Here is a 57671-nt window from a genome sequence, read left to right on the forward strand (position 1 = left end):
CCAGAACCAGAACCAGAACCAGAACCAGAACCAGAACCAGAACCAGAACCAGAACCAGAACCACAAGTAGTTACAGAGGAAGAAACGTTGTAGCTTTATCTGCTAAATATAACGCTATGTGGATAGTGCCCTATCGGTGTATTTAGCATTTCCAACATCTTTCTACAAAGGATTAAACTATCCTACCCGTTCGGTGAGGTCACCAGATCTTTCTGGTCGACCTCCTTTTTGTAAGATTGCGGTAGCCGGGGATTGAACCCTCCTGCCCGTGGGACTCGGATCCCGAGAGCTATTCTGTTCGTCCCCCTACTTGTTTAACCATGCTTAGGCTAGTTGGGGCTCGACCCCGAATCATATGCGATAATGTGGATGACAAGAAGGTTAGGGGTTACCTGCATACGGTGCATGTGGAGAGTGTGGCTTTGTTGATTTATAAGGGATTTGAGTGATTGAATACCGCAGTTGGGGACGGATTGGAGACGAAAGTTGGAAAGGTACTCGCATTTCTAGTAAGTAAGTTTCAGGATAGGGGTTCAAATCCCTCGCCTAAACCATGAAAAGCCCGACCCCACGCGGTCGGGCTTTTGTTACGGGTTGATCGGCAAGCAGAAGAGGGGCATATGCCTCTTTTTTCTATTTATCGTCAACTTCTTTCGTCTACATATCAATAAATTTAGTAAAATCCCATTTCTGTGCTCAGTCGTAATACTTCCACCATGTTCGTTCAGGTTGAAATGAGTGATTATAGAACCTGTAAGACGCACAGCCTTACATTGGTTCTTATTCAGACCGTCGTAACGAGGCGAGGATATCAAATTATCCCGCAGTGCCGTGCATGCTATGCAGCGGTATCCTGTACGATCGTCGGTAGCAACCCACTATTCGGGGTTCAAATCCCCAATCGCCTAAAAAGCGGTTCTGGTAGGTTACTCGACTTCCAATCGAGAACGAACTAATAGTCAAGACCATAGGATAGAATCCCTAGCGGCTAGTTAAGTGCACTGCAGCAAGGCTTTGTAATCCGTGGATACCGTTAGTGCAGATATTCCGGTATTTTGCTTGGATGGAAGAGAAAGAAGGAAGGCTGAAGTTGGGCCGCCTCTTATTCGAAAGTCCATGTAAATGCCTGATCGATCGTCTAACTCAAACGCGATTCCGCTAGAATTACAGCGGGATTCTAATCCGTTGGTCGAACAACTAAGGGGGTTAATGAAGATGTTCAAGAAAATAACGATTCAAGCAGATGAGCGCGGGTTGCTTTTCGATAAAGGAAGTTATGTTAAGAAATTGATGCCGGGCACCTATCGCTTGTCGTCCTCCCTTTCTTTAGCCATCGTCGGTAATTCAGAGACGATGCTGACGCAGACGATTTATCGATGACCTGACCGAAGTGATACGGACAAGAACAAGGAACCGAGAGGCCAAGGCATTGCGAATAGGTTGATATTCGCGCCAGATGATGTCGCGGCTGCCATTCCGATCGCGGGTCTGGTCGGTGTCTGATATAAGTCTGCGTCGAGATTTTCAACTGGAAGTCCATGATGTAAACGCGTTCCGTTAGTCAACGCGATCATTTATGGTTGTGACCGTTGTAATCGTGACCGCAACGGATGAATAAGAAAGGGGCTACCCCGGAGCAAGCGACTTGGTCGTCGCAATCTCTGGAGCAGCCCCTTTGTCGTATTGTCCTATGCTAATGACTTCTCGTCCTCGGTCTTGACGTCAAGAATATCGAGCAGGAACATGAAGATCGGAATGCCGAGAATTAACCCCCAGATGCCGAAGTAATGCTGGGAGAATACAAGAATGACGAACGTGTAGAACATCGGCAGCTTCGTCTTGTGCGACATCAGCCGAGGATTGAGCACATACGCTTCGACGGCATGGATGACAAGGATCATAACGACCGCCCAGAGAACAAGCATCCATCCACCAGTCTGAAAAGCGATTAGGCTGATTGGAATAAACGAGATAGCGACACCGGCTACCGGGATGAGGCTTAACAGGAATACGAGAATCGTCAGGATGATCAGATAAGGGAAGCCGAGAATCCATAGGCCGATCATCGTAAGAATGGTGTTGACGATCGCGATGATCAGTTGAACCTCGATGACCTTGCCGAACGAAGAGATAAACTTGCGGCCGAAGTATTCCATCTCCTCGTAGAGCCAGCTGATCTTGCTTGTCTTGAACTTTCGCGTGAACTTCATAATCGACGCCTTCTGGAGCAGGAAGAAGAAGCTTAACAGGATAACGACGAGTATGATTTCCAGCCATTCGCCGAGCTTGGAGATATAATTGAGCGCTTCCTTGCCGTAATGCTGGTAATCGATATCGTTGATCGCTTCCGTCAGTTGCTGGGCGACTTTGTCGTCTTTATTGGTGTCCAGGAACTTGATGATGTTGTTGATCAGGTCGGTGACCTGGCTGATGATCTTGGGTACGTAATTCGAAATGCCGATGACCAACGCCGCAATGATGACGATGTACAGCAGGCTGGTGACAACATTGGGGTGAATCGTGAACAAGCGGTTGATCCGCTTCGTGAGGAAGCCGGTCAAGCTGTTCATAACGAAAGTAACGAGGAATAGCAGCAGGATCAGGTTGAGCATGTCTTTAAGACAATAGACTGTGAACAGGACGATGAGGCAGATCGTAATCTTGCGAACCACTGGTGAGGCTAACAACTCTCGAAATATTCCCATGTAATTTCCCTCTTCTAATATTAAACTTCTACATAAGCTAAGTTTACGTATGAGGCAGGCAGAAGTTGCTTCTTTTTTCTAACAAGCTAAGGGGGCACAAATGGCTCTCTTTTTGTCATAAACTTCTTTCTTCCACCCACTGATAAATTTAGTCGAAATGGCATTTTTGTGCTCAGTCGTAATACTTCCGCCATGTTCGTTCCGATTGAAATGAGTGATTATAGAACCTGTAAGACAGACAATCTTACATTGGTTCTTATTCAGACGGTCGTAACGAGGCGTGGATATCGAATTATCCCGCAGTGCCGTGCATCATATGCAGCGGTATCCTGTACGATCGGTCGGTAGGAACCCACACTTATTCGGGGTTCAATTCCCCAATCGCCTGAAAAGCGGTTCTGGTAGAGTACTCGACTTCCAATCGAGCACAAACTTATAGTCAAGACCATAGAATAGAATCCCTAGCGGCTAGTTAAGCGCGCTGCAGCAAGGCTTTGTAATCCGTGGATACCGATAGCGTAGCACCCGGTAGTTTGCTTGATGGAAGAGTAAGAGTGCAGCCTGAAGGCAGGGCAAGCTCTTATTCGACGAAAGTCCATGCAAATGCCTGATCGATCGCCTATCTCAAACGTGATTCCGCCAGAACTGCAGCGGGATTCTAATTTATTGGTCGAACAACTAAGGGGGTTAATGAAGATGTTCAAGAAAATAACGATTCAAGCAGACGAGCGCGGGTTGCTTTTCGATAAAGGAAGTTATGTGAAGAAGCTGATGCCGGGGACTTATCGCCTATCCTCATGGTCTCAATCCACAGTTGTCGTGATGAATATTGCGAAACCGTTTGTTGTTGAGGGCAAAGATTTGCAGCTGTTCCTGCATGATGATGACCTTGTACGTGAGCTCAATGTTGTACGCGTACAGGATTACGAGATCGTTCTGCACTACGAGGACGGACAGTTCCGGCAGCTGCTGAAGCCTGGTACATATGCCTTCTGGAACATGTTCAAGAAACATACCTTCTTGCATGCGGATACCAGACAGCCTGAACTGCCTGCTGAGGTAGACCGTTCTGTTGTTCCAAAGCTAGCAGCTTATTTGCAGTCATTTGAAATTGCGAGCTATGAATCTGGGTTCTTGTTCTACGATCATGTCTTGCAGCGTGAACTGTCTCCCGGCAAGTATTATTTCTGGAGAAGTCCGGTGTCGGTTATGGTGAGGACCATTGATTTGAGACAACAACAAATGGATCTCATCGGCCAAGAGATGATGACAGAGGACAAGGTAACGCTGCGCATAAACTTCGTATGCCAATATAAGATCGTAAGCCCATTGCGAGCATTGGAGCTGAAGTCCTTCGACGAGCAGATCCATATCCAGCTCCAGCTGTTGCTTCGGGAATACGTTGGAACGCTCAAGCTGGACGATCTCTTGAAACGGAAACAGGATGCCGCTTCGTTCGTACTATCTCGGTTGCGTGAACAAGAAGAAGCATTCGGCGTTCAATTCCTGAGTGCGGGAGTTAAGGATGTCATATTGCCAGGCGATATGAAAGATATCCTGAACACCGTCCTTCTCGCAGAGAAGAAGGCGCAGGCCAATCTAATCACTCGTCGGGAGGAAACGGCCTCGACCCGAAGCTTGCTTAACACCGCCAAGCTGATGGACGAGAATGAGACGTTGTTCCGGCTGAAGGAGTTGGAATTCCTCGAGAAAATTTGCGAGAAGATCGGTTCCATCTCGTTGACGGGCGGCGGTGATCTATTGGAGCGGTTGAACTCATTGCTGGGCGAGAAACGGGGAGCAAGCCATTAATAAACTGTCGTGTGTCTAGCAGCATCAGACCAGAGATTTTCATTGTAAAATAGAAGGAGACCCTTCTGGTTGGATATTGTCCAGCCGGAAGGGTCTCCATTGTTCTACGCGCTTTTACTTAGCCAGATATTCGACGAACCTTACAAAGATAGCGGCTACTTCGGCGCGGGTGGCGGTGGCTGTCGGGTCGTAGAGGTTGCCCGGCTTACCCGATACAATGCCGATGCCCTGCAGCGCCTGAACGGCCTCCAATGCCCATGGGCTGATCTCACTCTCGTCCGCGAAGGACTTGGATTGGCTTTCAGGTATCTCATAGCCCTTGTACTTCATGTAGTTGTATAGGATTACCAGCATCTGCTCGCGCGTCATCGGTGAATTGGGTGCAAACAGGTCGGCGTTTATACCGTTGACTATGCCGCTGTCGGCCGCCCACTCGACTGCCGCCATGTACCACTGCCCGTCCGCCACGTCGCTGAAGCGGGAAGTCGTGTAGTCGGAGCTGTCTACGTTCTCAAGATTGGCCAGTACCTGCACGAACATCGCGCGCGTCATTGAGGTGCTAGGTGAGAACGTCGTGGATGTCGTACCGTTGAAAAGACCGTATGTGTAGGCGAAGTTTACGTAGCTGTAGTGCCAGTCGTCCATGTTGACATCCTTGTAAGGATTGCCCGACTTCACGAGGAAGCCCAGCGGAGTGTCTTCATCGAACACAAGCTCCGTACCCTCCTGGATGTTCAGCGACGTGCCGTTGTCTAAGCCGACACTCGCGCCGTCCGGTCCTACTACAATTGTACCGTCGCTCTGAATCTTCGAGCCGTCGTGGATATGCACCTGGCTGCCGTTCAGCAGATTCACATGCGCATCTCCGCCCACGGTGATCGTACCGTCGCCCGCTATCGTCGAGCCGCCCGGAATGGTCACCGTAATGTTGCTGCCTGGTAGTGTCACTTCGGCGCTTTTGCCCGCCGGAATGGTCACCTTATCGCTTGCGTCTATCGTTGTGCCTTCGGGTACCTTAATCTTCGTCCCGCCTTTGGTCGCAATTTCGCCGCCGCCGGGTAGGGTGATGTTGCCGTTGTTGTCCGTGACCGCGGGCTTATCCTTAGGCGTATTCACGGTGTAGTTCGACTTCGACAATACCGTGTTTGTCTCGGTGCCCGTATTGCCGCTGGTGCTGCCAGAAGGACCGGGCACAACAGGAGGCGTCGTCGTTGGCTTCGACGGCGTAGCCGTTGCACGGCTCTCCGCGCCTTCGCCCTTCGCATTGATCGCAACGATCTTGAAGGTGTAGGCTTGGTCGTTGGTCAGGCCAGTGAAGGTATATTGGGTCTCCGCCGCACCCAGTGTGACTAGCGTCACGCTGCCGTACCAGACCTTGTAACCCGATATCGCGCTGCCGCCGTCGTCAGTCGGAGCCTTCCAACTCAATGCGACCTGACCGTCGCCCGCCGTCGCCTTGAAGTCGCTCGGAGCAGCTGGCCCGTCCGTTTTTCTCTGCGCGAACATCCAATCGAAGACGTCTGTGTAGTCATTGTTCCAAGCTGGCAAGTTAGAGGACTGCGCAGTAGGAGCTATGCTCCAAGTTCCCATCGTGATCTGGTTGTAAAGAACCGCAGCTTCAACCTCGTGCGCTACATAATCAGGCAGGGGAGGTGTGATGGCCGGATTCGGTCTCTGACCCGGCTGATCATATTGATTGTAGGGCCATGTAAGAGCCTCATTGCTCTCAAAACGCGAAGCTCTCGCGTTGGTCATTGCCGGCATATTGGTGCTTATATAGGTAGCGAGGTTAGTCTGGTATATGCCAGTGTTATTAGCATTGATAAACATCCAGTAGGCCAGTTTGGCGTGCGCGTCGTTGGTGCTCGCGTTCGGTGATCCGCTTACCGGAGACATAGGTGCGGCGGCCGCGAAGAAGCCGGGGTAGGCGTTAACTAAGGTGTTCGTATATTGGCCGCCCCATGAGAAGCCTGCCGCGTAAATACGGTTAGGATCTACTGCGCCGCTGGCAACCAGTTCGTCTATAACCTTTTTAACATTGGCTGTAGAGGGAGTAGATGTGCCATTATACGAAATATTCAGGATATGGCTGGCGTATTTCTGCGGGTTTTCTTCCATTTTCTTCATTAGAGCAACCGAGCCGTTGGCGGATTTCATGGCCGCTTTGGGATCTGTTTCAGAGTTAGTGCCGCCTCGCGACATGCCGTGGGTATAGACATACAGCGGCAATCGTTGCACCACATTACCGTTGTCATCCTTGTGAAGATAGAGCGCGCGATTGACCGAATCGCCCGTAGGAGTTGTAAACTTGTCAAGGATCGGATTCACAACTTTGTCCTGTTCAAAAACCACGTTGCGAAGCGAACTCCCATCTGTTAGTGAGATCTCGTCGTTCTGGACGATGTTGTAAACCTGCTTGGTCGAGTTACTGGTGCCGTCCAGCGTTGTATTGCCGCCGCTCTCTGTATAAAACTCCAATTCCACTACGATGTAACGGCCGCTTGCCAGTCCTTCCTGATAATCCGGGGAATTGCTTACTGCGCCCTTATAGCCCCGTACCTTTGGTTTGTCATTGGCGTACACCCTTGTGATTTTGCGCGTTCCTTCAAAGGTCACCGCGTCGCCGCTGAGGGTCGTGTTCCTAGCCGAGACGGCGAACAAGCCTGGGTTAAGCGCGGAGCCTAACGCCGCCTTCCCATCGCCTAAGTCGATGATGACAGCCGTCGTGTACTCGCCGCGGGCGAAGTTGTCATTCCATACGATAAAAGGAAGCTGCTTCGCGTCCGGATCGTTCTTGAATGTCACGAGAATGGTATGGTCAGCCTCAATATTTGTAAAGGTATATGTGCCATCAGCAGATAGAGTCACGGCATTGCCGTCTACCATTACGGTATCTACGATTTTGCCGTAATTGGGGGTGAACGTAAATTGTTTGCTTGAGCCCTTAGCTAGTCTCAGAACATCGCCGGGTGGGTTCGGCGTTATCGTACCGCCCGATCCCGCCGTGGCGGTGATTGAGAATCTGTTGTCCGCTTCATTGGCTGCAGAGAGCTGCAGGCTGTCTCTGAATGCAGCATCGCTGGAATAACCCGTGTCCGGAGCTCCGAAGGAGGAAACGACTTCATAACGGTCGCCGCCCTTGTCCGTCGAGTTATTGATATAAACCTCGAAGGTAAGCTTGCCTTCCTCTAAGGTCAAGGTTCTCTTGGGTATTCTCATCTCCACGATATATCCTGTATCCGTGATCTGGGTCCACGCAGCTCTGCCAGGAGCGGCCTGCCCTGAGAACACGCCTGTCGAGCTGACGCGCCATTGGTTCGAGCCGCTGGATCCGTTGCCGACATAAAACTCCAGGCTGTCGTACGTGTGATCTCCGCCGGCTCCCTGATAGAGATTTCCGTCCTTCACAACTACGCGGGCATACAGGTAGTCGTGGTCCCACAGGATTCTGGCTGTGCCCGTGGCATGGGGTCTTGGGTCGTCGGGTACCGTGCTTTTGTTGATAGGATGTTCCATCGTCAAGGCCCACAGCGGGTCGTTTGACCCGAGTTCGGGCGTTCCGAATAGGGCGGTCGGCGTTTCATCGGCCTGCAAGGTTGCAAGAGTTGTAGAACCGGGGTCTCCGTTGTCGGCGGCGGCGGCAAAGCTGGCAGGCAGCAACGAGGCCACCATTACCAAGCAACAGAGAAACGCGAGCACGCTGCTAAATCGTTTTAGCATCAATAATAATCCTCCTTATTGTTCGATCCGGTGGGCCCAGGGCTTACCCGCATCGTATTCGGGCACGTTGTCAATTTGACGAACGCCCAACTATAGGATGTGGTATATTTACTAGGCTTTCAACCTGTCAAAAAATAGAATCTGTGGAAACGCAAATTTAGTGAAAATCCCATTTTTGTGCGCAGTCGTAATACTTCCGCCATGTTCGTTCCGATTGAAAGGTGTAATTATAGAACCTGTAAGACCGATAGTCTTGCATTGGTGCTTATGCAGACGGTCGTAACGAGGCGTGGATATCGAATTGTCCCGCAGTGCCGTGCATGTTATGCAGCGGTATCCTGTACGATCGGTCGGTAAGTATCACCACTTATTTGGGGTTCGAATCCCCAATCGCCTGAAGAGCGATCTTGGTAGAACACTCGACTTTCAATCGAGCACAAACTATTAGTCAAGACCAGAGGATAGAATCCCTAGCGGCTAGTTGAGCGCACTGCGGCAAGGCTTTGTAATCCGTGGATACCGATAGCGCGATATTCCGAGATTTTGCTTGGATGGAAGAATTGGAAGGAAGCCTGAGGGCGGGGCGACCTCTTATTCGAAAGTCCATGCCGAATGACCGGTCGATCGCCTAGCTCAAACGTGATTCCGTCAGAGCTGCAGCGGGATTCTAATCCATTGGTCGAACCACTAAGGGGGTTAATAAAGATGTTTAAGAAAATAACGATTCAAGCTGACGAGCGCGGTTTGCTTTTCGATAAAGGAAGTTATATGAAGAAGCTGATGCCAGGCACTTATCGCTTGTCGTCATGGTCTCAATCCACCGTTGTGGTGTTGAATATTGCGAAACCGTTCGTTGTCGAGGGCAAAGATTTGCAGCTGTTCCTGCATGATGATGACCTCGTGCGAGAGCTCAATGTGGTACGCGTGCAGGACCATGAGTTCGTTCTGCATTACGAGGATGGACAGTTCCGGCAGCTGCTGAAGCCTGGTACATATGCCTTCTGGAACATGTTCAAGAAACATACCTTCTTGCATATGGACACCAGACAGCCTGAATTGCCTGCCGAGGTTGATCGTTCCGTTGTAACGAAGCTGTCAGCTTATGTACAGTCATTTGAAATTGCGAGCTATGAATCCGGATTCTTGTTCTACGATCATGTCTTGCAGCGCGAGCTTGCTCCCGGCAAGTATTATTTCTGGAGAAGCCCGGTGTCGGTTATGGTGAGGACTATAGATCTCAGACAACAACAGATGGATCTCATCGGCCAAGAGATGATGACAGAGGACAAAGTAACGCTGCGAATAAACTTCGTATGCCAATACAAGATCGTAAAGCCATTGCGTGCATTGGAACTGAAGTCCTTCGACGAGCAGATCCATATCCAGCTCCAGCTGCTGCTTCGGGAATACGTTGGAACGCTCAAGCTGGACGATCTCTTGAAACGGAAACAGGATGCGGCTTCGTTCGTACTGTCTCGTCTGCGTGAACAAGAAGAAGCGTTCGGCGTGCAATTCCTGAGTGCGGGTGTTAAGGATGTCGTATTGCCAGGGGACATGAAAGAGATCCTGAACACGGTCCTGCTTGCGGAGAAGAAGGCGCAGGCCAATCTAATCACGCGTCGGGAGGAAACGGCTTCGACCCGAAGCCTGCTGAATACCGCCAAGCTGATGGACGAGAATGAGACGTTGTTCCGACTGAAGGAGCTGGAATTCCTCGAGAAAATTTGCGAGAAAATCGGTTCCATCTCTTTGACGGGCGGCGGCGATCTATTGGAGCGGTTGAACTCCTTGGTGGGCGAGAAAAGGGGAGCGAACCATTCGTAAATGGTCTCCAGCAAACAAGAAACCTGCACACTCGTGGGACTGACCCCCGTTTATGAGACAGGGATCAAAACACCTTATTAAATTAAGCAGCCAGTTGCCGATATTCAATCGGTGACTGGTTGTTTAGTTTCGCTTGAATACGAATTGCGTTATAGTATTGAATGTACTCTTGTACCGTTTGTACAACGATTGCCGTCGTTGTGCAAGTGAGATTCTCAAGGTAGAACGTTTCAGACTTTAGTGTGGAATGAAACGATTCGATCAGGGCATTATCAGCGGGCGTTCCTTTACGGGACATGCTCATGGTAATGCCCTTTTCCTTTACAGCATGTTGGTATGCATACGATGTGTACACGGAACCCTGGTCGCTGTGGAGCATTGCTCCTCCCGCGTCTGGGAGCTGCTGCAGTGTATCCAATACAAAATGTACATCCTGCTTATCTCCAATACTGTAGGCTACAACCTCGCCGTTGTATAAATCCAGAATGCTCGACAGATACATCATGCTGTTGCCATAGGGCAGATAAGTAATGTCGGTGACCAGTTTCTGCAATGGACGTTCAGCTGCGAATTTCCGCTGTAGTAAGTGCTCTGCCACATATGCTGGTTGTCCTGTTTGTTTGCGCTTCTTCACCTTGACGCGACACTGCCATCCATTCTGTTGCATAATACGTTGTACACGTTTGTGATTGACCTTCTCTTGACGCCGTAACTGAGCAGTGATCTTCCGGTAGCCATAACGGAAGCGGTGTCTCTGGCACATTTCTCGAATGCGTGAAACAAGCTCGTCTGATTTTGTTGTTAGGCCTTGTTTCTTCCAGCGATAGTATGTGGAACGGGGTAGCCCGATCCAGTCGCAGGCTTGCTGTACAGTGACTATGGTTTTGATGCTTTCCATCCATGGTATTACGACTTCTGGCGACAGCTCCTTTCCAACTCCTTGAACTTTTTTAGCACTTCGACCTGCTGCTTTAAAAACCGATTCTCCGCACGTAGTTTCTCCGTCTCTGATTCGTATTCCGGACCTTTTCCATAGCTGTACTGTTTGCCGACAGGCTGCTCTAGACGGTGTAGTTCACCTGCATGATACCAACGTAACCACGTCTCTACTTGTGACTTATTTCGAATGTTAAGCTGCTCCATGATCTCACGATTCGTAACACCAGCCAGTCTCAATTCTATAGCCTTCATTTTAACTTCTAACGGATAGCTCACTCTTGTTACCAACGCAAAAACACCTCCAAAGTTGTCCTCCATATCTTACGACATGGAATCTTTCTCTTGAAGGTGTTTTGATTTGTCTTACGTTATGGGGTCAGTCCCCGTGCAGGTTTCTTGTTTTTTATAATTCCAATAATAGAGTAGAGTACGGGTGTCTTATCGGTTTACATGTAGGAGCGTCTCGCTGTAAACCACCAACCGCCGGCGAACAGCAGGCAGGCCACTCCGAATGTCAATCCGAATCCTTGGAGAAGGGAAGGATTGAAGAGAAGTGCCTGCAGCCCATCGGCGAGCTTGCTCCGAAGCGAAGCGATTGCGGTGAAGAGGGGGATCGTCGCAACGAAGACCGCCCAGATCGCCCATCCCGCGGCATGGCGAAGTCCGGAAAATAACAAGTTCAAAAGCGCCAATAGTAATAGGTATGCGCCGAATTGGTACCCGAACATGCCGACGATGCCGAATTGATCCCAGTGAAAAATGACGAGAATGTTGAACGTATGCTCATAGTTGCGAATGACGTTCATCTCCAGCTGCAACCATGCGATGTTGAGCAATGCGAGGAAGGCTGCCGATATCGCATAGACCAGCAAGACACCGACATAGTACTCTTTACGGGTTGCGCCAATATTAATGACCCGCTTGAAGAAGCTTGCGGGAAGAACGCTGCCCACGAAGATCAGAAGCACGTTGAACAAATTGGAGGCCGACACCGAAGAATTGTTCCCCGGTCCCATTGCGAGGCTTATGATGAGGTCCGTAATAACACTGACGGCGATAACGCCTAGAATAATCCACAGATAGAGCCGGAGTTGCAGCAAGGATGCCCTCAACAGTACAGTCGTTTTATTCATTCCGCTGCCCCCCTTCGATCAAATAGGAGAAAAATTTCTGGAGCGGCAGGCTTTCGATGGTAATGCCGAGATGATGCGCCAGCTGGCGATCCGTATCTCCGAGCGTTCCATATACTGCGGCCAGATCGTTGTTGCCGTAAGCCTCTCGATAGATCACTTTCCTGCCATAAGAGAAGCTCTTAACCGATTCATGATCGCCGCTCAACAGATGAGACTGGTTTCGGATGTTGTCTACCTCATCGTGCATCAGAATGGAACCGGCGTCCATGATATAGACCTGTTCAATGACCGTCGCTATTTCGTCAATCAGATGAGTCGAGCACACAATCGTACGAGGATGCGCCGCATAATCCTCAACCAGAATCCGGTAAAACCTTTCCCGCATCAGTACATCTAGACCAAGCACGGGTTCATCATAAATCGTGAGCTTCGCACGGCTCGCCAGGCCGATGATATTCCCGACCAAGGATTCCATTCCTCTGGAGAGCTGGCGGATTTTTTTATTCGGATTCAGGTTGAACATTCTAAGCAGCTCATGGGCGAAGCGCCAATCCCAGTTCCTGTGGAATACAGATGCAAACTGCAGGATCTCGATGACCTTGGCGCTGCCGAAGAACAGGTTCTTCTCTCGGATATAACAAACATCCTTCGGCGTATCACCTCTCTTAAGCCGAGAGCCGGCGACTTCAATCTGACCGTAACTGGGGAATAGGCTGCCGGTTATCATGTTGAGTAAAGTGGTCTTCCCCGCACCGTTCCGGCCGAGGAGTCCATAAATAGTGTTATCGTTCAGCTTCATCTCAAGATTTCGGACGGCATCGTGTTTGCCATAACGCTTCGTTAAGTCCGTGCATGCCAGAATCGTACGCAATTCCGATCATCCCTTTCCAGCTGTTCAACGCTAAATGACCTTAGCGACCCTGGATGCGCGGACCCGCAACAATGCGCATGAGAATGTCCGCATCCGGCATTTGATGACCGTCATCCATGGGCATGTTGAACGTAATTAATGCGGATAACAAGGTAAGGAAGGACGATATGAGCTGGCGGGTGTCGCCTTGCGCGAAATCCCCAATCCGCTGCCCCTCCTCGAACAGAGGAAGCAGCTGCTCAATATAGCGCTTCGCAGAAAATTGTTGGATCAGCTGCACCGCTTCATCCGGCGCATCATCGGCAGTATTGATGTGCTGAATCAGCTTGAATGGATACTGCGCGCTTTCCTCCTTCAACGTGCTTGCGGTAAAGGCGCGAAGCTTGTCAAAAGGAGAACCGGGAAGATCGTAGATCCTCTCCATTGCCTGGGTAGTCTCCTCGGCAACCTGCCGAATAAGAGTCATGAACAGTTCTTCCTTCGATTCGAAAAAGCGGTAGAGCTGGCCAGCGCTTAGTTCAGCTTCGTCGGCGATCATGCTCATCTTGGCTCCATGCAAGCCGCGTACGGCAAATACTTTCAGGGCTGCTTCTACGATTCGCTGCCTCTGAGCTTCTCTCCGTTTAATCAATTGTTCTTCGGACAAGGGCGACAACAGTCAGGCACTCCTTTCAGCTTTAGAAACTTGCGAGAACGAATTATGTTGAAGTCATAAGTTGATCCAAGGCAGCGAAGGAGGCTCCCTGGAATGAAGGGATCGTGTGGGACAATCGCTCAACCAGCGGCTGATCCGACTCCTCCATCCAGCGGTCCAGCCATCGCTTTGCACCGCCGGAGCCGCCTGCAGCCGCCAAGGCTGCGACCATATCCGCATTCAACAATTGCTGCGGGGATAAGAACAGGGAGTGGATGAGCCAATATAATCCGAGTACATCGTAATTGGCGTTTTCCGTAGACCATTGAACAAGATGATCAAAGTAATTCTGCGCGAACGTCAAGCCTTGAATCGGCTGCGCTCCGACATATTCCACGCCTTCCCACCGCATGTCTGACACGACATTCAACCACCAGGCCGGCTCAATGGAATGCTGCATCCGCCGAAGGACATCAAGCTCGAAGCGGGGGTTAGGCTGGTTCAACTGTTCCCGAATACACGCTTCAAGGATCTCGGCTTCAATCGCCGCGAGCGTCATTCCTTGGCCGTAGACAGGATCAAGCTGACAGAACGCGTCTCCCATGACCAGCAGTCCCGACGGCCAATGCTGCATTTGTTCAAAATGCTGCCTGGACAGCTCCATTACCCTGAACCCGCGAGGTTGCCCGATCGGTTCCAGTCCCATCAATGCGTCGTTCAATAACGGGTTCCCTAATTGGCGAACTTCTTGTTCGAATAATGCCGGTTCTGTCGAGGGGTACCGACCATTTAAATTCCAGAGTACCATTTCTGCAATATCGTTTTCAATGACTGAGAAGGCTCCTGCATGTGTTGCAGCAAAGGGATCGCCCTCCATGCGAATCGTATTCAGCTCATTCTTGCGTTCGGCAGGGATGCGGTATCGACGAGTGCTGTAGCCCAGGTCTATCTTTAATCGATCAGGCTGCGGTACCTCGTACCCGAGCTCGGTGAGCCATTGAACGGTTTTGGAGAGTCGTCCGCTAGTGTCGACGATCAGATCTGCCGTCATCGTGAGCCGTTCACGATCGCCCGAAGCACGCTCCCTGATTGCGACGCCGGTGATCCGAGTGCGATCTTCGGATGTATGAAGGTGGGTTACTTCGTTCATGCCGAGTAAGCGAACATTGGCAATCCCCCTAATATAGCTTCGTATGACCCATTCGAACAGCGCCCTGCTGAATGCAGCATCGTGATTGTGCTCGACTGCGGTCATACAACCGTAGGGGTTGAGAAGATGCACGGTTTTCCCTCGAGCGGGATGGGCTCCATTGCTAATTAGATCATCGATAAGGGCAGGGAATAAACGGGTTAGAATCAATCGGCTGCGAGGCGTGAAACGGTGAGGCTGAAAGGCTTGAGGCGTGCCGGGACGGTTCTCGGGTTGCTGTGGAAAGGCATCTCGGTCCACGATCACAACCTCTTCATAGACTGCCGACAGCACCTTCGCTGCCAGCAGTCCAGCGACACCTCCGCCGATAATAATGGCTCGTTTCGTGTTCATTAAGTCACTCACTCCTCCATTATCTTGATTAACGTTCGCTCCACTGTTTGAGAATGAACAGTTCATTCTTAAAATAATCGATTTGAATTGTCCTGTCAATTCCTTCTAGAATTTCCGGGCGGAGGAGAATATCGATTTCGCCAGTTATATTCGTTTGTGAAAAGGTGCTCAAACATGCTATAAGTGTAGAAGAAGCAGAACCAGGAACACGATTGCTTTTATCATTAAGGGATCATGAGTTGTATTGATATCCATAGAGAGGTTTTAAGATATGACGAATAATTTTTGGCGTGATTTGCCGCGGCCTTTTTTTGTACTGGCGCCTATGGAAGATGTGACGGATGTTGTATTCCGCCATGTCGTGAGCGAAGCGGCAAGACCGGATGTTTTCTTTACAGAGTTTGCGAACACAGAGAGCTACTGTCACCCGGAGGGGAACAAAAGCGTGCGCGGGCGTTTGACTTTTACGGAGGATGAGCAGCCCATCGTCGCACACATATGGGGAGATAAGCCGGAATACTTCCGTCAGATGAGCATCGGCATGGCGGAACAAGGATTTAAAGGGATCGATATCAATATGGGCTGTCCTGTATCGAATGTAGCGGAGAATGGCAAAGGCAGCGGCCTGATCTGTCGTCCCGGAGTTGCAGCAGATATCATTCAAGCCGCCAAAGCCGGAGGACTGCCCGTAAGTGTCAAGACAAGGCTCGGTTTCACTGCCGTAGACGAATGGCGTGATTGGCTGACGCACATCTTGAAACAAGATATTGTTAATCTATCCATTCATCTGCGGACAAGAGAGGAAATGAGTAAAGTAGACGCGCATTGGGAACTGATCCCGGAGATCAAGAAGCTTCGTGATGAGGTGGCGCCGGATACGCTGTTGACCATTAACGGAGATATCACTGACCGTCAAGTCGGCCTGAAACTAGCAGAGCAATACGGCGTGGATGGCATTATGATCGGACGCGGCATTTTTCATAATCCATACGCCTTTGAGAAGGAGCCGAGGGATCATAGCAGCGAGGAGCTGCTTGGCCTCTTACGGCTGCATCTGGATCTCCACGATCACTATTCGGCATTGGAACCGCGTCCGTACAAGCCGATTCCTCGTTTCTTCAAAGTATATGTACGTGGATTTAAAGGAGCTAGCGAGTTAAGAAATAACTTAATGAATACCAAGTCGACTAGCGAAGCGCGTGCATTGCTCGACGACTTTGAAAGCAAGCAGCATGATGGGTAGAGGAACAGTAAATTGGGAAAGAGGAGATATCCTCTGGAAATAAGAAGGCGCGTCTCGAATGAGATGCGCCTTCTTTATGTGAAGTGACGGCAGCTTCTCAAGGGAAATAACGGAGTTCGTAAAGTATGGGGGATTGAAAAAAGAGAAGACTAGTGACGGGATTCTTCTCGAGATGGGTATATCAGTAAGCTTGTTTGGTTGTTTTATGTAGTTGAGTATTAAAAACAAGTATGTTATATTCATAACTTAGTTTGTTTAATCAACAAAGAAAGTAATGCAATTTATGGGTTTTGAAAAAAAAGCTTTGGAGGAGAAAAAAATTTAGTCGCCACAGAATATGAACAATGAATTTGTAAAATGTAAGGGCTTTATTTTGTTTTCTGCAAAATTTAGACATCTTAGAAGGAGTACGCATAATGATTGAAAACACACACCATGTTAAGCAAAATGAGTATCATAAGCTCAAACTTAGCGAACGTCTTGGCTACGGTTTTGGTGACTTTGCTCAGAATCTTGTTTTCGGCACAGTCGGCGGCTTTCTTGCCCTCTATTTGACGACTGTGAATGCAATTGGCACGGCAATCGCGGGGTTCATCTTCCTCTTTGTCCGCATCGTTAATGTGATCTGGGATCCGATGGTCGGGACTTTTGTCGATAAGCGCTCATCTAGAGCAGGCAAATATCGTCCTTGGCTGCTGCGCGCGGGTATTCCGATGGTTATCTTGGCTGCACTGCTGTTTGCGCCTATTCCTGCCCTCCAAGGCTCTGTGACTTTTATTTTCATCACTTATTTATTGCTTGATTTGGTTTATTCCGTCGTTAATATTCCTTACGGATCACTGAACGCTTCATTGACCCGTGATCCTGATAGCGTTGATCAAATCACGACGACTCGCATGATGCTTGCGAACGTTGCCAATCTTCTCGTCTATACGATGTTTCCGATGTTTGTTCAGCTGGTTGCGCCGAAGGACCGGGAACTCAAAGATACGGGTTTGTTTGGATTAAAACTAAATATGGGGACTTACACGGACCCTTCCGCAGGTAATTCCTGGTTTGGCGTTTACGCCGTATATATGGTAGTTGGCGCTATTGCGCTGTTCCTGTGCTACAAGCTCACCAAAGAGCGTGTTGTCGCCAACGCCGAACAATCGTCGCATGTTAAAGTCAATGACTTCTTCGTTGAATTTAAAAATAATAAGCCATTGGTCATCTTGGGCATTTTCTTCATGTTGGCATTTACGTTTATGTTCTTCATGAATACGGTTAATGGCTTCTTTACCGAATACACCGTCGATCACTCGGACTGGATGGGTGCCGTAGGGTTGATCGCTTCTATACCGGGAATCGCTTTTACCGTATTCTGGCCGAAACTTAAGAAAACCTTCGGTAAAAAAGGCTTCTTCCATTTCTTCCTCGGCATGTTTGTCGTCGGTGAAATCTTGACTTGGGTATGGAGTCTTGATGGTATGCACGATCAACTGTGGTTGGCTTATGTTTCAACGTTCATCAAGCAATGGGGATTGACTTCGGCGACCGGTTTCATGTGGGCGCTTGTGCCTGAAGTCGTTTCCTATGGCGAACTGAAGTCCGGAAAACGTAACGCTGCGATTATCAACGCGATTATGGGTCTGTTCTTCAAGGTTGGCTTCACGATCGGCGGTGCCGTTCCGTTGTGGTTCCTCGCCGCTTATGGATTCGATGGCGATGCGAAGCAGCAAACAGCTGCCGCGCTTTCAGGCATTAATATGACTGCGATCTGGATACCTGCGGCCCTTGCCGTCGTCTCGATGATTGTCATGCAGCTCTATCCGCTGTCCGATAAAGACGTCGATGACATCAACAAACAACTCGACGCTAAACGCGCTGAGATGAAAGCAGCAGAATAATTAAGAACAGTAAACTTGTGAAAAGAGATGATGGCTCAATGGGCATCATCTTTTTTCTTTTCTCAGTATGTTGTATGGTTCTATTCCATTTAAACGATAGGAAACTTCCGATATTCTCCCTCTTCCTTTACGAGAAGGTTTTTTCTTTTTCAAGTGGAATTCATGTACAATGAAACTTCAGACGTCATTCATTAGATGTCTTTTGTAGTTAGAAGTCATTTCACCATTCATCATACATACAGGGAGTTGTCCGACCGACTATGAACAAGAAGGAATTAGCACATATTCGCAAGCAGCTGAAGCTGGACCATGAGATGTTGAAGTTATTCGAGATATTGAACGTGTACATCATGAAGGACAGCAGTGAGATTTACCATTACGAGCGCCAGCCGTTCGCCCTGTTGGATCGGGAGAAGCAGGAGCTGTACATGGGCAACTTCAAGAAGCTGCTGACCGGCGAATTGGATCAGAAAATGTTCGAACTGAAGTTCCAAGACAATGCGGAGGAGCCATCGAAGGAGCTTCTCCATCAGGCGCTGATCACAGGCGATCCGGACGAATGGCATGATCTGATGATCCTGCTCGTCGAGAAAATGCTGAAGGATACGAAATACGAGAAGGATATGGTCGTAACCTTCGTACGTGGGCAATATGCGCGGCCTACGCGGGTACGGAGCGAGGAGTCCGAAGAGAGCTCGAAGGACGAAATGTTCTCGCATCCGTTCATTCTGTGCAGCGTGAATTCCACAGACCATCAGCGTAAGCTTCTCATGTTCGACTATGTAGAGCGCGTATACAACTATAGTGTGTTCGTCGATCCCATTATTAAGCTGAACACGCCGGAGCAGGGCTTCTTCTATCCAAGCGTGACGGACAACTATTCGGACGTGAACCGTGTGCTGTATTGCTCGGGGAGAGCGCATGAACCGAATTTGCATTTCGTTGAGCAGGTGCTGACGGCAGAGAAGTCCATAACGGCGGTTGAAGAGCGAGCGATCTTCGAGGATATCGTGAAGGAAGTCGCCGGCGAGCAGCTGGATGCTTCAGCGATCGCTGCGGTGTACCAGGAGATTAATCGTGTGATCGAGGAGAACGAGGGCGAAGAACCCGCGAAGCTGGACTTTGTCGATGTGGAACGCATGCTGACGGGCAGCGGCATCGAGAACGTGACGCGCGAGAAGGTGGAGCGGGCTTTCGAGACGGTCGTCGATGACCGCAACTTTGAGCTCAAGGCGAGCAGCGTCATTCCGAAGTACACGACGAAATCGATCAAGATCGATACGAAGGTCGCTACGATTTCGATCAGCCCGCAGGACTTGAAGTATATCAGACAAGTCAATTATCAGGGCAAACGCTGCATCATGATCGAGGTTGACGAGGATACGGTAATCGAAGGGTTCACGCTCAATACGGAGACGTTGTTCCCGGGTTGAGATAGAGGTTAGGCGGAGCCTAAGGGCATGAGTTCGGTACTGTACCGGCTCGTGCCTTTTATTTTTACCTTTATTTGATGAAATTTGTCGAGAAATTGTAGTGTTCGTATGTAATAATAAGGGGAAATTACTGCGCCACTAGAATGAGAAATAGTCTATTCAAATAGCTGCTAGCTGTTGAACAAAGGATGGATGGTATGAACATGGAAGGAAGCTATAACTACTATATCGTTGCGCTCTCGGTATTGATTGCGATATTTGCCTCTTTTTCCGCTTTGAGCATCGCCGCGAAGATTTCGCATTCGAAAGGTAAAACGCGATTCTTCTGGCTGTTATCCGGCGCGTTCGTAATGGGAACCGGCGTTTGGTCGATGCATTTTGTCGGCATGCTGGCGTTTCATCTGCACGCTGGCGTGAAGTATGACGCGCTGCTGACGATTTTATCCATGTTGGCTAGCATCATTTCTTCTTTTATTGCGTTCTATATCACGATGCCGAAGAACATCAATTGGTTGAAAATCGCGATAGGCGGCTTTATTATGGGCAGCGGAATCGTGGCGATGCACTATATAGGCATGGAAGCTATGATGATGGACGCCCGATTAACGTATGACAATTCGCTGTGGGGCTTGTCGGCCGTTATCGCACTGGTTGCTTCATATGCGGCATTATTGTTATTCCTGCGTTTTCGGAATCAGACGTCTTCGAGTTGGTTGAAATGGCTGTCCTCTATTATTATGGGATTCGCGATTTGCGGGATGCATTATACGGGGATGAAAGCAGCTCGGTTCACTTTCGAGAATGGTATGGGGATGGATCATACCGCTTCCGCTTCCGTAGACTTCTTCTTGCTGTACGGCGTGACGATCGCCATATTCGTCATCTTAATGGTATCGTGGGGGGCTATGCTGTTCGATCGGCATGTATTGGCGAAGATGGCCTATGAGGACTCGATAACAGGCTTGCCCAACCGCAACGATATGAACCGATTTTTCGACACGCATCTAGGCAGCGACAGCAGAATCGGCGTTTTGTTTCTTGACTTGGACCGATTCAAAGCGATCAATGACACGCTGGGGCACAACATCGGCGACCTGCTTGTACATGAAGTGGGCTTGCGGCTGCGCCAGTTTATCCACGGCGATCAACAGGCATACCGGATTGGCGGCGACGAGTTTCTATTCATTGTGGAGCGGTGCGACCAGGAACGGGCGGAACAGCTTGCGAACCAAATCCTTCAGAGCATTAAGAAGGTTTATCGAATCGAAGGGAACGAGCTGTATATTACGGGAAGCATAGGGATCAGCATCGGTTCGATCGAGGAATCCGACCACTTGTTTCTGCTGAAGACGGCGGATACGGCCATGTATAAAGCCAAAGGGCTCGGCAAGAACCAGTATTGCGTATACACCGATGAAATGGGCGTCCAAGAAATCCGCAAGATGGAGCTGGAGAAGGATTTGCAAAGAGCGCTTGAGCATAACGAGTTCTTTATCGTGTATCAGCCGAAGTGGAATGTGAAGACGAACCAATTGTTCGGGTTCGAGGCGCTGCTTCGCTGGCAGCATCCAAGGTTAGGCGTCGTCTCGCCGGGAGAATTTATTCCGATCGCAGAAGAGACGGGACTTATTATACCGATGACCAGATGGACATTGGAACAAGCATGCCGCCAATGCAAAGCTTGGAATGCTCGGGGAATCGGCCAGCCGGTTTCGGTCAATTTGTCTGTTCGGCTGTTCCAACCCGACATCCTATTGGAGTGGATCCAGAACGTATTGGAAGCAGCGAAATTAGAGCCGCACTTTCTTGAGCTTGAGATTACGGAATCGATGGTCTTCTATGACGTTAACGATATTATTCGTCAACTCGAGACGATTCGCGAACTGGGCGTGCGAGTGTCGATGGACGATTTTGGAACAGGCTACTCTTCCATCGGGCTCTTGGACCGGATGCCGATCGATGCACTCAAGTTGGATCGCTTATTTACGAATGATCTGGATACGCCAGGCAAACGCGCAATTATTCATGCGATCATATTAATGGCAGAACGTCTTCATCTGGATGTCATAGCCGAAGGTGTGGAGAACGAAGAGCATATTGAATTCCTGACACAATTGGGCTGTTATGTCATGCAAGGGTACTTCTACGGTAAACCGATGAGCAGCGATGAAATGATGACATGGATCGAAGATACGAACAAACAGACAAGCGCTTCCGAGAACCGATTGTGAATAAAAGGCTAAGCAAATTAAGACACTAAGTTTTGTCAAAATGCAAAGTTTAGTGGAGGAAGTACATGACTTTTCAAAAACCTGAAGTTAAACCAACCAATATCGAATTCACCTGTACGGAAATCGGGGGTCTTTGGGGCATCTATCTCCAGGAGAGCATGGCGGTATGTTTTCTGACTTACTTGCGACATCATCTTCAAGACGGACAGATCATTCCGCTCGCTGAAGAGGCGCTGCAAGCTTCGCAATCCCGAATGGATCGAATCAAGCAATTCTTTCTTGCAGAGAATTTCCCGATCCCCGCTGGCTTCTCGGAAGGCGATGTGAATCTGGCCGCTCCTCAACTTTTTCATGATACGTTTACGCTGAGCTTCATTTATATGATGAATCGGTTGGCTATGATTAATTTCTCTTTTGTGGCATCCAATAACGTTCGGCTCGACGTATTGGATTTCTTCAAGGAATGCATCCATACGTCTACCGAGATGTTCGGTAAAGCGGTTCGAATGATGCTGGAGAAAGGCATTTATGACCGTCCGCCCAAAATGAACTACCCAAGTAAAATCGAGTACGTTCAAAAGGAGTCATTCTTAGACGGGATGTTCGGCAAGAAGCGGCCTCTCAATGCGATCGAGTTATCCGAAATATTTTTCAATATCGAGCGCAACTATTTCTCGGTTATTATCACGCTAGGGTTCGCGCAAGTGATGAAAGATAAGAAGATGAAGGATCTTATCAAAGAAGGCAAAAAAATTAGCGAAAAACAAATCGAGCTTTTCAACGATTTGCTTATGCAGGAGGATTTGCTCGGCACGGTAACCGTCAGCATGGAAGTAACGGATTCTACGGTCTCGCCATTCTCGGATAAGTTTATCATGTCGATGATGAACATTCTGAACTCTATTGATGTTCTATTGATCTCGCATGCACTGTCTGTATCGATGCGGGCCGATCTCGCCGCACACTTCGCGAAGATCATTGCTGAGGTGCTGGCGTACGGCAAAGATACCTTCGATATCATGGTGGAGCATGAATGGCTCGAACAGCCGCCTCTTACGACCGATCGGAAGCAGCTGCTTCAATCCTAAGGATATAGGAGTCAGAAGCCTAACCCTCATCAACAAGGGTTAGGCTTTTTTGTTGCGCTTGGCCAGACAGGGAGGATTTGCAGCGGTCCGTCTTGAATTGTGTACCAGTTCTGCAAGGAAAGATGAAAGGGTGAAGGTTGATGGAAGTAAATGTGTTAGAACGTTTGCCAGATCCAATAATCTTACAAAAGCTTATGAAAATCCAAGCATCGTTAACTATTATTCTTTGCCAAGATGAACGGTTTCGTTACCATAGCTTTGTTCAAGATCGGGATGAAGGTTTCTGCATGGCGAAAATAGATAATGGAGCAGGTGATCATCTCATTATTTTGTTTTCCCCTGAAGGCTCCATCATCAAAGGCTTCGATCATGAATCCGAATTAAGCCCATATGCGCAAGATGAACATCAAGTATGGCAAGGGATTTATGATGACGTTCCACAGAAATTATTATCTTTACTTGAAAACGATGCAATCGAAAAAGACGATGTGACGTTTTGTATTTGGCGTGATAACAGTGACACAAACTGGCACAAGGGAAAAGTTGAGATTCCGGAAGGCACAAGCGACGGTTCCGATTTTTTAGTGAACGGTATATTCCAAACGCCAGAGGATTTTGTGGAATTTGCAAGAGATTATTATGAATTATCACCTTCATTGGAGGTTGTTGCGAAGATTTACGATGATTCCCCTATTACGGCTGAGATGATCAATATCTTAAATCCCGACCGTGATGCAGAGGAAGTGCTTCAAGAATTAGAGTCATTACGATTAAGGAGTTAGAGCACCACAAAGATCGCTAACCTGGATTTGCAGGTCAGCGATCTTTTTATATTTATCTACCCGCCGCAAATATTATCTATTTCTTCATCGGTTATTTGATAATAGTAGTAGTGGTCTATCATAGCGGCTATGAAGTTTAGTCCATCCTCAAGCGAGGTTATAGCTTCGGATTGTTGTTGGATGCTTTGTTCTTTTTCCATGGTTACGAGAACCTCTCTTTCATTCAATTATTATTTATAGTTTAGTAATATGCAGAAACGATAAGAAAATAACTGTTTTTGTGTCGAATAAATAAAAATAATTGAATTTGAGGAATACAAACCTGATTATGAAAAGCAGAGAATAAGTACAAGCTTAGTCATGGATGTCTCTGAGACTGGGCTGAACATGCAACGAAAAGCTAGAATCAAACGTAATGATGCCATATAGAAGACGCATTGAATTTAAAGAGTAAAGGAGCATAAAGTATGAATCTAGAAACGGTTATGCAAGAGCTCGAAGCACTCGGCAAAGAACGTTTGAAGAAGATGTACATCACGAACGGTGCGCACGAACCGCTCTTCGGAGTGGCAACGACCGAGATGAAGCCGCTCTTCCGGAAAATCAAAATCAACCAAGCGTTGGCGGACGAGCTGTACGCGACAGGCAATTATGATGCGATGTACTTCGCTGGCATCATTGCCGATCCGAATGGGATGACAGAGGCGGATTACGAGCGTTGGATGGATGGCGCGTACTTCTACATGTTGTCCGACTTCGTCGTGTCCGTCACGTTATCGGAAGCCGATATCGCGCAGCAGGTCGCGGACAAGTGGATCGCTAGCGGCGAAGAACTGAGAAAGTCTGCAGGCTGGAGCTGCTACTGCTGGCTGCTCGGCAACCGTAAGGATACCGAGTTTTCCGAGAGTAAAATCGCCGATATGATTGGCTTGGTACGCGATACGATTCACGACGCGCCGATGCGCGCGAAGTATTCGATGGCGAACTTCCTATATACAGTGGCTGTATCCTATGTGCCGCTTCATGAGATGGCCGTTCAGACCGTCGAAGCGATTGGTCCAGTCGAGGTCGTCAATAATGGAAAAAGCAGCTTCCTGAGCACGGCCTCTAATATTCAGAAAGCCGTCGATAAAAACCGGCTGGGGTTCAAACGTAAGCATGTACGGTGTTAAGAGAATAGAGCTGTAGGACTGGTTTGAAGGGATTCCCGTTGCACGAACTGCAACGGGACGAATCCAGCCATTGGGCAGGACTGGCTCCTCCGTGCTCATAAATACGAGGTTGTCCCACTCGGGACAGCCTCGTTTCGTTTGGTTAATGCGTATGACAGGTCCTAAGACGTCTCGCATGTCTCGCATCTGATCGGTTCGTCAACACGACACCGCCGTTAACGCGGGCGGGGCCGTATGGAAACCGAAGTAAACAGAAGTAGAGACAACAAAATTGATGTATAATAAGCTCTGGCGAACATCCATCAATATACGAAGCAGCGAGGAGAACGTAGACAATGGAAGACAACAATAAATCAAATGGCGAGCAATCGACGGAGCCGAAGAAAATCAGCCTGGCGGAAGCGATGAAACGCAAGCTGCAGGAGAAGAAGCAGGCCCAGTCCCAGAACAACCGACAACAATCCCACCAGAGCACCGGCGTTCAGAAGATGACGAGCCAGATCAAGAAGAAGCCGAACAATCAGAAGAAGCGGACGGGCGTATAGGTCCTGTCTAAGCTGAAATAACAACAACAAGACGCCAGGATCTCCTGCGCGTCTTATTTGTTATTCCTGACAAATCATTATGTTGAGGCACTAAGGTACTAGCGGATTCAAACAAAACATGATAGATTTATTGTGATACAAATTGTATCATTTAACATTGGCCAAGGAGCTGATTCGTGTGTTTAATCGCAGCAGGATCAAGGTAGTTCTCATTATGCTTTCCATTGTTTCGCTTGTATGTGCATGGCCGATGGCCGCATCCGCTGCCGGGACAGTCAATCATCATTCGATTCTGTTGAAGCTGGACGGGATCAAGGGAGAATCGAAGGATGCTAACAAACTGTATCAAGATGCAATCGAGATCAACAGCTATTCATTCGGCCTGACCGTCCCTTTTAATGTAAGCAAGGGCAGCGGCGCAAACACAGCGAAACCGGAATATTCCGATATTCAACTAACCAAATATTTGGACACCGCATCAATCTCTCTCCTTCAGACGGCGGCTGCCGGAAAAGCCATCAAGAGCGGCACGCTTTACTTCTTCAAGAACGGTCAGGATAAGCCGTACCTCACGATCCAGCTATCGAACATTTACGTGACATCCCAGGAGCAATACGTTGAAGATGACGGGGATCCCATGGAGGAAACGATAACGTTGTCAGCACTCGAGATGTCGTTCACCTACACGCTGATCGGAGCGGATGGACGTGAAACGAATCAGACGGTCACGATCGATCGCGTGAAGAACCAAGTCAAATAAGCATCGGAGGAGAAGAGACGATGAATAACGATGTCACGAAGCCGTCTGCTGCTCCCGCTTGTAAGCTGGCATGGACGGCACCAAGTCTAACTGTGCTGGATGTCCGTGCCACAATGGCCGACGGGCCGATATGGGAATTCACCTCGGAGGGGGAATTCTGGAAGCGGCAGCTGCTGATAACAGAGAGCTGAAGGGAGTAGATCGGTTTGTCGAGATTTGGTTACCGGAGCTTGCTGGCCGCCCTGCTGACAGCTGCTCTATTGTTACTCATACAGCCTGTCAGCGCGCAAGCCGCCTCGAGCGGAACGGCATTTCAGTTTCTTCAATTGGATGGAATCAAAGGCAGCTACACGGTCGACCCGTACAAAGGCGCCAGCCTTATATCGTCCTATTCGTTAGGATCTATAAGCCCTGTGAGTGTTCTCAAAGGCGCGCTTGCCCCATCCAAGCAAGTCTATTCGGATATCCATATTACGAAGCCGGTAGACGCAGCAGCATCCCCAGCGCTTCTGAAAGCAGCGGCGAAGGGTACCGTTATTCCGAATGGTTATTTGTATCTGGTTAGCCCGGGTCAGGAGCAGTTGAAACCGTACATGATCATTCATTTCACCAATTTGGTCATAACCGGCTATTCTGTCGATGTAGATCAGGGAGACATGACGGAGTCGATCTCGCTGCATGCCGAATCCGTACTGTACAAATACACAAGTGCGGATTCTACAGACAATCCGCCGCCGGATGACCCTGTCGTCTCGTCCGTTACGACGCTCTACCACTTCGACCCTCTCTACGCAACAACGGAGCAAGGCTATCGTTATGTCGAGGGCTTCCAGGTGTCGTTGAAGGCTGCCAGTACGAACAGTACGATCGCGTCGACGCATTACCGGATTAATGGCGGCAGCTGGATCACCTATGAGGGTCCCTTCGACATCTATGCCGCAACGACGCATACGGTCGAATATTACAGCACCGATGCGAACGGCAATGTCGAAAGCACCAACGTCATGAACTTCGATGACGGGACGTTTACTGGTAAAGGCAAGTATTAACGAATCCCAATGGATTTGGAATCGAACAGGATTAGCAGAGACTGCTCTACGATCACGGGGGCAGTCTTTGCTATGTACACCTTGGCAGGTCCTCGGCTCGTACGGACAATGCATGAATCGCTTGCGTCGCATCGCATCAACGCGTCTTTGCCACCATGATCGTATCCATGATATGATCATCATGACCGTGCGTTAGTTGAACCTATTGGACGATAACGCGCGCTTCCTGAACGACGGCCAGTATAAACGACAGAGAGGGCACGGAATAGATACCAGTAAGATATAGATGGAATTTACACCATGTATGATAACATTGGAGTTAGGGTAACCCGATAGTATAACAGGTGTCTGCATCATGCAGTTGCATATGTGTAGCAGCAGCTTAATAACGGAGTGATTGTGGAAAGATGGCTAAGGGCAAGGGTACAGGTAGGGGAACGGATAAGAAGGGCTGGAACCGCTGGCAGGCGAGTGCGAATCGAGCGAAGAATGCGCCTAAGCCGTATAAGAGCAAAGGCACGAAGGGCAAGAGCAACGGAGCACCCGCTGCAGCAAGTTCCAAGCCAGAGGCACAGAAGTAAGTAACTTCATATACAATATTGAGGGGTGATCGTCTGGGTAAGCATAAACCGATGTCATTTGATGATTTGCTGCTGGAGTTGAAAGGTCAGAAGACGGTGCAAGAGGATCCGAAGCTTGTGCCTTTCGAGAAGCTGTTCCACGAATCGTTCATGACGAAGTATACGAATGTGGACAGCTTTGCGGCGTTTATGGAGAAAGGGAATTTCCAAGGGAATACGCGCGAGGAAATTAAGAACATCCAAGACGAGTTATTCGATCGTCACGTAGCCAGAGAGACGAAGTTCTCGAGCTGGCAAGCGATGCTGGACACAGCGACGAAGGAATATGAAGCGAAGTAATAGGAGCTGCAAGGATAAGAAGCGTTCGAACATCCACGAGCAATGGCTCGGGTGTTGCGGACGCTTTTTTTTCATTTTGAGAGAAAAAGCAGCCTTCTTATCCTTCTGACACATCATGTGAAAAAAGTAAGGTCAAATCAATAATTTGATTAGGTGATTTTGTATGCGCTTACTTGGTAATATCTAGTTGCGCTTGATGTGGATGACATGGTCACTGTGGAGCGTATGAGAGAAGATGATTCGTCAGAGGAATCCTCTTCTGAGTTCTGTTCTAAGGGGGGACAAGCCTATAACTTGAACTGTCACGGAAAGATAAATGCTCTGCAACATCTGCAGCCAGAATCGGCCGACCAGGCAAGTGACAGCTTAACCAACCAAATTAAATTTTAGGAGGCAATAATGATGATCAAATGGTCGAAGAAAGTGATTGTTACGGCATTGGCAGCTACAATGAGCTTGGGTATGTTCGCGGCAACTTCGAGTGCGGCGACGGACTATTGGCAGAATTGGACGGACGGCGGCGGCACGGTCAATGCAACGAACGGTTCGGGCGGCAATTATAGCGTCAACTGGAGCAATACAGGCAACTTCGTCGTCGGCAAGGGTTGGAACACGGGTTCTGCTTCCCGCGTCATCAACTACAATGCCGGCGTATGGGCTCCATCCGGTAACGGCTATCTGACGCTCTATGGCTGGACGCGCAATTCGCTCATCGAATATTATGTCGTGGATAGCTGGGGCACTTATCGTCCTACGGGAACGTACAAAGGGACGGTATCGAGCGATGGCGGCACGTATGATATCTACACGACTACGCGTACGAATGCACCATCCATCGACGGTACGGCAACGTTCACGCAATTCTGGAGCGTTCGTCAGTCGAAGCGCCCAACAGGCAGCAACGTTGCGATCACGTTCAGCAATCATGTTAACGCATGGAAGAGCAAAGGCATGAATTTGGGCAGCAGCTGGTCCTATCAAGTACTCGCAACGGAAGGCTACCAAAGCAGCGGCAGCTCGAACGTAACGGTCTGGTAATCCATTAACCAATAAGATATCGCTAAGGACTGCCGGCCTAACAGCCGGCGGTCTTATGCATTTCTAATGCCTCATACAATAGGAGACAAGCCCATGGGAGATAGCGCGATGAGAAGGGGATCGATTATCTTAGTCATCATGGTAATGACGATGAGCGCTTGCTCGCAAGCCGCGTCAACGAATGAATCCACGAAGCAGTCGGATAACAATCAACCGCAGACAGGTGAGCTTATACTCGTCAAAGGTGGGACGTTTATAGACACGAAGTCCAATTTCTTTGGACATTCGATCAATCTGCCCGATTACTATATCGGCCAATATGAAGTGACCCAGCGAGAATGGATCGAGATCATGGGCGGCAATCCCTCGCAATTCAAAGGCAGCAACCTGCCTGTCGAGATGGTGAGCTGGTATGACGCCATTACGTACTGCAATAAGAGAAGCGTCGCAGAGGGCTTGAAGCCGTATTATACAATCGATAAGGATAACAAAGACCCGAACAATAAGAGCGAACATGATACGGTCAAATGGACCGTTACGATCAATGAAGGTGCTAACGGCTACCGATTGCCGACAGAAGCAGAGTGGGAATATGCTGCAAGCGGCGGTCAACTGAGCAACAGTTACACCTATAGCGGGGGCAATGAGCCGGACGAAGTCTCGTGGAACTGGCGGAACGCGGGGACGAAGTATCTATCCGGTGATTGGGCCTGGCCGAATATTGAATCCAACCGCAATACGACCAAGCCGATCGGCGGCAAGAAGCCTAATGAGCTGGGGCTGTACGATATGTCGGGCAACGTCAGAGAATGGGTCTGGGGCTGGTATGGAGATGGCCTCGACAACAGCAGCGGATCGCTTCAAATTGTAAAAGGCGGCGGCTGGCTCGGCGACGTCGTGAGCACAGAGGTTTCTTACCGAGGCAAGTTCGAAGCGAATGGCTTCGGACCCGACCAAGGCTTTCGCGTCGTTCGGAGTAAGTAGCTGCATGGCTGGCGCGACGGTGTTCGGTCCATGCAGGGAATGATCCGCACCATTTTCCCCATTACATGAGAGTCTGTTCAGACAGCGATGACAACCCTGAAGATTGCGAGTATAGTATAGCTGAACATGATGCCAAGCAGATGCTCGAAGCGCGATTCTAAGCTTGGAAACGGATCTCTTCATGTGACCAAAATGACCGCGGAAGCAGGGGATGTAATGGTGGAAATGGTGTTAATCGTTCTGAATCTCGTCACTTTGCTTGCAGTCATGCTGCTGTGGTTGAAGCTGCGTACCGCGGGTGGCTCGGATGTGGTTCATAAGCAGCTGAGATTGGAGCTTGATCGGACCCGAGAGGACATTAACAAGTTCCAGATGGATCAGTCGGCGCTGAATCGGCAGGAGGCAGGCACAGCCGCAAGGCAGAATCGCGAAGAGCTGACCGGATCGATGCAGAAGATGAATCAGATGATCGTCGGAACGATCAGCGAGATATCCGCGCAGCAGAAGCACTTGCTCGACAGCTTCTCGAAGCAGCTGGCTGAGCTGACGATCATGAACGAGACGAAGCTGGAGAAGATCCGAAGCACAGTCGAGGAGAAGCTTGTACTTCTGCAAGAGGACAACAACAAGAAGCTGGAGCAAATGCGCGCAACCGTCGATGAGAAGCTGCATGCGACGCTGGAGCAGCGGCTTGGCGATTCGTTCAAGCTGGTGAGCGAGCGGCTGGAGCTGGTACATAAAGGACTTGGCGAGATGAAGACGCTGGCCAATGGCGTCGGCGACCTGCGCAAGGTGCTGACGAACGTGAAGACGCGCGGAACGCTCGGGGAGCTTCAGCTTGAGAACCTGCTGGAGCAGACATTGACGGTGGAGCAGTATGACAAGAACGTTGCGACGAAGAAGGGCAGCGCAGACCGTGTCGAGTTTGCGGTGAAGATCCCGGATAAGAACAGCAGAGATCAATACATTCATCTGCCGATCGACTCCAAGTTCCCGATCGAGGATTATCAGCGTCTGCTCGATGCCATCGAAGAGGACGACAGCCAAGCGGCGGCGGAGTATAGCAAACAGCTGGATGCGCGCATCAAGAACGAGGCGCGAACGATCAAGGAGAAATATATCGATCCGCCGAATACGACCGACTTCGCGATCATGTTCCTTCCGCTCGAAGGGTTGTTCGCAGAGGTGCTGCGCAAGCCAGGGCTGTGGGAATCGATTCAGCGGGAGTATCGCGTTGTAATCGCAGGTCCGACGACGTTGTCCGCCGTACTGAACAGCTTGCAGCTTGGCTTCCAGACGCTCGCCATTCAGAAGCGGTCGAGCGAAGTATGGCAGCTGCTCGGCGCGGTCAAGACCGAGTTCGGCAAGTTCGGGGACGTGCTCGATAAGACGCAGAAGAAGCTTCAGGAAGCAAGCAACACGATCGATCAAGCGACGACACGGACAAGGGCGATCGAGCGCAAGCTGCGTCAGGTGCAGGAGCTGCCGGCGGCGGAGTCCAGCCAGATTTTGCTCGAAGTCGGCATGGATTGAAAATAAAGGCGTACCTATCACTATCATAACTTATAGCATTTTCGAACTTATCTTTCATTGTTCCGTATGCACGCCTAGTTATAGAGGCCCCCAATCTCATCCGAGATCGGGGGCCTCTTCTTTTGCCACCAAATGTTCATATCATTTTTTTCTAGGCTGCACCAAACATTTCGCGCATCTCGTTTGTGTTACTAGAGAAGGGGGTCATTCACCATGGAGGAGCCCTTGCGGCGTACGAGCAAGGACATCACTCAAATCTATCAGCGTCATGTCCACACCGTCTATAAAGTCAGCTTCATGCTGCTGAGGAACGTGGTCGACGCGGAAGAAGTGACGCAGACCGTCTTCCTGAAGCTGATGCAGTCGGATATCGCTTTTCGCGATCATGAACATGAGAAGGCCTGGCTTATCGTTACTGCCCGCAACCACTGCCGCAATGTACTGAAGCACTGGTGGAGACGAATGAGGACATCGCTTGAGGAGACCGATCAGAAGCTGCTTACCGAGCAGCATAAGCAAGACGATACACTTGGCGAGGTACTGGCCCTGCCTGCCAAATACCGGCTTCCGATATATTTGTTTTATTACGAAGGGTACAAGACGAAGGAGATCGCGGAGCTGCTTGCCGTGAATGAGGCGACGGTCCGCACGCAGCTGCATACGGGCAGAAAGCTCTTGAAGCTGAGGATAGGCGGTGATAGCGATGACTGAAGAGGAACTGCTCGAACGCCTGGCCCGTATAGGTCCTACGAAGACGCAGACGGAGAGAATGCTGCAGCGGATATTGAATCCTTCCGAAGCCAAGTCGAAGCCGAAGCGGCAATGGAGATGGAGTTATCGCATTGCGATGCCTGCTATGTTGGGTATGCTGCTCCTCGCAATCGGCCTGCCATTCATGATGAACGGGAAAGAGGAGCCTGCCATTGTCGTGCTTAAACCTGCGGTTGCTATTAGTCCGATGGCAGTGTCTATCACTCCCCGAGGGTTTAGCCTGCCTCAGGCTGGCGAGATCCGAAAGTTTCTGAATTATAACGGCAGTCGGTACGAGTTCTTGAACAAAGGCGAACCGTATGACCTGTCGGAGTTGAAGCTCGGGGAGAGCGAGCCGCTCGGGAAGCTGGAATATGACATTGCTGCGGATATGCTGATCGGTGGAACGAATGGATATGCGAGCCGGGACTTCGGCACGACATACCTGACAGGGGGTACGCTTTACGAGCTGCCAGGCTATGACCCTGCTTTCCGATTGGCTGTCGAACGGGATGATCGCTACTATATCGTTCAATTAGTCGGCCATACAGACGACAGCGTTATCGCGGCTGATGATTATGCGGCGGTTGCTCACTTGGACAAGCTGGCTGAGCGGGTGGAGCTGTTGGATGGTACCGGCAGTCAGCTGCTGCATGCGTGGAGCATCGAGAAGGAAGTTCGCGAATGGATCAAGCATATCGCCTCTTTCGAACCGTCAGGCAAGCTGACGAATGAGCAATACGAGCAGCTGGCGAAGGCGGAGGCCTCGGGCGAAGCGTATACGCTTCGTGTGGCATTGAGGGATGGCACAGCCATCGATATGCCGCTGACTCCTGAGATGTGTCTTATCGCTATAGGGGATAACCGATACAAGCTGTCTGACGATTGGCTTACAACTTATTCGTATCTATTTCAAACCAAATGATAATTGAGAGGATGAATGACAATGAACAAGAAGATGAAGAAAGCTTTTGTAGTCCTTACAACGGTATCCTGCCTGACGGGTGGAGCTTCCATTGCAGCTGCGCAGCAAGTGGAGATCATGCCGATTAGCGCGCCAATCACAGCAGTACCAATCAGTGCGCCGGTCGAAGCGGTGCCAATCAGCGCGCCGGTCTATGAGATCGGACAGACGCATCGACTGCCATCCGTCCAAGTCTATGGCGAGGCGACCAAGATTGAAGAGAACAGAATCATGCTCGGCCATGATAAAGAGAATGGCGATATTCCGAAGATCATTGTGAACATCAGCGAAGATACGCGAATTCTGAATGCCGTAACGGGCATGCCGATGAAGCTGGAAGACATTCGCGAGAATGAGATTCTGTATGCTTACGTAGGTCCGGCGATGACGATGAGCTTGCCGCCAATGTCCCATGCGGAGCTGATCCTCGCAGGTATCCCGGCCGACTTCGCTGTACCGACATTTGCGGAGATCGAGCGCGTAACGAAAGGCGAGGACGGCACCGTTGTAGTGGAAACGAATCGCGACGAGGAGTTTACGGTAACGGCGGACACGACATTGACCCCTTATCTGACGAAAAACATCATTACAGCCGATATGCTGATTCCAGGTCAGAAGGTGCTGGTCTGGGAGACGGCGGCAATCGATGGCGAGAAGGCGTCGAACGCCGCTAGCAAGGTCATGGTATTCCCTTACGGCTACAAAGGCTATGTATCTGCGAATCTCGATGGCATCTCCGTGAATGGCGAGAAGGTAGAACTGTCTGCAGGCGAAGCGCCGTTCGTGAAGGACGGTCAGCTCATGCTGCCGCTGCGCAAGCTGGCAGAATCGCTTGGCTACGAGATCAAGTGGAATGGCGAAACGCGCAACATCGAGGTTGTGAACGGCGAGGATGTGCTGTACAGCCTGAAGCTGCGCGGCACGGAGGTAACGACGGCGGATGGCGAGACGCGCGAGCTTCGCGCAGCTGCAGCCCTTGAAGGCGGCAACACCTTCCTTGCAGCGGACGACTTGATTGAGCTGAGCAAGATCAAATTCGCGGAGTAATAGACCTGTAATCGCGGGCTGCCCGTATACGAGGTCTCGAAGACAGACGTTTGCGCTGCATGGGACCTAACACTTTGTACACGAAAGGCCATCAAGTTCCACTGTCATGTGGAACTTGATGGCCTTTTTCTCGATTAGAGATAGACTGCGGAACAACACCCTTAACTTAAGATGCAGAACAACACATTTAACCATTGATGATTCCTGCGAATATACAGTTTTATTGCGTTGGAATGGGGTCGAAGCTCCCAATACGTGCAAATGTGCAGGTTTCGAGGTCTGATTAGGCGTTATCGATTAACTTCGGTCGAAATACCTGCACTTTGACAGGTTTGTTCCCGTGGATGCACAAGTGCCCCGTGATTCCTGCATTCTCGCAGGTTTGTATCATCGACATTTGGTGAATACATGCACGCATGCGCTCCAGAGCCGATTATGAGACAACCTCTTGCTGCATTGCTCGAGTATATACGGACCTACGCCTTAAAATGCACAACCGCGCTATAATGCATCTTTTTATGGTTCGGATCAAACACGACGTTGTGCGTGATCGCATGAACCTGCAGCATGAGCGCCTTATTCTTATCGATCTGCTCCTCGATCTTCTTCTCCAGCGTCTTCATATCATAGGCCTCAAACAACTCGACCTTATCCGTAATCCGTTCCAGCATGAAGCTCATCGATAATCACCTCTATATAATGTCGTTACAAAAGCCCCCAATCTCAGCCGAGATCGGGGGCCTCTTGTTTATATTCTACCAAAACCAATCTTAAGCTTCCATCTTCTGCGCCGTGCCTTACCATGATACATGGAATCCGCTACATTAGCTTCGTAATACTTCCGCCCTGTTCAACGAAGATAATATTTGCAAAAATGATAAATATCAACTGACTTGATTGGACGCCGATTGGTGATAAATATAGGAAAAAGAGAGGGGAACATGCACATGGAAACAAACTATCTAGAAGATAGAGGGCCATCATTACATTCATTCAGGGTCTATATTGAGAGTAAATATAATAGGGTTACTGATAAGAACTATATTAAAGTACAAAAGGATTTATTAAAAGCCTCAGGAATTAATCCTAACCTCAGTAATAAGAAGACAGATGAGATTCGAATAAAATGTAAGCTTATTGGGGAATCGGGGTGGGTTATCTCACCCTTTTGGGAACCTAATAAGAATGAAACCTGGTATGATACTTGGTTCTGGATCGCATTTCATGGATCATCAGATTCAATTCTTGATTTTTTCAAACAAGATAATTACTATTTGTTGAAAAATATAAATGGCTATTCTCGGTTTGAAGTAGATAGAAGTGATTGGTTTCAGGAAGCTGAAATGCTATTTGAGCAAGGGTTTTATACATCGTGTGCTATGCTACTATCTGCTATAATAGATCAAAGTATTAGAAAGAGCCCAATCGATAGCTGGAAACGAAGAATAAAAATAACCGACTATTTTGATAAAGCTGTCAAATCTACGGTGGAAGATTATTACATTAATAAAAGCATAGAACCGTTAAGTAGATACATTGAAACATCCCTTTTATTGCCTTCATTAGACGGATTTATTCAACGTTATTTTAACGGTAAGTATACTTTTGAAAAAAAGGTTGAGCCTAATTATCTGGAACGCAATTGGCTAATGCACGGAGAAACAAGGAGAGTAGTCTCTGAGGCGGATTGCATTAAACTGTTTAATGCAATCTGTACCCTTCATTATGTTTTACATACAGTTACAGGAACATTTTATGGTCACTAGGGCATTCGTTAGTTCAGATTCACATGGAGAGTGTGCACCTAAGAACGATACACAAAGTTGCTAATGGAATATAAAACGGTAAAAAGCCCCCAATCTCAGCCGAGATCGGGGGCCTTTTGTGTTCATTCTACCTTAATCCATCTTAAGCTTCCATCTTCTGCGCCGTGTACAGCTTGTAGTAGCGGCCGCGCATCGCGATCAGCTCATCGTGCGAGCCGGACTCGGCAATGCCCTTGTCCGCGACATACATGATGCGGTCGCAGTTCTTAACCGTCGAGAGACGGTGGGCGATGATGAACGAAGTACGACCCTTGAGCAGCTCGTTCAGACCTTTCTGCAGCAGGCGCTCGGTCCGTGCATCGATCGACGAAGTCGCCTCGTCGAGAATGAGGATGCGAGGGTTTGCGAGCAGCGTGCGGGCGAATGAGATGAGCTGGCGCTGACCTTGGGACAGCTTGGAGCCGCGCTCGTTAACCTCTGTCAGATAGCCTTTCTCGAACTCACGAATGAATTCATCGGCGCACACCGTCTTCGCAGCGGTGATTATTTCTTCTTCGGTAGCATCGAGTCGGCCGTAACGGATGTTGTCCATAATCGTGCCGGAGAAAATAAAGCTGTCCTGCAGCATGATGCCCATCTGGCTGCGCAGCGATTCCAGCTTCACTTCTGCAATGTCGTGGCCATCGATAAGGATGCGGCCGTCCGACACGTTGTAGAAGCGGGAGATCAGGTTGACGACCGTCGTCTTGCCGGCGCCTGTCGGGCCGACGAGCGCGATGCTCTCGCCCGCTTTTACATCAAAGCTCAGGTTCTCCAAGATGTTATGACCCGGATCGTAAGCGAACGTCATGTTGTCGAATGTAATGCGGCCTTGGATCGGCGGCAGTGCGCGTGCATTCGGAACATCGCTGACTGTTACTGGCTCATCCAGCGTCTCGAAGATCCGTTCCAGGTACGAGACGGCGTTGATGAAGCTGTTGTACAAGTTGGACAAGTTGAGAATCGGCTGCCAGAAGCGCGCCGCGTAGCTGCTCATCGCGAGAATGACGCCGAAGGTGACCTCTTCCGGTCCAAGCGTAAGCAAGCCGACGAAATAGATGGCCGTTGTCACGATCGTTGCCAGGTTATCGACCGAGAACGGGATCAGGAAGTTGAAGTACATCGCCCGCATCCACACATTGCGATAGTTCGTGGACAGACGCGTGAACGTGCCTTCGTTGCGCTTCTCCCGCGTGAAAATTTGCGTAACGCGAATGCCGCTGATGCTCTCCTGCATATAAGCATTCATGTTCGAGCTCTTATTCGATACCGCCTGCCAAGCGCGGCGCTGCTTGTTCTTGATGAGCAGAATAACGACCGCGAAGATCGGCAGACCGCCAAGAATGACGAGCGACAGCTTCGCATCCACCGCGAACATGAATGCCGCGATGAAAATCAAGTTCAAGATCTCGAGAATGAAGTTGATGATACCGTTCGATAGGACGTCGGATACCGAGTTGACGTAGTTGACGACGCGGATCAGGATTTTGCCCTGCGGGCGATCGTCATAGTATTGGAACGGCAGCTTCTGCAAGTGTTTGAACAAGTCGGTCCTTATATCGAAAATAATATCTTGTCCGACTCGCGTCATGATCCGCGAACGGATCGTTGCGAGAATAACGCTGACGATGATCGTCAGCAGCGTCATCATCGACCAGAAGATCAGCCCGGACTTATCCTTCTCCGGGATCGTCACGTCAACGACGTGCTGGATGATGAGCGGCGCCGAGAGCGCGATTCCTGCCGAGAGCGTACTCAGCAGGAAGGCGATGAGCATCGGTTTCTGCTGCTTCCGGATGTAGACGAGAGCGCGTCTGAAGTGCTTGATATTGAAGGGGGACTCCAGATTCTCGTCGATGTCGAATTTATTTCTAGCCATGCGTAGTCGCCTGCCTTCCGATGCCTTCGTTCTGCAGCTTGAATACTTCGTAATAGTAGCCGCGTTTCGCCACCAGCTCGCTATGCGTGCCTTCCTCGATTACGCGGCCGTTATCCAAGATGAGGATACGATCCGCTTCTGCCGTCGTAGATACACGCTGAGCGATGATGATCTTCGTGCAATCGAAGTCCAGCTCGCGCAGGCTCTTCTGAATGTGCTCTTCCGTCTCGTTGTCGACGGCCGAAGTCGTGTCGTCGAGAATGAGGATCGGAGGCTGCACCGCCATTGCGCGAGCGAGGGCGATCCGCTGCTTCTGACCGCCGGACAAGCCGACGCCGCGTTCGCCGACGATCGTGTTGTAGCTCTCCGGCATTTTGCGAATGAAGTCATCGGCTGCTGCCAGCTTAGCGAAGCTTTCAACTTCCTCTTCCGGCATGTCCGGGTCGCCGTAGGCGATGTTGCCGTCGATCGTGTCAGAGAAGAGCAGGACGTCTTGGGTAGCGACACCAATGTTGCCGCGCAGCTCATCGAGCTCGAGCTCGCGCACGTCCTTGCCATCAACGAGCACGCGTCCCTTCGTTACGTCGTAGAAGCGCGGAATCAGGTTGATGAGCGTTGTTTTGCCAGAGCCGGTTGCGCCCATGATTGCGATCGTCTCGCCTGGCTTGACGGTGAAGCTGATATTGTCCAGAACCGTTGCATTATCGTACTTGAAGCTGACGTTGTCGAATTGGATGGAGCCTTTGTAACGGCGTTTCGCTTCCATCTTGTGTTCGTTCACGATGCGCGGTTCTGCGTAATAGACGTCGACGATCTTCGTAAGGCTGGCGAAGAAACGTTGAATATCGTTGATAATGATGCCGATGTTGCGCATCGGGTTGGACAGACCCCAGATCAGCGCGGAGAAAGCCGAGAATTCACCGAACGTAATGCGGCCGTCCATGACGAACAAACCGCCGACGATCATCAGAATAACGTTGAACGCTTGCGCGAACGTCTCCAGGTACGGGAAGTAATCGAGCCATACCATCGCCGCAGCCTTATTGGCTTTGGAATAATTGACGTTCTTATCCGTGAACTTCTGAACTTCATACTCTTCGCGCGCGAACGCTTTGACCACGCGGTTGCCCGCGATATTCTCCTGCGTAATCGTGTTGAGCTGGGACAGCTTCTCCCGCAGGTCGCCATACATCGGGCGAACGCGTCTTGCGAAGATGAACGCGACAATGAAGATCGGCGGCGACAGAATGAGCAGCCACCAAGTCAGCGCAGCATCTATATAGAAGAAATAGACGACGGCCGCGAGGAACACGGTGAGCGATTCGATGATCGTCTTAATGATCCACGCCATCGTGTGACGGACCATATCGAGGTCACCAGTCATCTTGGTCATCAGGTCGCCCGTACGGTTATGATCGTAGTAGTGCATGTCTTGCCCTTGAATCTTGTTGTACAGGAAGATGCGAACGCGGTATAGCATGTTCTGCGACGAACGCTCGTATAACAGCGTTGTAAAATACGCCAGACCTGTACGCAGCAGCGAGAAGCCGACCATGCCTAAACATAGAGCGATAAGCAGCGACCGCTTGTCGGTCAGGTTCTGTACGGCGTCATCACCCGCGATGAACGTATCCACGATGCGCTGGCCGATGTACGGGTTGATGATGGTAAGCGAACAGCCTACTACAGAGAGGATAAGCGCGATGATGTACCGTGCCCGGTCTCCTCGCAAATTGTGCCAAAGCCACTTCAGTTGAAACATTGTTTGATCACCAGCTTCTGTAAGTTGTGGTTTCTCTACCCCCGGGAATACTGCTCCCGAATTGCAAACTATGGAGATTATAACACGCTTACAAAGAAAGCCACCCGACACAATTCCGACACAGAACGGATAGGGGGGCAAAATATCGGAAGGCGGGAATTGAGGAGGGGTAAACCTTACTTTTTCGCAAAATGTTTCGTATATGCTTCCGATTCCTCACTAGTTCTATATTATTACGATGGGGCTAAGGATTATTATATTTTCCAGCTTCGGAATCGCTAAAATATGGGAGATTTGACGGAGGAAAGTGAGAGGAGAGAATTGGTCGGCTGCGCCTATTGGAATATACTTGCAGGTAGAGGTGAGACGATGAACACCATTAACGTGGATCTGGTAACCAAGCTTATACGCAAGCAATTTCCGCAGTGGTCGCATCTGCCGATTATGCCTGTCGAGAAGGGCGGGTACGATAATTTTACGTTTCATCTGGGAGATGAGATGAGCGTTCGGCTGCCGAGAGACGCGGGACATGCTCCGCAGGCGGAGAAGGAAGCCTATTGGCTTCCGAAGTTGGCGCCTCGCTTGTCGCTTCCGATTCCTGCTCCTCTGGCCAAGGGCGTACCGGATGAGGACTATCCGTTCCACTGGTCCGTCAATCGATGGATCGAAGGGGAGACGCTGCGGCGGGACAATATCTCGGATATGAGGGCGCTCGCTGTTGATCTAGCTTCATTCCTGAAGGAGCTGCAGGCTATTGATGCATCGGACGGTCCGCCTGGCGCGGAGCACAACTACTTCAGAGGTTGTCCTTTAACGGTGTACCTATTCGATGAATGGACGCTCGGAGCATGTAAGGCGCTTGGAGATGTGATAGACGCTGAGAAGTGTCAGCGAAGCTGGGAACGGGCCAAGGCAACGCAGTGGACGAGGGAGCCGGTATGGCTTCACGGAGATATTGCGCCAGGCAATCTGTTAGTCACTGACGGAAAGCTATCCAGTGTGATTGATTTCGGCGTGATGGCTGTCGGTGACCCTGCGGCTGATCTAGCGATAGCTTGGACATTCTTCGATAAGGAAAGCAGAGATGTGTTCTTGCGTGAGCTGGATCTTGGGGAAGACACCGTGGATCGGGCAAGAGGCTGGGCATTGTGGAAGGCGCTCGTCACATGCTGGTGGGACGGGATCGAGTCCGACACTGGTAGAGAGGCGAAGCGGGTTATTGAGGTGTTGGTAAGTGAATAATGGGATTTAGGAGTCCTCGCTTACGAGGGCTCCTTTATTTGTGAGAATAATAGCGATTCAAATCACCATCCCTAACATTGCGGCTAAGTTGGCAAAAGGAAGATGTTTCGCCTCGTCGGTCGCGTAAACAAGCTTGGTTGAGTAATGAGACAGCTCAGGTGCCTCGTTCTGTTCCAGTATATAGCGTGAGTGTAACAACGGGCTGTGACAGCGGGCAGCCATGGAACGGGTGTTCTGGAGGGAAAAGATGGATTTTGTCGAAATACACTTCTTGTAGGGGTTTCCTACAGACTGCCAATGAGGAGTGTCATCATGATCGATAAAGTCATCCGAATCTTCAACATTATTAATGCGATTCAAGCCAACCCTGGCATCTCAGCAGCGGATCTCGCGCTTAAGTGCGATGTGAATATACGAACGATTTATCGCGATCTCGATACGGTGAGCCTGATTGCCCCGATCGTCAATGAAGGCAGGGGGACGGGGTACCGTTTCATGGGCAGGTTCTTCCTGTATCCGCTCAACTTCTCCGAACAGGAGGCGCTCGTATTCTCGCTGCTGCCCTCCGTACTGGATCGGGACAAGCTCCCGCCTGGCTTCGAGTCGGCCTACGATAAAGTGATGGCGACGCACTTGAAGGAGAAGTCGCGGCAGAACAATATTATCGAAGATATCTCCAACATCATTCAGATGGGGACGCCTGCTTATCGCAAGGAAAGTCCGAACTATCTGCAGCCGATCATCCAAGCGATTCTGGAGCAGCGAACCATCCATACCGTCTACCATACCCAGTCGCGGAATAAGACAACGGAACGGCAGATCGATCCGTACTATCTCGTGCCTCGGGATCAGAAGTTTTATTTGATCGGCTACTGTCACTTGAAGCAGGACATTCGGACGTTTCGTATCAGCCGCTTCCAGAAGGTGGAGATTGCGAGCGAGACTTTTGACAAGGGCGGTTTCAACATCAAGAAGTATTTGAAGAATACATGGTCCATCGAGAGCGGCGACCGCAATATTACGTTTAAAGTCCGGTTCAACGCCGAAGTGGCGCGGTATATCAAGGAAGAGGAGCTGTTCGTTCATCCGCGGATGAAAGACAACAAGGACGGCAGCATGACGTTCGAGGTGACCGTGAACAACGAGAAGGAGTTCATGCGCTGGGTTCTGCAATATGGTCCTGCGGCAGAGATTCTGGAGCCTAAGTCGGCGCGGGAGCAGTTGAAGAATCAATTGGCAGAGTGGAATAACATGTACCAATAGATTAATTTGTGTGGGCCTCGCGGATGCGGGGTCTTTTCTTTTTGTGCATAGAAATCGAACGTTTATTCGCTGACATCAAGGTGTCTATAGGAGAAGTTAAGATAGGGGTACAAGAGCGGTGCAGCAGCACGCCTGCACGCAGATCGGGAGGAACAACGAATGAAACAGCCTATTCACATTGCCATTACAGGAACGAGACATTATTACGGTACGGACTTCTTGAAGCCAGGACAGTCCGTCTGTCTGGTGAAGGAGCCAGAGAACGGCCGCGATCAGGAAGCCATACGAGTCGAGCTGCCGCCAATCGGCAAGATCGGCTATGTAGCGAACAGCGTACATACCGTCCCCAAGGGATGCAGCAGTGCGGGCAGGATCTATGATCGGATCGGACAGCGGACGGATGGCGTTATTCGATTCGTGGTCAAGGATCAAGCGATTGTCGAATTGGCGCGGGGTGGGAGTGCGAACGAAATGGAGGACCAGTTAGAGAGCGAGATTTTCTGTACGATCATTCGGACGACGGATAACAATGAGTGGCTGCGTTAACTGTAGTGGAAATGCAGGATTAATGTTGAAATATACATGATTTAACAAAGGGATATAGTGGATGATAGCGAAAATAATAGGATAGTACTTAGGGCTATAAGTCCTAGTTCTAATTAAGTATAAAACTATTATTCGAACAAACGTTTGAGACATACGCCTGTCATCTAAGCTTTGCTAAGCTCGGTGTACGATGATGAGGAGTGAATCTGAATGCTGTCACATGAAGTATCCCCGGAACTGCAGTCGATGCTGGCAGATCTCCAATGGACGATAGAGATTGCGCAGGAGGCTTTCGATAGAGGTTACGAGGCAGAGGGGCGCCTTATTCTAAGGTCCCGCGCGGATGATATATTGCGGCTCGCGGTACTTACGGATGACGTGGAGATTCGGAGAGAATTGTTGTTGATGGTTGAAGGGTTGGGGCGTTTTGGTTAGCGGGTTAATATTTGTAATTCGTAAGAAGAAGGAAATGTTGTTTTATCGGTGAATGTTAATAAGTTTCCGAGTTTTAAACGATAAAGAAATTCAAATTGGTGAGAAAACCTACCTTATGCTTTATGAAGCTGCATTGCTCTGCTAAGTGGTAGGTCACTAATCTTCGATAAGCTTCGACAGAGGTTTTTTATATGAATAAGGGGGTTACAGGATTGTCAGCATTCGAGTTCTTACACGCCATCAATGAACATCTAGCCCAACTCGCTGAACAGTCTGAGCAAGAGATTTGGTCGAATCCAAGAGCGGCACTCATAGAGGGTCGATTGTTCGGAGAACAATTGGCTTCTCTTATTTCGCATACAGAGAAAGTGGAGCCGGTTTATGCAATTAGACAGATCGACCGAATTCATCTACTCGCGCGTAAGGATATAATCTCCGATGTGATTCGTAGCAGCTTCGAGTGGCTGAGGATGAATGGGAATACGGCTGCGCATGATGCCAAGGAGGTCCTGCCGGAGCTAGCGCTTGCGGCTCATCGACAAATCTTCATGTTGGCAGCGTGGTATGCAGAGGCTTACGGACCACTAGAGCTAACTATTCCAGAATATCAACTACCGATGCCGGTTGATTCTGCTAAGGACCAAGAGAGCCTAGATCATAAGCAGGTATCCCAAGAGGAGATCAGTGAACGGTTGGAAAAGCTTCTACAAGCTCAGCTTGCTGACAAACTGCTGCCTACTATAGATGAGCGGTTTCGAGAAATGAATGAATTGATTGCTAAGTTTGCAGGGCAGATGGATACATGGGCGCAGAAAAGGCCTGTGTCTCCTGTACGGAACCTTCAATCTGATAGCAAAGGGAATAAACCATCCAAGGCGAATCCGCAGGTTGAGGGACAAGGGATCGAAATTGCTCAATACCTAGCGGGCAAGTCATTGAACATCGTTGATAAAAGGGAAAACGGCGGCGCTTTGTGGGTTATCGGCGGATGGGAATTGAATCCTATTCTGCTGGGGTTGAAAGAGCAAGGGGTTTACTTCCGTTTTGCCCGCAATGGCAGCCAGTCCACCAAGCGTGAACCTGCATGGTTTCTTGCAGGGAAGAATCAGTCGGAGCTGCGCTACGTAACTGAGATGCTGCAGGCCGACAGTGTAGAACAGTTAGAATCAGAGGTTCCTCAAGTCGAAGAAGTAGAAGTAGTAGAAGAAGCTGCGCAAGTCGAGAAGCGGGATTTGGTTGAATCAACAGTACCTGCTGTTCAACCTCTACTGACGGAAGTGGAAGACGCCTCGGATGTTGACGGGACTGACGGGGATACATCGGTCCACGTTCCTTCCTATCTGCAGTGGAGGAAGGTTGCCTCCTACCCAAGTCGAATGAGTGACATTGCAGAGAGCTTGGGCATTGTTTATTTTAATGACTGGTCTGAGGACCGGCTGCGGGAGTTATACCGCCATCAGCCTAAGTTGCTCCATGAGGTGCTTGTGCAGCTATGGTTTTTCGGATTCGAATTTGAAGATGAACTAAGCCGATTTATCAAGCTGGACCGTCCTCAAGACTGGATCGCGGTTCCATCATTGAAACATGGCATTCATCTAGAAAATATATTTAGCGTAGATATCCTACGCCAACTAGAGCGTTTCGGTATCTCGACAACAGACCAACTGATTGGACTGCCTGATGCTTCATTAATGTGGTTGTTCCGGTCCAAATACGATGCGATACAGACAGCACTGCAGCCTTACATACTAGTTGAGGATGCTGGAGAGGCTCATCGGCAGGCGGAACGTGTGGAACCAGCAGGGGACAGTCGCATCGTTCGCTCGGCAGATTACGTAATCGAAATTCCAGCATCGTTATTCGGTTATCCGATTCAGGATTTGCCGATCTATGGCTGTTCTGCGTTGATAACAGGAATTCGGAGAGATTGTAATCTTCACCTGCTGGGTCAGCTGCCGGAGGATCTAACCAGTTTGCTCCCTCATATTAAGGGGGCTGGTCCAGGTGCGCTGGAGAAAATGGCTAAGCAGCTGCAAGGGTTTATTGTGACGCTGGGGAGTTCAAAGCAAGAGGTGGCCGCTTCAGCTAGCCCTGTTCCTTCAGCCTACACTGCTCAAACGGCAGCAGAGAGCTTGAAGTTAGTCTGGAATGAACAAGTTATTGAACTAGATCAAAGCGACCTGGCGATGCCTCTTATTTCAGCGGAATATGCTGCAGTGGGCCGGGTGGCTCGTTACTTGGATGAAGCGAAGCTGACCACGGTCGGCAGCCTACCGATGCTGCTTGAACAGCTGTCCAAGGGCGAAAGCGTCGGCAGAGCATCCATCGATAAGTTTGTTTCAATGCTTCAAATTCGATTGGATGAATATCGGACGGATCTGCTGATGCAGGAACAGCTTCAAGCCATGACGATAACGGAACGAATCGACTACTTCCTAGCTAAGACGGAGAAGAAGCTCGGGGTGAGCGCGTCTGAAGATGAGCTTCGCGTTAATCGTAATCTGCAGATGCTCCACACTCGTTGGCATGAGCGTGTTCAGGGAAGAAAGGCGACATTAGAGTCGTTAGGCCAACAATTCGGATTAACGAGAGAACGAGTTAGACAGATTTTGTCGAAGCTGTTGCGTACTTTCTATCCCGATGTGTTGGAGCTTGAATCGGTACTCCGAGCAGCGTGTGACACGCAGCAGTCGTTCTGTCACTACCCGCTTAAGGTAAATGAGAATTTCATACATGGGCTCTTGGAGCAGATCATAGAAGAGCACGAAGGGCTAGTCTATCTCGAGCGCTATGGTTGGTGGACCACGCTAACGCAAGAGGAAGTGGATGAGAAGGAGGCAGCGCTTCGTAAACACGTGAATACGAAGCTGCGAGGACGGCTGTGGGACCATGCCTCGATTCAAGCATGTATTGAAGAAGCGCTCGGTCTCAGTCCTCTCCCGATGGAACTAGCTAGACAGATGACGGCATCTGAATTCGCGGTGACAGCGGAAGGGGAAGTCTACCTTGCTAATTCCAAGAAGTTCGAGATTGTCGAGATGGTGCTTCGTCAATTCCCGGAAGGCGTAGAAATCTACAAGCGTGAAGAGGAGTTAATGGCGCTCGCGAATAGGATCAGGCCAGGTGAATACGTCAAGGAACGTGACTTCGCAGCCGTATTTTCTCGAGATGAGTTCATGGACACTGCTTACCTATGGGGACGAGGGACTTTCATTCACAGGGATCATGTCCGTGTAGATGAAGGTCTAGTTCGAGAGGTGTCAGATCGGACGCTTGAGTTTCTAAGCAAAAGAAGTCCGATATCGGTAAATCGACTGTTCCCTATCTATGAGCAGCGTTTGGTTACGGGAGGTATCCCTAACGAGTATGCGTTGTATACGATGCTGAGGAAGTATGGTTCAAGCAAGCTGGCACCGAATAAATTCCCGCATATTTGGCATGAGGAGGATTCCTTCCAGCTTACGAATGCGGAGCAGATTAAGATGTATATTCGGGAGCATTCTGAACCGGTTACGATGGAGCATCTACGCGATGAATTCGTCGATAAGCGGGGTTGGAAGAAGTTCACGCTGGAGTTCTCGATTCAGACTGATTCTGATTTTGTAAGTGCCGAATTTGGCGTGGTGGGACTAAGAGAATTTTATCCGTTCACCCGTTCGGATTTGGCTCCGATTAAGACTACACTTCAAACCTTATTAGTCGAAACTGGCGTCATTCACGTGAAGAGACTGTTCGAGCTAATGACAGCTGTGTGCACAACGTTAGGTATTGGTTCATCCTATCTGCTGTACGACTTGTTAAAGGGGCTGGCCACAGAGAAGGACGGGTACCGGATGGTTCGCTATCCGCTTATTATTTCCGTTGATCATCCGGCAGAAGAGCTAACACTCCAGACGCTCGTAGAGCAGTACTTGGAAGAACAAGAAGCCGAAGTGGCGCGTGAGGTCGTCTATCATTGGGTTACGGAGGAAGTTGGGGCAAGAGCGGTAACGTTGGACCATGTGCTTGCGAATAGCGAAGACATTTTCTATTACCAAGAAGGTCAATTCGGCGAATACATTCACCGCACACGTCTCGGCTGGACGGCAGAGAAAGAGAAGCTGCTGGTCAAAATGGTCAATTGGGAGCTGGAGGTCCAGAACGTTCTTGGTGCGCCTTATGTAACGATAAAGCGATTAATGAACTGGCTGTCTTTGCCTGAGCTGGAGAACGATGTGACTTGGTCTGAGGATTTGTTGAAGGACTGTTTGCGGAAGAGCAATAGATTCCAGATGCTCGGCTCGTATGACTGTATCGTCGTCAGACGAGATGAGGAATCGATTACGAGTGAGACAGACTGGCTGAAATGCCTACTAGTGAATGAGTTTAATGGGCGAGCACCGCGGGTCCAGTGGCATCGTAGACTAGCGGAGCTGAAGTACTCCATGGACGGCAGGTTCCTGACGGAGACGCTAACGAAGCTTGAAAACGGGAGTGCGCCGTTTGTGGTGAGGGATGATGAGGTTGTGTTGGTGGGGATGGAGTAACTAGAGTTTGTTGACAATGGTTTTTGGCCTTGTATGATGCAGGGCCTTTTTTATACTGGATCAATTACCGAGCATCTCCTATAGGTTGATGAGGTTGGGTTCGTATAACTAAACTAAGCATCATGAAATACTGAACCTATGTGGGGGCATATACGATGACAAAACAAGTTAGAAGTTGGTCTAATGATGGAACTCCAAACTTGATTGGACGAAAGAAAGTTGACTGGTCAATATTTGAGAGTGGTACACAAATACCAAATGAATTCTATGAAGACTTCTACGCTGCTAACAATGAAAGTTTAGATGTAGGAGATTCACATGAAGTTACATTTATTGTTCAAGACACCCGTTTTCAGGGGAAGTTGGAACAGATACAGCGTTCCCAAGATTCCACTCAATCCAATTTACAAATCCGTTACACAGATAAAGTGTTTAAAGAACTACTAATAAATACTTTTCGAGCATCATATGAGAGTATCATTTCTTTAAGAAATCAGACAGAGGAACGTAAGAAATCTTATATACAAGTTCCTGATGAAATTGCAGAGTATATTGAATTTTATGCAACCGGGATGCCATATAATTATGAGTTAAAATTTATAGTCTACAATGAACGAGTAAAAGCAGATGATGACTTACCATCGGTATGGTGGGTAAATCAAGGTATTTCTTTTTCAGGGGAGATAGAAGAAGGGATATTATGGGCTCCTTTAGCAAATAGTGCAGGTCGATCTTTTTTTCATTGGAACACGATGGATGAGGTCAAGGTCGGAGATATTATCGTTCATTATGCGCAAGGCTATGTTCGTTGTGTAAGTAAGGTAATAGCAGAGGCAGTTCCTGCCCCTAAGCCTGATGCGAAAACTTCTGATAATTGGGAAGAAAATGGCCGTCTTATTCGTGTTCAATACAATCAATTAGACCCGTCTATTTCTTTAAAACTCTTCGCGGAAGACCTGCAAAGGATACGAATCTTCCAAGGACCAATAAATAAGAATGGTGCAGTACAATTAGGCTATTTATTCCGATTTTCAATAGAGGGTTTGGCTATTATACAAAGTAAGTCTCAAAATTCTAATTGGCCAGATTACACAAAATTCAGTAATTCATTCATTTCGGGCCTGTTTGAGGAGGAGAAGGTTGTGGATGATACTGATATAAAATCTCAAATAGATGAAATAAAATTGTATATCGCTGCGCGAGGCTTCAGTTACCCTGGTCACCTGATCGAAAACTTCTACCTCTCACTCAAAACGAAGCCTTTTGTCATCTTAGCCGGTATTTCCGGCACGGGCAAAACGAAGCTCGTTAAGCTATTCGCCGAAGCGCTGGGCGCCACTGAACAGAACAATCAGTTTGCACTCATTCCCGTTCGTCCAGACTGGAGCGATCCGAGCGACCTAATTGGCTACCAAGATCTTGCTGGAAAATTCCGTCCTGGACCGCTTACCAAGGTGCTTCTTGAAGCTATGCAGCCAGGCAACCGGAACAAGCCATATTTTATCTGCCTAGATGAAATGAACCTTGCGCGCGTGGAGCACTACTTCAGTGATATGCTCAGCATTCTCGAGACCCAGCGCCGTGATGGAGACCGTATTGTTACGGATACAATCGTTTCAGAAGAACAGCTTCTTACAGGAACATATGAGGAGGATCTCATCATATCGAATTTGGTCATTCCCGATAACGTATTTTTGATCGGTACGGTCAATATGGATGAGACGACGCATCCTTTCAGCAAGAAGGTGCTCGATCGCGCGAATACGCTAGAGTTCAACTACATTCGATTAGATGATTTTCCGATGGGGCGCTCAGATGATTCGCAACAGGAGCAATCTGAAATCGTTCCTGTAAGCTTCTTAAAGTCCGACTATCTTGCACTTCAAGATGCTTTCACAGAGTACCAACCGCTCGTTAGAAGTACGACCGAGAAGCTCGTGAAAGTGAATGAGATTCTTGAGGAGCTGCATGCCCATGTTGGTTTCCGTGTTCGTGACGCGATCTGCTTCTATATGATTTATAATGATCGATTCCAACTTCTAGATGAGGAAGCGGCATTCGATACACAATTGCTGCAGAAGATCCTTCCTCGTATTCAAGGCAGCAGCCAGTCGGTGAAGCGAGTTCTTATTTCCCTACTACATTTTTGTAACGGGAAGTCTAAGGGGAACATGGATGATTTATTAATGGATGCGTCGGAACTATATAAGCCATGGCGAAGCTATAGTGAAACACCTGAAGCTCGCTATCCTCAGAGTGCTCGCAAGCTAGCCTATATGCTGCGGAGGTTAGAAGAAGATGGATTCACTTCTTTCTGGCTCTCCTAATGAAAGCCGCGAGCTACTGCAGCTACGAACGAATTTGTTCGATGTATATATCAAAGGTAAACCGTATCACCCAACGGTAGAAACACTCCAGCTTCATCGCGAGAACGAAGGGATGCGGATGAAGACAGAGATCGCGGCAACTGTATTGAATCAACAGATTCAGCTTCAAGAGTACAAGCTATTCTCGGTAGCGTCACAGGATTGGGTAGACGGTCTCACGGATCAAGCAGAACCATGCTTCTACGAGACACAATCCTATGAGCTTTTTATTGAGAGTCATACGGATCAAAGGATTGAGTTTTTCCATGTGAGTCCGTATCTACGACAAGCCGTGAAGCCCGTCGGACGAAGTGGGAGACTGTTCTCAGGCGTGCTCCAGTTCCAGAATGAAATTGGATATACAGATCTGGAGATCCGCTTGAACGGTCAGGCTGGACTTAGGCTGCAATTAGAGATTTATCCAACGAAGCTAGATTATAAGCGTGATTACCATGCGATTCTAAACGAGGTCAATCAACAGATCTATAACCTGTCATTTGACTTCATGCGCAAAACCTATCAGGCTACGGGGCTGACGCAGACAAGCACACAGAGCTTGACGGAGTATTTTACAATCCTGCGTAATGTGTTTGATCAGTTAACAGGAGCGGTGGAGCGCATCGATAAGATGCCCCACCATCGGATGAATCAGGAACAGCACATTCGAACTGCGGATAAAGTGAAGCGGGCAGGTAGAGAAAATAACGCGTTTCTTACTAAACGTCCGAATTTGTTAGTTCAAGACCATACGAATGGATTCATTCCTATTGGTTCCGAAATGTACCGTCCCACGCAGTTACTTGAGACGAAGCGTAAGCTAGACTACAACACGAACGAGAATCGGTTTCTCCGATGGATGTTAGAACGGATTGACCGTAAGCTAGGCGATCTTCAAGCGATTGTCATGGATAAAAAGCGTCGTTCTCAGAGTCCGGACCCTGCTCTCCTCGACCAGATTAAACGAATGAAGACGGTACTGAGAAGATTGCTTCAGTTCGATTTTCTCCAGCAGGCGGGGCAAATGCGGCATTTTAACATATCGATGGTGCTTCAGATGGCTCCAGGGTATCGGGAAGCTTACCGGATCTATCTGATGCTAATGAAGGGGTTGTCGATTCAGAGCGACCTGTTCCATGTATCGATGAAGGACCTAGCACAGCTTTATGAATATTGGTGCTTCCTCAAGATTCACGAATTACTAGCGAAGAAGTATCGATTGCTGAAGCATGATATTATTCGGGTGAACCGCAGCGGACTCTTCGTTACATTAGATCGAACGCAACGAGCGAAGGTGGATTATGAGAACCCGACTAATGGTGAACGGTTCACGCTCTATTACAATGCATTGCCGTCGGAGGATCAACATAAGGAGCCGCCAACACTAGCACAACGACCGGATAATGTACTCACGCTTCATAAGCATGATGGTCTTGGTCAATCGAAGGTTTACAAGTATGTATTCGATGCCAAATATCGGATAAACCCTGCTTTCGAGGGTTCTTGGTATCATCGCCAATATGGTCAACCGGGGCCGGAGGAAGATGATATTAATACGATGCATCGCTACCGGGATTCGATCGTCTACCAGGAGAAGGGTTCACTGGAGTTCGAGCGGAGCATGTTCGGCGCGTACGTGTTGTTCCCTTATGCGGATGAGGAGAAGTTCAAGTCGCATCGTTTCTATCGAAGTATCGATTTGATCAATATCGGTGCTTTCCCGTTATTGCCTGGCAGTACGTCTTTGCTGGAAGCTTTTCTAGACGAGCTCATACTCGATAGTCCGGAAAAAGCATTCGAGCGTTCCACCCAGCCTCGTGGTACGAAGCCTTATTACGAGAACAAATTAAGCGGACGCAACATGCTTGTTGGCTCAATGCGTACGGGGCAGCTAGAAGCTGTGCTGCGGAGCAGCAGCTACTATATGCCTCTGAAGAATTTGACGGACCACAAGGTTCTGACTTCGTTAGAGTACATTGCCCTATATCAATCTAGGAAGCAATTTGAGCATGAGGCTGGCGTTCAATGGTATGGTCGTATAGCAGACTGGCGAATCGTCAAGAGACGAGAAATAAAGGAACGGCCTGCTAAACTTGGAACGGAAGAAGAATTATATGTGTACTACGTAATTGAGAAATGGCAGCAGCGTAAAACGACCATTGAGCCTGGTGGACAAAGTGTATACACCTGTCTATACACGACCAAGTATTTGTTCGATCGTGCAGTTGAGCTAGCTGAGCTTCGTTTGGACAACGAGGAGCAGCTACAGGAATGGCGAGAGAAGCGTCGACAGGGAAGGGTTAAGGTTCGGTTGGATCGAGAATATGTTGATTTGGCAGAGAATGTGATGGGGATAGAGCTAGAGTAACTAAAGGAGCCGCTGCATGTTATCCAAACTGTTAGCACTGTTTAAGAATGAACCGTCCAAGAAGAAAGTGACTACTTCCGCTAATACTGCTGGAGCTAAGAAGAAGCCGCCGCATAGGAAGGTTGAAGCCGGACGTATCGGGGAGATTGGCGAATACAAAATTAACATCCAATTGGACCAACTTCCCAAGGAATGTATGTATCTAAGCGATATACTACTTCCAAACTCGAAGTCACGGACGGGCTTTTCGCAGATTGATCATTTAGTTATTTCACCTTATGGGATGTTCGTCATCGAAACCAAAAACTATAATGGGGAGATTAAAGGTGCTCGTTCTGATAAGTATTGGAGTGTAAGTAATCGTTTCAAAATGTACAATCCGCTAATGCAAAACTATGGACATATTAAGGCGCTTGAGGCTCAACTTGGTGAATATAAGTCGGCGAAGTACATATCGATGATAAGCTTTACGATGCGGTGCAGATTCAGCATTGATCCCGAGCTGCGCAAAATTCATTCGGATGAGCTTATCGTTTACGATGTGGAGTTGTCAGAGTTTATTAACCGAAAAATACTTCGTCTAAAGGCTGAGCTGCCTGATGCGATATTCTCAGGTGATGACATCCGAAGCATATATGAGGGAATCAATAAAATAAATATCACTGATCCTGGAATTAGAGCTGAGCATGTAAGTAGGATCAAAGGTGAAAAAACGGAATAAGGCCTAAGTTGGTGATGCCATCAAAATAAAACGGAGTGTGGCGAATGACACTAGAAGAGTTATTGGCACAAGCGGCAGTCTTTTTAGCGGATGAAAACAGGCTAGAGCTAAGTGAAGCGGAGAGAAAGGCCTTCATAGGAAAATTTCCAATCGAATCACTTAGCAAGATGACAGTTGAACAATATGCAGATACGCAGTCAAAGGACTGTTTCATCTATTGGCTGGAGCAAAAAACGTTAATCGGCAGCATTCGTGGCGGGAATCAATCCAAGTACGGAATCTACCGCTCGTCAAATGGCGATTATTGTATGGGCTATGGCAATAAGCGTGTGTCATTAATCGGCGATGCACTGCAAGTTGAATTCCGTAAGCTGATCGACGGATTCTTAAGAGCGCTCGAACTAGCAGCAGCCGACCGCTATGAGGAAATCCAGGCTGTTCAGATGCCAATTTTTAATACGGTGCTGTTGAAGGTGCTGTACATCTATTACCCGGAGAAGTTTCTCAACGTATTCAAAGCTCCTGTACTTATGAAAATCGGTGAGACACTTAAGGTCGATCCTTCTCTATTTGAACCTAACCATCTTGTGCAGCTTAACCATTCTATTCTCGAGACAGTTAAGCAGAACAAGTCGTTCGAGGGTTGGCAGACGGCGAAGATAGGGAGAATGCTATGGGATACCTATTCTCCTGTCACGTCAATCGATAATGAAGACGTTGATCGGAATTACTGGCTGATGGGCCATTCTTATGCAACGGAGGGCTCGCAGCGGGATTATTTCACACAGCATGGATGCGTCGGTACAGACTTTCTGCCGGAGGACTTGTCTGAATTCGTAGGTCAAGACAATCTGCTGGACATTATCGAGTCGAAGGCAACCGAGGACAAGGAGAAGCAGGCTTTGAGATCCTTCTTCGAGATCAAGAACGGAGATTTGATCGCGTTGAAGTCGACCTACACCCGTAAGGAGAACGGCGTGACGAAGTCGGTGCTGAAGGTGAGCGCCATTGGTCGTGCAGCGGCTGATGCAGTAGAAGGGTATCGATTCGATCCCCAACGCGGCCACTTGATTCCGGTCGAATGGTATAACCTTCACGAGAAAGAGTACCTCGGCTATGGGGGCTATCGTAAAACAATTGCGAGACTCCAAAATCAGAACACGATCAATCTACTGTTCCTTGGACAATCGCAGCCTGTGGTTGTAACTAAGCCCGCAACGGTCGAGCCACTCAGAACTACGCGTAACCTGATTCTATATGGCCCTCCCGGAACAGGTAAAACGTATATCGTCGCCCGCAAGTCTCTTGAACTGACGACAGATGCAAAGACATTCGCAGAGCTTGATAACAGCGGGCAGGAAGCGATCCAACAGGAGTATACCCGTCTCGCGCGTACGGGAAGCGTGAAGTTCGTCACGTTCCATCAATCTTATTCGTATGAGGACTTCATTGAAGGATTACGCTCGGATGGCCACGGCAATTTTGTGCCGGAAGACGGGCTCTTTAAACGTGCCGCTATCGAGGCGCTTTATGCGGGGTTAGTGAGTAACGTCCAGGAGCTGTCAGATGAGGTCCGCTTCGAGCAGGCGTATCGTCAGCTTGCGGAACGTAGCAAGGGTGAGCGGGTAAATTTGATGTCCAAGACCGGTGCCGTCAGCCATATTGCCAGTGTGTCCGCTCAAGGTAACTTAATCGTTACAAACGAAGGTGCCTTATCGGAGAGCACCGTTTCGAAGGATCGCCTTCTTCGTATTTATCGGTTTGTGCAGGAACATAAGGTGTTGTGGCAGGATGAGGTTTCTTTTATTAGAGAAGCCATTGGAGGTAGCAACGAATCGCGCTACTGGTCGGTCTTCAACTGGATTATGAATCATATGGAAGAGGACGAGGACATTAACCTCCCAAGCAACAACACGGCACCCACGCTCTCCTACCAAGAGAAGAAGGAAGTTGTTCTCAAAGCATTGGAGCAAGGCGAGAAGTTTGACTTCACGCATGCAGAATCATTTGTACTTATTATTGATGAGATCAACCGAGGGAATATTTCCAAGATCTTCGGCGAGCTGCTGACGCTCATCGAAGAAGACAAACGACTAACTAGACCTAACCAGCTTGTTGTCGAGCTGCCATATTCGCGCGAGCGGTTCACCTTACCGCCAAATTTGCACTTAATCGGTACAATGAACACGGCAGACCGTTCTATTGCCTTACTCGACACAGCATTGCGCCGTCGTTTTCATTTCGAAGAAATGATGCCTAATCCGCAACTGCTGGACTCGGTAGGCAGCTTGGCTTTAGATGAGTTGCTTACCGTTATTAATAAGCGTATCGAAGTGTTGTATGACCGAAACCATACAATTGGCCATGCTTATCTAATTCATGCGAAGACGGAAGAAGAAGTCATAGAAGTGATGCAGCACAAGATCATTCCGCTGCTTCAGGAATATTTTTATGACGACTGGGAGAAGATCGGTATGATTCTTGGTGGCATCGGCAAGAGCAAGGATGACACATTCCTGATCTATGAAGAACAGCATGATTATGCGAAACTGTTCAAGCAATCGCTTAGTCATTCGCTACGCAAGCAGTATCGCGTGAAGAGCAAAATATCAAGTCAAGATATAGCGGCGGTCTATGAAGCCTGAGTGGAAATCAGATAGCATTACGATAAGGGAAGCTTACGACTGGATCAAGGCAGACATGCTTCCCGCAGGATACTGGGTCAGGTTATGTGAATATATTCAGGACAAGTATCCTGGAGATGACGTTGTGGAGTACGGGGCAAATAATACGTTAAGGTTTATCAACTTTGTTGGTGTCATTTATCTAGAGGGCTTTATTATCGAGGTCGTGCCGAAGGTCGCTCTATCTGCTGAGGACAATCGGAAGGCGCTCATATCCATGCTGCATCACGCCCGTTATTTGTCCGTTGATTTCTACGATCGGATAGCCAGCGGCATGAGACAGGATCATCTTCTCGATGCGTTGCTGGCTGCTTACGTCCATCGGCTGCAGGATGAGCTGCAACGGGGCAGTTATAAGGGGTATATAGAGCATGTCGAGAATCGCGGGATGCTCCGTGGCAAAGTGCTTGTGACCGAGCATCTGCGAATGAACGCCTTCACGCCGTCACGCGTGGTATGCCAGTTCGACGAGCATTCAGACAATAACCGGTTGAATCAAATCTTGAAGTTCGCGCTTCGTATTGCCCAGCGGCGTGTCTCCGATCGTTTATATATGCAGATTGAGCGGTGCCTTGCACTCATGAGCGATGTCGAGGACCGTCTCATCACGAGGGATGACTTCGACCGGTTGGTATGGAATCGGCAAAATGAACGGTTTCGTGATGTCGTGCTATTCGCAAAGCTCATAATCGATAAGGTGTCTATCCATCACATTGGCGATCGGCATCAGTCCTTCTCCTTCCTCTTCGAGATGAACATGCTATTCGAGGCTTATATCGGTGCAGCGCTGATGGAGATCGCAGGGCCAGCCAATGTGCACAGCCAACATACGGAGAAGAAGCTGCTATTGAACAAAAAGACGAATCGGATGAACATTCAACTCAAGCCTGATTTTGTAATAGGCGATAGTGAAATGATATTGGATACGAAGTGGAAGAGTGCAGTCTACAATGGACGCCTTGCCTATCAGCAATCGGACCTCTATCAGATGTATGCTTATGTTACGGCATATGAGAAAGCGACTCGATGCATTCTGGTCTATCCCTATCAGGAAGAGTTCGAGGCTCCCGTCTGGCAAGTTATCGACACGAACAAATCGATTGAGATGGCATGGGTCAGGCTTCATGATTACGAGGCTACGAAGGAAGATCTATGGCGAATATTGAACTATGCTCCTTGATAAATGAGGACATTTTTTATAACCTACAGCTACCATCCCATTCTTCCCACCCCCACCGAAAGGAGACCCCTCAAATGAGCATCATCAAACTGTCAGGCGTGGAGCTTACCCAGTCCCCACCGTCCAAATGCAAGCATTGTAAGGGCCTCCTGGCGGTCCGCAAGCTCGAGGTGCTGTACGAGTCCAATCAGCGGAAGGGGCATACGGCGTATCTTGTGACGGACGTATGGTACTGTGCGCGGTGTGATCGTGGTTATCTGCTGGATGCGCTGAAGACTGTATTGGACT

The 57671-nt window shown here is 49.1% G+C and carries 45 protein-coding genes (1 of these 45 running past the window's edge); 34 read left to right on the plus strand and 11 right to left on the minus strand.

All coding sequences use genetic code 11. The annotated features are described in order from the left end of the window. The first annotated feature begins 1215 nt into the window (after positions 1-1215). Positions 1216-1380 carry a hypothetical protein gene (locus SBI19_RS07595; RefSeq protein WP_317966647.1) on the plus strand — a complete coding sequence of 55 codons (165 nt, stop codon included), beginning with the start codon at positions 1216-1218 and terminating at the stop codon, positions 1378-1380. 308 nt (positions 1381-1688) lie between these two features. Here SBI19_RS07595 and SBI19_RS07600 read toward each other — a convergent pair whose 3' ends face one another. After that, positions 1689-2705: an AI-2E family transporter gene (locus tag SBI19_RS07600; protein WP_317966649.1), complete on the minus strand. Its 1017-nt coding sequence runs from the start codon at positions 2703-2705 to the stop codon at positions 1689-1691. Positions 2706-3401: 696 nt separating this feature from the next. Here SBI19_RS07600 and SBI19_RS07605 point away from each other — a divergent pair. Then, entirely contained in the window at positions 3402-4517 is a 1116-nt protein-coding gene (locus SBI19_RS07605; protein WP_317966651.1) for a slipin family protein, read from the plus strand. 114 nt (positions 4518-4631) lie between these two features. Here the strand turns inward: SBI19_RS07605 and SBI19_RS07610 are convergent, their stop codons facing one another. Next, positions 4632-8033, minus strand: coding sequence for an S-layer homology domain-containing protein (locus SBI19_RS07610; protein ID WP_317966653.1), 3402 nt, complete (start codon positions 8031-8033; stop codon positions 4632-4634). A 909-nt stretch (positions 8034-8942) separates the two neighbouring features. Here SBI19_RS07610 and SBI19_RS07615 point away from each other — a divergent pair. Then, the gene (locus SBI19_RS07615; RefSeq protein ID WP_317966655.1) at positions 8943-10061 is read left to right on the plus strand and encodes a slipin family protein; all 1119 of its coding nucleotides are present in this window, start codon (positions 8943-8945) and stop codon (positions 10059-10061) included. An 82-nt stretch (positions 10062-10143) separates the two neighbouring features. Here the strand turns inward: SBI19_RS07615 and SBI19_RS07620 are convergent. The 5 genes from SBI19_RS07620 to SBI19_RS07640 all read right to left on the minus strand — a co-directional run bounded on the left by SBI19_RS07620 (position 10144) and on the right by SBI19_RS07640 (position 15181). Continuing rightward, positions 10144-11288, minus strand: a protein-coding gene (locus tag SBI19_RS07620) for an IS3 family transposase (RefSeq protein ID WP_317966657.1) whose coding sequence is annotated in 2 segments (ribosomal slippage) — positions 10144-11015 and positions 11015-11288 — 1146 coding nt in all. Because the reading frame shifts where the segments join, the coding sequence is not laid out codon by codon here. A gap of 158 nt (positions 11289-11446) precedes the next feature. Then, positions 11447-12133, minus strand: coding sequence for a hypothetical protein (locus SBI19_RS07625; RefSeq protein ID WP_317966659.1), 687 nt, complete (start codon positions 12131-12133; stop codon positions 11447-11449). Continuing rightward, positions 12126-13004, minus strand: a complete 879-nt coding sequence (locus SBI19_RS07630) for an ATP-binding cassette domain-containing protein (protein ID WP_317966661.1) — start codon at positions 13002-13004, stop codon at positions 12126-12128. The genes SBI19_RS07625 and SBI19_RS07630 overlap by 8 nt, the downstream gene beginning before the upstream one ends. Before the next feature lie 40 nt (positions 13005-13044). Continuing rightward, positions 13045-13659: a TetR/AcrR family transcriptional regulator gene (locus tag SBI19_RS07635; RefSeq protein ID WP_317966663.1), complete on the minus strand. Its 615-nt coding sequence runs from the start codon at positions 13657-13659 to the stop codon at positions 13045-13047. A 43-nt stretch (positions 13660-13702) separates the two neighbouring features. Next, on the minus strand, positions 13703-15181 hold the full coding sequence (locus SBI19_RS07640; RefSeq protein WP_317966665.1) for an NAD(P)/FAD-dependent oxidoreductase: 1479 nt from the start codon (positions 15179-15181) through the stop codon (positions 13703-13705). Positions 15182-15452: 271 nt separating this feature from the next. Between SBI19_RS07640 and SBI19_RS07645 the strand changes: the two genes are divergently transcribed. From SBI19_RS07645 to SBI19_RS07670, 6 genes are all read left to right on the plus strand, one after another. Beyond that, positions 15453-16424 carry a tRNA dihydrouridine synthase gene (locus tag SBI19_RS07645; protein ID WP_317966667.1) on the plus strand — a complete coding sequence of 324 codons (972 nt, stop codon included), beginning with the start codon at positions 15453-15455 and terminating at the stop codon, positions 16422-16424. Positions 16425-16840: 416 nt separating this feature from the next. Beyond that, positions 16841-18313, plus strand: a complete 1473-nt coding sequence (locus tag SBI19_RS07650) for an MFS transporter (protein WP_317966669.1) — start codon at positions 16841-16843, stop codon at positions 18311-18313. Between the two features lie 260 nt (positions 18314-18573). Then, positions 18574-19746 carry a DUF4317 domain-containing protein gene (locus tag SBI19_RS07655; RefSeq protein WP_317966671.1) on the plus strand — a complete coding sequence of 391 codons (1173 nt, stop codon included), beginning with the start codon at positions 18574-18576 and terminating at the stop codon, positions 19744-19746. Positions 19747-19949: 203 nt separating this feature from the next. Further along, complete coding sequence (locus tag SBI19_RS07660) at positions 19950-21977, plus strand: bifunctional diguanylate cyclase/phosphodiesterase (protein WP_317966870.1); 2028 nt, start codon at positions 19950-19952, stop codon at positions 21975-21977. Positions 21978-22042: 65 nt separating this feature from the next. Beyond that, on the plus strand, positions 22043-23065 hold the full coding sequence (locus SBI19_RS07665) for a DUF3231 family protein (protein ID WP_317966673.1): 1023 nt from the start codon (positions 22043-22045) through the stop codon (positions 23063-23065). 140 nt (positions 23066-23205) lie between these two features. Further along, positions 23206-23847 (plus strand): hypothetical protein, encoded by a 642-nt coding sequence (locus tag SBI19_RS07670; protein WP_317966675.1) that lies wholly within the window; start codon positions 23206-23208, stop codon positions 23845-23847. A gap of 56 nt (positions 23848-23903) precedes the next feature. Here the strand turns inward: SBI19_RS07670 and SBI19_RS07675 are convergent, their stop codons facing one another. Further along, a complete protein-coding gene (locus SBI19_RS07675; protein WP_317966677.1) occupies positions 23904-24047 on the minus strand; it encodes a hypothetical protein in 144 nt (47 codons plus the stop codon). Positions 24048-24314: 267 nt separating this feature from the next. Between SBI19_RS07675 and SBI19_RS07680 the strand changes: the two genes are divergently transcribed. The 13 genes from SBI19_RS07680 to SBI19_RS07740 all read left to right on the plus strand — a co-directional run bounded on the left by SBI19_RS07680 (position 24315) and on the right by SBI19_RS07740 (position 34609). Continuing rightward, entirely contained in the window at positions 24315-25019 is a 705-nt protein-coding gene (locus SBI19_RS07680) for a DNA alkylation repair protein (protein ID WP_317966679.1), read from the plus strand. Between the two features lie 335 nt (positions 25020-25354). Further along, the gene (locus tag SBI19_RS07685; protein WP_317966681.1) at positions 25355-25564 is read left to right on the plus strand and encodes a hypothetical protein; all 210 of its coding nucleotides are present in this window, start codon (positions 25355-25357) and stop codon (positions 25562-25564) included. A 178-nt stretch (positions 25565-25742) separates the two neighbouring features. Continuing rightward, positions 25743-26324 carry an Hcp family type VI secretion system effector gene (locus SBI19_RS07690; RefSeq protein WP_317966683.1) on the plus strand — a complete coding sequence of 194 codons (582 nt, stop codon included), beginning with the start codon at positions 25743-25745 and terminating at the stop codon, positions 26322-26324. 20 nt (positions 26325-26344) lie between these two features. Continuing rightward, entirely contained in the window at positions 26345-26515 is a 171-nt protein-coding gene (locus SBI19_RS07695) for a hypothetical protein (RefSeq protein WP_317966685.1), read from the plus strand. Positions 26516-26530: 15 nt separating this feature from the next. Beyond that, complete coding sequence (locus SBI19_RS07700) at positions 26531-27373, plus strand: Hcp family type VI secretion system effector (protein WP_317966687.1); 843 nt, start codon at positions 26531-26533, stop codon at positions 27371-27373. Positions 27374-27780: 407 nt separating this feature from the next. Next, positions 27781-27954 (plus strand): DUF3934 domain-containing protein, encoded by a 174-nt coding sequence (locus SBI19_RS07705; protein ID WP_317966689.1) that lies wholly within the window; start codon positions 27781-27783, stop codon positions 27952-27954. 51 nt (positions 27955-28005) lie between these two features. After that, positions 28006-28293, plus strand: a complete 288-nt coding sequence (locus tag SBI19_RS07710; protein ID WP_317966691.1) for a hypothetical protein — start codon at positions 28006-28008, stop codon at positions 28291-28293. Between the two features lie 402 nt (positions 28294-28695). Continuing rightward, complete coding sequence (locus SBI19_RS07715) at positions 28696-29331, plus strand: glycoside hydrolase family 11 protein (RefSeq protein WP_317966872.1); 636 nt, start codon at positions 28696-28698, stop codon at positions 29329-29331. 108 nt (positions 29332-29439) lie between these two features. Further along, positions 29440-30315, plus strand: coding sequence for a formylglycine-generating enzyme family protein (locus tag SBI19_RS07720; protein WP_317966874.1), 876 nt, complete (start codon positions 29440-29442; stop codon positions 30313-30315). A 216-nt stretch (positions 30316-30531) separates the two neighbouring features. Beyond that, complete coding sequence (locus tag SBI19_RS07725; protein ID WP_317966693.1) at positions 30532-31848, plus strand: DNA recombination protein RmuC; 1317 nt, start codon at positions 30532-30534, stop codon at positions 31846-31848. Positions 31849-32061: 213 nt separating this feature from the next. Further along, positions 32062-32559 carry an RNA polymerase sigma factor gene (locus SBI19_RS07730; protein WP_317966695.1) on the plus strand — a complete coding sequence of 166 codons (498 nt, stop codon included), beginning with the start codon at positions 32062-32064 and terminating at the stop codon, positions 32557-32559. Next, entirely contained in the window at positions 32552-33523 is a 972-nt protein-coding gene (locus tag SBI19_RS07735) for a hypothetical protein (protein ID WP_317966697.1), read from the plus strand. The genes SBI19_RS07730 and SBI19_RS07735 overlap by 8 nt, the downstream gene beginning before the upstream one ends. 21 nt (positions 33524-33544) lie before the next feature. Beyond that, the gene (locus SBI19_RS07740) at positions 33545-34609 is read left to right on the plus strand and encodes a stalk domain-containing protein (RefSeq protein ID WP_317966699.1); all 1065 of its coding nucleotides are present in this window, start codon (positions 33545-33547) and stop codon (positions 34607-34609) included. 476 nt (positions 34610-35085) lie between these two features. Here SBI19_RS07740 and SBI19_RS07745 read toward each other — a convergent pair whose 3' ends face one another. Further along, complete coding sequence (locus tag SBI19_RS07745; protein ID WP_317966701.1) at positions 35086-35289, minus strand: DUF2536 family protein; 204 nt, start codon at positions 35287-35289, stop codon at positions 35086-35088. 267 nt (positions 35290-35556) lie between these two features. Here SBI19_RS07745 and SBI19_RS07750 point away from each other — a divergent pair, with 267 nt between their 5' ends. Continuing rightward, positions 35557-36375 (plus strand): hypothetical protein, encoded by an 819-nt coding sequence (locus tag SBI19_RS07750; protein WP_317966703.1) that lies wholly within the window; start codon positions 35557-35559, stop codon positions 36373-36375. Positions 36376-36517: 142 nt separating this feature from the next. Here SBI19_RS07750 and SBI19_RS07755 read toward each other — a convergent pair whose 3' ends face one another. Both SBI19_RS07755 and SBI19_RS07760 read right to left on the minus strand, forming a co-directional pair. Further along, on the minus strand, positions 36518-38293 hold the full coding sequence (locus SBI19_RS07755; protein WP_317966705.1) for an ABC transporter ATP-binding protein: 1776 nt from the start codon (positions 38291-38293) through the stop codon (positions 36518-36520). Beyond that, positions 38286-40055: an ABC transporter ATP-binding protein gene (locus tag SBI19_RS07760; RefSeq protein ID WP_317966707.1), complete on the minus strand. Its 1770-nt coding sequence runs from the start codon at positions 40053-40055 to the stop codon at positions 38286-38288. Before SBI19_RS07760 ends, SBI19_RS07755 begins: the two co-directional genes overlap by 8 nt. A gap of 369 nt (positions 40056-40424) precedes the next feature. On the opposite strand from SBI19_RS07760, the gene SBI19_RS07765 reads away from it, so the two are divergent. From SBI19_RS07765 to SBI19_RS07815, 11 genes are all read left to right on the plus strand, one after another. Further along, positions 40425-41297 (plus strand): aminoglycoside phosphotransferase family protein, encoded by an 873-nt coding sequence (locus SBI19_RS07765; protein WP_317966709.1) that lies wholly within the window; start codon positions 40425-40427, stop codon positions 41295-41297. 312 nt (positions 41298-41609) lie between these two features. Then, positions 41610-42560: a helix-turn-helix transcriptional regulator gene (locus tag SBI19_RS07770; RefSeq protein WP_317966711.1), complete on the plus strand. Its 951-nt coding sequence runs from the start codon at positions 41610-41612 to the stop codon at positions 42558-42560. 159 nt (positions 42561-42719) lie between these two features. Further along, positions 42720-43106: an HIRAN domain-containing protein gene (locus SBI19_RS07775; protein ID WP_317966713.1), complete on the plus strand. Its 387-nt coding sequence runs from the start codon at positions 42720-42722 to the stop codon at positions 43104-43106. Between the two features lie 210 nt (positions 43107-43316). Next, complete coding sequence (locus SBI19_RS07780) at positions 43317-43541, plus strand: hypothetical protein (protein WP_317966715.1); 225 nt, start codon at positions 43317-43319, stop codon at positions 43539-43541. A 212-nt stretch (positions 43542-43753) separates the two neighbouring features. Further along, the gene (locus SBI19_RS07785; RefSeq protein ID WP_317966717.1) at positions 43754-48067 is read left to right on the plus strand and encodes a sigma factor-like helix-turn-helix DNA-binding protein; all 4314 of its coding nucleotides are present in this window, start codon (positions 43754-43756) and stop codon (positions 48065-48067) included. A 155-nt stretch (positions 48068-48222) separates the two neighbouring features. Next, positions 48223-50394, plus strand: a complete 2172-nt coding sequence (locus SBI19_RS07790; protein WP_317966719.1) for an McrB family protein — start codon at positions 48223-48225, stop codon at positions 50392-50394. After that, positions 50366-52798 carry a restriction endonuclease-like protein gene (locus SBI19_RS07795; RefSeq protein ID WP_317966721.1) on the plus strand — a complete coding sequence of 811 codons (2433 nt, stop codon included), beginning with the start codon at positions 50366-50368 and terminating at the stop codon, positions 52796-52798. The genes SBI19_RS07790 and SBI19_RS07795 overlap by 29 nt, the downstream gene beginning before the upstream one ends. A 16-nt stretch (positions 52799-52814) precedes the next feature. Continuing rightward, positions 52815-53519 carry a nuclease-related domain-containing protein gene (locus tag SBI19_RS07800; RefSeq protein WP_317966723.1) on the plus strand — a complete coding sequence of 235 codons (705 nt, stop codon included), beginning with the start codon at positions 52815-52817 and terminating at the stop codon, positions 53517-53519. A gap of 167 nt (positions 53520-53686) precedes the next feature. Further along, a complete protein-coding gene (locus SBI19_RS07805; RefSeq protein ID WP_317966725.1) occupies positions 53687-56164 on the plus strand; it encodes an McrB family protein in 2478 nt (825 codons plus the stop codon). A 124-nt stretch (positions 56165-56288) separates the two neighbouring features. Next, positions 56289-57383 carry an McrC family protein gene (locus tag SBI19_RS07810; protein ID WP_317966727.1) on the plus strand — a complete coding sequence of 365 codons (1095 nt, stop codon included), beginning with the start codon at positions 56289-56291 and terminating at the stop codon, positions 57381-57383. Between the two features lie 74 nt (positions 57384-57457). After that, positions 57458-57671: the start of a hypothetical protein gene (locus SBI19_RS07815; RefSeq protein ID WP_317966729.1), read on the plus strand. 542 nt of this gene lie beyond the right edge of the window; only the first 214 of its 756 coding nucleotides appear in the window; its start codon is at positions 57458-57460; its stop codon lies beyond the right edge, outside the window.

This window comes from Paenibacillus sp. CCS19, from assembly GCF_033239625.1.
In the GTDB taxonomy this organism is placed as follows: domain Bacteria; phylum Bacillota; class Bacilli; order Paenibacillales; family Paenibacillaceae; genus Paenibacillus_T.

What these genes read in the sequence shown, in the direction of transcription:
- SBI19_RS07595 (WP_317966647.1), top strand. Translation starts at nt 1,216, where the DNA reads ATGTTCAAGAAAATAACGATTCAAGCAGATGAGCGCGGGTTGCTTTTC.
- SBI19_RS07600 (WP_317966649.1), bottom strand. Translation starts at nt 2,705, where the DNA reads ATGGGAATATTTCGAGAGTTGTTAGCCTCACCAGTGGTTCGCAAGATT.
- SBI19_RS07605 (WP_317966651.1), top strand. Translation starts at nt 3,402, where the DNA reads ATGTTCAAGAAAATAACGATTCAAGCAGACGAGCGCGGGTTGCTTTTC.
- SBI19_RS07610 (WP_317966653.1), bottom strand. Translation starts at nt 8,033, where the DNA reads ATGGAACATCCTATCAACAAAAGCACGGTACCCGACGACCCAAGACCC.
- SBI19_RS07615 (WP_317966655.1), top strand. Translation starts at nt 8,943, where the DNA reads ATGTTTAAGAAAATAACGATTCAAGCTGACGAGCGCGGTTTGCTTTTC.
- SBI19_RS07625 (WP_317966659.1), bottom strand. Translation starts at nt 12,133, where the DNA reads ATGAATAAAACGACTGTACTGTTGAGGGCATCCTTGCTGCAACTCCGG.
- SBI19_RS07640 (WP_317966665.1), bottom strand. Translation starts at nt 15,181, where the DNA reads ATGAACACGAAACGAGCCATTATTATCGGCGGAGGTGTCGCTGGACTG.
- SBI19_RS07645 (WP_317966667.1), top strand. Translation starts at nt 15,453, where the DNA reads ATGACGAATAATTTTTGGCGTGATTTGCCGCGGCCTTTTTTTGTACTG.
- SBI19_RS07650 (WP_317966669.1), top strand. Translation starts at nt 16,841, where the DNA reads ATGATTGAAAACACACACCATGTTAAGCAAAATGAGTATCATAAGCTC.
- SBI19_RS07655 (WP_317966671.1), top strand. Translation starts at nt 18,574, where the DNA reads ATGAACAAGAAGGAATTAGCACATATTCGCAAGCAGCTGAAGCTGGAC.
- SBI19_RS07660 (WP_317966870.1), top strand. Translation starts at nt 19,950, where the DNA reads ATGGAAGGAAGCTATAACTACTATATCGTTGCGCTCTCGGTATTGATT.
- SBI19_RS07665 (WP_317966673.1), top strand. Translation starts at nt 22,043, where the DNA reads ATGACTTTTCAAAAACCTGAAGTTAAACCAACCAATATCGAATTCACC.
- SBI19_RS07670 (WP_317966675.1), top strand. Translation starts at nt 23,206, where the DNA reads ATGGAAGTAAATGTGTTAGAACGTTTGCCAGATCCAATAATCTTACAA.
- SBI19_RS07675 (WP_317966677.1), bottom strand. Translation starts at nt 24,047, where the DNA reads ATGGAAAAAGAACAAAGCATCCAACAACAATCCGAAGCTATAACCTCG.
- SBI19_RS07680 (WP_317966679.1), top strand. Translation starts at nt 24,315, where the DNA reads ATGAATCTAGAAACGGTTATGCAAGAGCTCGAAGCACTCGGCAAAGAA.
- SBI19_RS07685 (WP_317966681.1), top strand. Translation starts at nt 25,355, where the DNA reads ATGGAAGACAACAATAAATCAAATGGCGAGCAATCGACGGAGCCGAAG.
- SBI19_RS07695 (WP_317966685.1), top strand. Translation starts at nt 26,345, where the DNA reads ATGAATAACGATGTCACGAAGCCGTCTGCTGCTCCCGCTTGTAAGCTG.
- SBI19_RS07705 (WP_317966689.1), top strand. Translation starts at nt 27,781, where the DNA reads ATGGCTAAGGGCAAGGGTACAGGTAGGGGAACGGATAAGAAGGGCTGG.
- SBI19_RS07710 (WP_317966691.1), top strand. Translation starts at nt 28,006, where the DNA reads ATGTCATTTGATGATTTGCTGCTGGAGTTGAAAGGTCAGAAGACGGTG.
- SBI19_RS07715 (WP_317966872.1), top strand. Translation starts at nt 28,696, where the DNA reads ATGATCAAATGGTCGAAGAAAGTGATTGTTACGGCATTGGCAGCTACA.
- SBI19_RS07720 (WP_317966874.1), top strand. Translation starts at nt 29,440, where the DNA reads ATGAGAAGGGGATCGATTATCTTAGTCATCATGGTAATGACGATGAGC.
- SBI19_RS07725 (WP_317966693.1), top strand. Translation starts at nt 30,532, where the DNA reads ATGGTGGAAATGGTGTTAATCGTTCTGAATCTCGTCACTTTGCTTGCA.
- SBI19_RS07730 (WP_317966695.1), top strand. Translation starts at nt 32,062, where the DNA reads ATGGAGGAGCCCTTGCGGCGTACGAGCAAGGACATCACTCAAATCTAT.
- SBI19_RS07735 (WP_317966697.1), top strand. Translation starts at nt 32,552, where the DNA reads ATGACTGAAGAGGAACTGCTCGAACGCCTGGCCCGTATAGGTCCTACG.
- SBI19_RS07740 (WP_317966699.1), top strand. Translation starts at nt 33,545, where the DNA reads ATGAACAAGAAGATGAAGAAAGCTTTTGTAGTCCTTACAACGGTATCC.
- SBI19_RS07745 (WP_317966701.1), bottom strand. Translation starts at nt 35,289, where the DNA reads ATGAGCTTCATGCTGGAACGGATTACGGATAAGGTCGAGTTGTTTGAG.
- SBI19_RS07750 (WP_317966703.1), top strand. Translation starts at nt 35,557, where the DNA reads ATGGAAACAAACTATCTAGAAGATAGAGGGCCATCATTACATTCATTC.
- SBI19_RS07755 (WP_317966705.1), bottom strand. Translation starts at nt 38,293, where the DNA reads ATGGCTAGAAATAAATTCGACATCGACGAGAATCTGGAGTCCCCCTTC.
- SBI19_RS07760 (WP_317966707.1), bottom strand. Translation starts at nt 40,055, where the DNA reads ATGTTTCAACTGAAGTGGCTTTGGCACAATTTGCGAGGAGACCGGGCA.
- SBI19_RS07765 (WP_317966709.1), top strand. Translation starts at nt 40,425, where the DNA reads ATGAACACCATTAACGTGGATCTGGTAACCAAGCTTATACGCAAGCAA.
- SBI19_RS07770 (WP_317966711.1), top strand. Translation starts at nt 41,610, where the DNA reads ATGATCGATAAAGTCATCCGAATCTTCAACATTATTAATGCGATTCAA.
- SBI19_RS07775 (WP_317966713.1), top strand. Translation starts at nt 42,720, where the DNA reads ATGAAACAGCCTATTCACATTGCCATTACAGGAACGAGACATTATTAC.
- SBI19_RS07780 (WP_317966715.1), top strand. Translation starts at nt 43,317, where the DNA reads ATGCTGTCACATGAAGTATCCCCGGAACTGCAGTCGATGCTGGCAGAT.
- SBI19_RS07790 (WP_317966719.1), top strand. Translation starts at nt 48,223, where the DNA reads ATGACAAAACAAGTTAGAAGTTGGTCTAATGATGGAACTCCAAACTTG.
- SBI19_RS07795 (WP_317966721.1), top strand. Translation starts at nt 50,366, where the DNA reads ATGGATTCACTTCTTTCTGGCTCTCCTAATGAAAGCCGCGAGCTACTG.
- SBI19_RS07800 (WP_317966723.1), top strand. Translation starts at nt 52,815, where the DNA reads ATGTTATCCAAACTGTTAGCACTGTTTAAGAATGAACCGTCCAAGAAG.
- SBI19_RS07805 (WP_317966725.1), top strand. Translation starts at nt 53,687, where the DNA reads ATGACAGTTGAACAATATGCAGATACGCAGTCAAAGGACTGTTTCATC.